At 61.8% G+C, this 57,671-nt stretch carries 50 protein-coding genes, 2 tRNA genes and 1 pseudogene (2 of these 53 running past the window's edge); 28 read left to right on the top strand and 25 right to left on the bottom strand.

The window, feature by feature from the left end:
* Window positions 1-1,465, top strand: the 3' portion of a protein-coding gene (locus AUR_RS10635; protein ID WP_062094389.1) for a protein kinase domain-containing protein. 383 nt of this gene lie to the left of the window's left edge; 1,465 of the gene's 1,848 nt are visible here — the last part of the coding sequence; its start codon lies off the left edge, out of view; it ends in the stop codon at window positions 1,463-1,465.
* 10 nt (window positions 1,466-1,475) lie between these two features.
* Window positions 1,476-3,407, top strand: coding sequence for a Stk1 family PASTA domain-containing Ser/Thr kinase (gene pknB, locus AUR_RS10630; RefSeq protein WP_062094386.1), 1,932 nt, complete (start codon window positions 1,476-1,478; stop codon window positions 3,405-3,407).
* Window positions 3,408-3,508: 101 nt separating this feature from the next.
* Here pknB and AUR_RS10625 read toward each other — a convergent pair whose 3' ends face one another.
* The 3 genes from AUR_RS10625 to AUR_RS10620 are packed head-to-tail and all read right to left on the bottom strand — an operon-like array spanning window position 3,509 to window position 5,040.
* Window positions 3,509-4,150 (bottom strand): aminodeoxychorismate/anthranilate synthase component II, encoded by a 642-nt coding sequence (locus tag AUR_RS10625; RefSeq protein WP_021473189.1) that lies wholly within the window; start codon window positions 4,148-4,150, stop codon window positions 3,509-3,511.
* On the bottom strand, window positions 4,147-4,317 hold the full coding sequence (locus AUR_RS20290) for a hypothetical protein (RefSeq protein ID WP_021473188.1): 171 nt from the start codon (window positions 4,315-4,317) through the stop codon (window positions 4,147-4,149). The genes AUR_RS10625 and AUR_RS20290 overlap by 4 nt, the downstream gene beginning before the upstream one ends.
* A 3-nt stretch (window positions 4,318-4,320) precedes the next feature.
* A complete protein-coding gene (locus tag AUR_RS10620) occupies window positions 4,321-5,040 on the bottom strand; it encodes a class E sortase (protein WP_206616272.1) in 720 nt (239 codons plus the stop codon).
* A gap of 263 nt (window positions 5,041-5,303) precedes the next feature.
* Here AUR_RS10620 and AUR_RS10615 point away from each other — a divergent pair, with 263 nt between their 5' ends.
* The 7 genes from AUR_RS10615 to AUR_RS10585 all read left to right on the top strand — a co-directional run bounded on the left by AUR_RS10615 (window position 5,304) and on the right by AUR_RS10585 (window position 10,048).
* Window positions 5,304-5,558 carry a cell division protein CrgA gene (locus AUR_RS10615; RefSeq protein ID WP_021473186.1) on the top strand — a complete coding sequence of 85 codons (255 nt, stop codon included), beginning with the start codon at window positions 5,304-5,306 and terminating at the stop codon, window positions 5,556-5,558.
* A 54-nt stretch (window positions 5,559-5,612) separates the two neighbouring features.
* Window positions 5,613-6,122, top strand: a complete 510-nt coding sequence (locus AUR_RS10610; protein WP_069696597.1) for a methylated-DNA--[protein]-cysteine S-methyltransferase — start codon at window positions 5,613-5,615, stop codon at window positions 6,120-6,122.
* Complete coding sequence (locus AUR_RS10605; RefSeq protein WP_062094380.1) at window positions 6,122-6,661, top strand: RNA polymerase sigma factor; 540 nt, start codon at window positions 6,122-6,124, stop codon at window positions 6,659-6,661. Before AUR_RS10610 ends, AUR_RS10605 begins: the two co-directional genes overlap by 1 nt.
* A complete protein-coding gene (locus AUR_RS10600; protein ID WP_062094378.1) occupies window positions 6,658-7,284 on the top strand; it encodes a methylated-DNA--[protein]-cysteine S-methyltransferase in 627 nt (208 codons plus the stop codon). Before AUR_RS10605 ends, AUR_RS10600 begins: the two co-directional genes overlap by 4 nt.
* Complete coding sequence (locus tag AUR_RS10595) at window positions 7,281-7,997, top strand: alpha-ketoglutarate-dependent dioxygenase AlkB family protein (protein WP_062094376.1); 717 nt, start codon at window positions 7,281-7,283, stop codon at window positions 7,995-7,997. The genes AUR_RS10600 and AUR_RS10595 overlap by 4 nt, the downstream gene beginning before the upstream one ends.
* Before the next feature lie 72 nt (window positions 7,998-8,069).
* Window positions 8,070-8,672 (top strand): DNA-3-methyladenine glycosylase I, encoded by a 603-nt coding sequence (locus tag AUR_RS10590; protein ID WP_062094367.1) that lies wholly within the window; start codon window positions 8,070-8,072, stop codon window positions 8,670-8,672.
* A 743-nt stretch (window positions 8,673-9,415) separates the two neighbouring features.
* Window positions 9,416-10,048 carry a GyrI-like domain-containing protein gene (locus AUR_RS10585; protein ID WP_062094366.1) on the top strand — a complete coding sequence of 211 codons (633 nt, stop codon included), beginning with the start codon at window positions 9,416-9,418 and terminating at the stop codon, window positions 10,046-10,048.
* 81 nt (window positions 10,049-10,129) lie between these two features.
* Here the strand turns inward: AUR_RS10585 and AUR_RS10580 are convergent, their stop codons facing one another.
* Complete coding sequence (locus AUR_RS10580) at window positions 10,130-10,984, bottom strand: rhomboid family intramembrane serine protease (RefSeq protein WP_062094364.1); 855 nt, start codon at window positions 10,982-10,984, stop codon at window positions 10,130-10,132.
* Between the two features lie 6 nt (window positions 10,985-10,990).
* A complete protein-coding gene (locus AUR_RS10575) occupies window positions 10,991-11,533 on the bottom strand; it encodes a peptidylprolyl isomerase (RefSeq protein WP_062094361.1) in 543 nt (180 codons plus the stop codon).
* 155 nt (window positions 11,534-11,688) lie between these two features.
* On the opposite strand from AUR_RS10575, the gene AUR_RS10570 reads away from it, so the two are divergent.
* Both AUR_RS10570 and AUR_RS10565 read left to right on the top strand, forming a co-directional pair.
* The gene (locus tag AUR_RS10570; RefSeq protein WP_021473177.1) at window positions 11,689-12,642 is read left to right on the top strand and encodes a hypothetical protein; all 954 of its coding nucleotides are present in this window, start codon (window positions 11,689-11,691) and stop codon (window positions 12,640-12,642) included.
* A gap of 207 nt (window positions 12,643-12,849) precedes the next feature.
* On the top strand, window positions 12,850-13,728 hold the full coding sequence (locus AUR_RS10565; RefSeq protein WP_062094359.1) for a glycosyltransferase family 2 protein: 879 nt from the start codon (window positions 12,850-12,852) through the stop codon (window positions 13,726-13,728).
* Window positions 13,729-13,756: 28 nt separating this feature from the next.
* On the opposite strand, the gene AUR_RS10560 is transcribed toward AUR_RS10565, so the two are convergent.
* A complete protein-coding gene (locus tag AUR_RS10560) occupies window positions 13,757-14,665 on the bottom strand; it encodes a DMT family transporter (RefSeq protein WP_062094357.1) in 909 nt (302 codons plus the stop codon).
* 117 nt (window positions 14,666-14,782) lie between these two features.
* Between AUR_RS10560 and AUR_RS10555 the strand changes: the two genes are divergently transcribed.
* Window positions 14,783-16,777 carry a glycoside hydrolase family 84 protein gene (locus tag AUR_RS10555; protein ID WP_128397142.1) on the top strand — a complete coding sequence of 665 codons (1,995 nt, stop codon included), beginning with the start codon at window positions 14,783-14,785 and terminating at the stop codon, window positions 16,775-16,777.
* A 108-nt stretch (window positions 16,778-16,885) separates the two neighbouring features.
* Here the strand turns inward: AUR_RS10555 and AUR_RS10550 are convergent.
* The 11 genes and pseudogenes from AUR_RS10550 to dnaA form a co-directional block, all read right to left on the bottom strand.
* Window positions 16,886-16,961 (bottom strand) — tRNA-Ala (locus AUR_RS10550).
* Window positions 16,962-17,031: 70 nt separating this feature from the next.
* Entirely contained in the window at window positions 17,032-17,151 is a 120-nt protein-coding gene (locus tag AUR_RS20545; RefSeq protein ID WP_217376508.1) for a DLW-39 family protein, read from the bottom strand.
* A 41-nt stretch (window positions 17,152-17,192) separates the two neighbouring features.
* A tRNA-Ile gene (locus AUR_RS10545) sits at window positions 17,193-17,266 on the bottom strand.
* A gap of 113 nt (window positions 17,267-17,379) precedes the next feature.
* The gene (locus tag AUR_RS10540; protein WP_062094353.1) at window positions 17,380-18,048 is read right to left on the bottom strand and encodes a DUF3566 domain-containing protein; all 669 of its coding nucleotides are present in this window, start codon (window positions 18,046-18,048) and stop codon (window positions 17,380-17,382) included.
* On the bottom strand, window positions 18,045-20,717 hold the full coding sequence (gene gyrA / locus AUR_RS10535; protein ID WP_021473171.1) for a DNA gyrase subunit A: 2,673 nt from the start codon (window positions 20,715-20,717) through the stop codon (window positions 18,045-18,047). The genes AUR_RS10540 and gyrA overlap by 4 nt, the downstream gene beginning before the upstream one ends.
* A 63-nt stretch (window positions 20,718-20,780) precedes the next feature.
* Window positions 20,781-22,856: a DNA topoisomerase (ATP-hydrolyzing) subunit B gene (gyrB, locus tag AUR_RS10530; protein WP_062094351.1), complete on the bottom strand. Its 2,076-nt coding sequence runs from the start codon at window positions 22,854-22,856 to the stop codon at window positions 20,781-20,783.
* Between the two features lie 338 nt (window positions 22,857-23,194).
* Complete coding sequence (locus tag AUR_RS10525; RefSeq protein ID WP_021473169.1) at window positions 23,195-23,749, bottom strand: DciA family protein; 555 nt, start codon at window positions 23,747-23,749, stop codon at window positions 23,195-23,197.
* Complete coding sequence (recF, locus tag AUR_RS10520; protein ID WP_062094349.1) at window positions 23,736-24,929, bottom strand: DNA replication/repair protein RecF; 1,194 nt, start codon at window positions 24,927-24,929, stop codon at window positions 23,736-23,738. Before recF ends, AUR_RS10525 begins: the two co-directional genes overlap by 14 nt.
* A gap of 22 nt (window positions 24,930-24,951) precedes the next feature.
* Window positions 24,952-25,869, bottom strand: a pseudogene (gene gnd / locus AUR_RS10515) (phosphogluconate dehydrogenase (NAD(+)-dependent, decarboxylating)); the annotation flags it as partial.
* 3 nt (window positions 25,870-25,872) lie between these two features.
* Window positions 25,873-26,997: a DNA polymerase III subunit beta gene (gene dnaN, locus AUR_RS10510; RefSeq protein ID WP_021473166.1), complete on the bottom strand. Its 1,125-nt coding sequence runs from the start codon at window positions 26,995-26,997 to the stop codon at window positions 25,873-25,875.
* A 574-nt stretch (window positions 26,998-27,571) separates the two neighbouring features.
* Complete coding sequence (gene dnaA / locus AUR_RS10505) at window positions 27,572-28,993, bottom strand: chromosomal replication initiator protein DnaA (protein WP_021473165.1); 1,422 nt, start codon at window positions 28,991-28,993, stop codon at window positions 27,572-27,574.
* Between the two features lie 465 nt (window positions 28,994-29,458).
* On the opposite strand from dnaA, the gene rpmH reads away from it, so the two are divergent.
* The 8 genes from rpmH to AUR_RS10465 all read left to right on the top strand — a co-directional run bounded on the left by rpmH (window position 29,459) and on the right by AUR_RS10465 (window position 35,099).
* A complete protein-coding gene (gene rpmH, locus AUR_RS10500; RefSeq protein ID WP_011776797.1) occupies window positions 29,459-29,596 on the top strand; it encodes a 50S ribosomal protein L34 in 138 nt (45 codons plus the stop codon).
* A gap of 41 nt (window positions 29,597-29,637) precedes the next feature.
* A complete protein-coding gene (gene rnpA / locus AUR_RS10495; RefSeq protein ID WP_082694617.1) occupies window positions 29,638-30,054 on the top strand; it encodes a ribonuclease P protein component in 417 nt (138 codons plus the stop codon).
* A gap of 58 nt (window positions 30,055-30,112) precedes the next feature.
* Entirely contained in the window at window positions 30,113-30,463 is a 351-nt protein-coding gene (yidD, locus tag AUR_RS10490; protein ID WP_225740089.1) for a membrane protein insertion efficiency factor YidD, read from the top strand.
* Between the two features lie 16 nt (window positions 30,464-30,479).
* Window positions 30,480-31,451, top strand: a complete 972-nt coding sequence (gene yidC / locus AUR_RS10485) for a membrane protein insertase YidC (protein WP_021473163.1) — start codon at window positions 30,480-30,482, stop codon at window positions 31,449-31,451.
* On the top strand, window positions 31,451-31,990 hold the full coding sequence (locus tag AUR_RS10480; protein WP_062098906.1) for a Jag family protein: 540 nt from the start codon (window positions 31,451-31,453) through the stop codon (window positions 31,988-31,990). Before yidC ends, AUR_RS10480 begins: the two co-directional genes overlap by 1 nt.
* A 6-nt stretch (window positions 31,991-31,996) precedes the next feature.
* Complete coding sequence (rsmG, locus tag AUR_RS10475; protein WP_062098905.1) at window positions 31,997-32,647, top strand: 16S rRNA (guanine(527)-N(7))-methyltransferase RsmG; 651 nt, start codon at window positions 31,997-31,999, stop codon at window positions 32,645-32,647.
* Window positions 32,648-32,902: 255 nt separating this feature from the next.
* Window positions 32,903-33,787: a ParA family protein gene (locus tag AUR_RS10470; RefSeq protein WP_031216754.1), complete on the top strand. Its 885-nt coding sequence runs from the start codon at window positions 32,903-32,905 to the stop codon at window positions 33,785-33,787.
* A 67-nt stretch (window positions 33,788-33,854) separates the two neighbouring features.
* Window positions 33,855-35,099 carry a ParB/RepB/Spo0J family partition protein gene (locus AUR_RS10465; protein ID WP_062098903.1) on the top strand — a complete coding sequence of 415 codons (1,245 nt, stop codon included), beginning with the start codon at window positions 33,855-33,857 and terminating at the stop codon, window positions 35,097-35,099.
* Between the two features lie 6,201 nt (window positions 35,100-41,300).
* Here the strand turns inward: AUR_RS10465 and trxA are convergent.
* The 5 genes from trxA to AUR_RS10440 all read right to left on the bottom strand — a co-directional run bounded on the left by trxA (window position 41,301) and on the right by AUR_RS10440 (window position 47,141).
* The gene (gene trxA, locus AUR_RS10460) at window positions 41,301-41,627 is read right to left on the bottom strand and encodes a thioredoxin (RefSeq protein ID WP_021473158.1); all 327 of its coding nucleotides are present in this window, start codon (window positions 41,625-41,627) and stop codon (window positions 41,301-41,303) included.
* 31 nt (window positions 41,628-41,658) lie between these two features.
* Complete coding sequence (trxB, locus tag AUR_RS10455; RefSeq protein WP_062098902.1) at window positions 41,659-42,615, bottom strand: thioredoxin-disulfide reductase; 957 nt, start codon at window positions 42,613-42,615, stop codon at window positions 41,659-41,661.
* 239 nt (window positions 42,616-42,854) lie between these two features.
* Window positions 42,855-44,450 carry a hypothetical protein gene (locus tag AUR_RS10450; RefSeq protein WP_021473156.1) on the bottom strand — a complete coding sequence of 532 codons (1,596 nt, stop codon included), beginning with the start codon at window positions 44,448-44,450 and terminating at the stop codon, window positions 42,855-42,857.
* A gap of 141 nt (window positions 44,451-44,591) precedes the next feature.
* Window positions 44,592-46,610, bottom strand: coding sequence for a murein biosynthesis integral membrane protein MurJ (murJ, locus tag AUR_RS10445; RefSeq protein ID WP_062098900.1), 2,019 nt, complete (start codon window positions 46,608-46,610; stop codon window positions 44,592-44,594).
* A gap of 27 nt (window positions 46,611-46,637) precedes the next feature.
* Window positions 46,638-47,141: an NUDIX hydrolase gene (locus tag AUR_RS10440; protein ID WP_021473154.1), complete on the bottom strand. Its 504-nt coding sequence runs from the start codon at window positions 47,139-47,141 to the stop codon at window positions 46,638-46,640.
* Between the two features lie 184 nt (window positions 47,142-47,325).
* On the opposite strand from AUR_RS10440, the gene AUR_RS10435 reads away from it, so the two are divergent.
* The 5 genes from AUR_RS10435 to AUR_RS10420 all read left to right on the top strand — a co-directional run bounded on the left by AUR_RS10435 (window position 47,326) and on the right by AUR_RS10420 (window position 53,248).
* Window positions 47,326-48,792 (top strand): CCA tRNA nucleotidyltransferase, encoded by a 1,467-nt coding sequence (locus tag AUR_RS10435; RefSeq protein ID WP_021473153.1) that lies wholly within the window; start codon window positions 47,326-47,328, stop codon window positions 48,790-48,792.
* Complete coding sequence (locus tag AUR_RS10430; protein ID WP_021473152.1) at window positions 48,793-49,371, top strand: histidine phosphatase family protein; 579 nt, start codon at window positions 48,793-48,795, stop codon at window positions 49,369-49,371.
* 593 nt (window positions 49,372-49,964) lie between these two features.
* Window positions 49,965-50,105, top strand: a complete 141-nt coding sequence (locus AUR_RS20285) for a hypothetical protein (RefSeq protein ID WP_164888676.1) — start codon at window positions 49,965-49,967, stop codon at window positions 50,103-50,105.
* A gap of 214 nt (window positions 50,106-50,319) precedes the next feature.
* Entirely contained in the window at window positions 50,320-51,810 is a 1,491-nt protein-coding gene (locus tag AUR_RS10425; protein ID WP_179011281.1) for a glycosyltransferase family 87 protein, read from the top strand.
* Window positions 51,803-53,248, top strand: a complete 1,446-nt coding sequence (locus tag AUR_RS10420; protein ID WP_062098898.1) for a phytoene desaturase family protein — start codon at window positions 51,803-51,805, stop codon at window positions 53,246-53,248. The genes AUR_RS10425 and AUR_RS10420 overlap by 8 nt, the downstream gene beginning before the upstream one ends.
* Before the next feature lie 3 nt (window positions 53,249-53,251).
* Here AUR_RS10420 and AUR_RS10415 read toward each other — a convergent pair whose 3' ends face one another.
* A complete protein-coding gene (locus AUR_RS10415) occupies window positions 53,252-53,857 on the bottom strand; it encodes an NAD(P)-dependent oxidoreductase (RefSeq protein WP_021473148.1) in 606 nt (201 codons plus the stop codon).
* A gap of 81 nt (window positions 53,858-53,938) precedes the next feature.
* On the opposite strand from AUR_RS10415, the gene AUR_RS10410 reads away from it, so the two are divergent.
* Window positions 53,939-54,340, top strand: a complete 402-nt coding sequence (locus AUR_RS10410) for a winged helix-turn-helix transcriptional regulator (protein ID WP_062098896.1) — start codon at window positions 53,939-53,941, stop codon at window positions 54,338-54,340.
* Here the strand turns inward: AUR_RS10410 and AUR_RS10405 are convergent.
* A complete protein-coding gene (locus tag AUR_RS10405; protein ID WP_021473146.1) occupies window positions 54,337-55,035 on the bottom strand; it encodes an ABC transporter ATP-binding protein in 699 nt (232 codons plus the stop codon). The genes AUR_RS10410 and AUR_RS10405 overlap by 4 nt on opposite strands.
* 26 nt (window positions 55,036-55,061) lie before the next feature.
* Window positions 55,062-56,135 (bottom strand): ABC transporter permease, encoded by a 1,074-nt coding sequence (locus tag AUR_RS10400; RefSeq protein ID WP_062098894.1) that lies wholly within the window; start codon window positions 56,133-56,135, stop codon window positions 55,062-55,064.
* 194 nt (window positions 56,136-56,329) lie between these two features.
* On the opposite strand from AUR_RS10400, the gene AUR_RS10395 reads away from it, so the two are divergent.
* Window positions 56,330-57,616 carry a sensor histidine kinase gene (locus tag AUR_RS10395; RefSeq protein ID WP_179011285.1) on the top strand — a complete coding sequence of 429 codons (1,287 nt, stop codon included), beginning with the start codon at window positions 56,330-56,332 and terminating at the stop codon, window positions 57,614-57,616.
* Window positions 57,613-57,671, top strand: partial view of a response regulator gene (locus tag AUR_RS10390; protein ID WP_021473143.1) — the start only. 598 nt of this gene lie beyond the right edge of the window; only the first 59 of its 657 coding nucleotides appear in the window; it begins with the start codon at window positions 57,613-57,615; its stop codon lies off the right edge, out of view. The genes AUR_RS10395 and AUR_RS10390 overlap by 4 nt, the downstream gene beginning before the upstream one ends.

Below are 57,671 nucleotides of genomic sequence, written 5' to 3'. Positions count from 1 at the left end.
CGCACAAGGCCTGGTGCACCGCGACATCAAGCCGGGCAACCTCCTGATCACCCCGGACAACCGGGTCAAGGTCACGGACTTCGGCATCGCACGCTTGGCCGACCAAGTGCCGCTGACGCAGACCGGACAGGTCATGGGCACCGCCCAGTATCTGGCTCCGGAGCAGGCCACGGGGCAGACCGCCACGGGTTCCTCGGATATTTACTCCCTGGGCGTCATCGGTTACGAGTGCCTCACCGGGCACCGGCCGTTCTCCGGCGAATCCCAGATTGCGATCGCCCTTGCACAGGTCAACGACGCTCCACCGCCGCTTCCGGAGACGCTGCCGACGCCCGTGCGCGCACTCTTGATGTCCATGCTGGCCAAGGACCCCAAGAACCGTCCCGCCAACGCCATAAAACTGGCCGAAGCCGCGGAAGCGATCCGTAACGGAGACATCGCCACCGCCCACGCCGCGGTGCCCGGCATGCTCCTCTTCGAGGACTCAACCGGTCCCCTCACCGCACCCGTCAACACCGCCACGGCACCCACCGGCGTCGTCGCCTCACCATTCGGAAAAGAGCAATCGACGACGGCGACTTCCGCACTTCCGGTGGTCGGCGCAGCTGCCGCCGGGGCTGCTGCAGGCGCCGCAGGCGCTTCCGCAGCGTCATCGGACAACGCCTTGGCCCGGGCCAATGCGTTGGAGGCAGAGCGTCAGCTCAATGACGAAGAAGTGATCTACAGCGACGACGACAATTACGACGACGCTGAGCCCGACCGCAAGAAACGCAGTCCTTGGACCTGGCCTTTGGTGGCTTTGATCCTGCTGGTTCTCTTCGCCTTGGTTGGATTCCTGATTTCACAGTCCGGGTTCTTTTCACCGAGCCCTTCTCCGAGTGAATCCACATCGTCCAGCCCCAGCCGGACGTCGGCGCCGTCGTCAACTTCGGCAACGCCCACACCCACGCAAACCTCCCAGGCGCCGTCACCGACCCAGACCACACCTCAGAAGGTCAACGTCATTCCGGAAGAGTACCTGGGCCAGCCGTTTGAAACGGCCAGCGCGGCTCTTCGGGGCCTCGGCCTTGGCGTCAACGGCCAGGAGGTCTTCGACGACACCGCCGCCGTCGGAATTGTTGTGGACGTGAACCCGAGCGGTCCTGTCGACCCCGGCACCACCATCACCGTCAAGTACTCCAAGGGACCCGAGAAGCCCGCCACAGTCCAAGTTCCCAACATCGCTCCGGGTGCCACTGAGGCGCAGGTGCGGGCCACCCTCGAAGGTGCCGGCCTCCGCTGGATTCCAGGAGATCCCGTCAACGGTGCCGTCGGCCAGGCACCGAACACCTTCGTCAGGTCATCGCCCGCAGTTGGAACTGAAGTTGAGGAAGGCTCTACGGTCACGTACTTCCTCTCCCGCTCCGTTGTGCCCACCAGTCCGTCAACCTCCAGCGGTAGCCCCAGCGGCCGCCCGAGCAACTAAGTAGTCCTTGATGACATCGTCACGGCAGGGTCCTGCACACCGGGAGGAGGGCACATCTGTGTCTGAGCAACGCATCCTCAACGGCCGCTATGAGCTGGGTGAGCTGATCGGTCGTGGCGGGATGGCTGATGTCTACCGCGGGACGGACACCCTGCTGGGACGGACCATAGCGGTGAAGGTACTGCGCGCCGACCTCGCCCGGGACCCCCAGTTCCAGGCCAGGTTCAAGCGCGAAGCCCAGGCAGTCGCTGCCCTGAACCACGCCTCCATTGTGGCCATCTTCGATACAGGTGAATACTCCATCCCGGGCGGACCCGGCGAGGACGTGCGGGTTCCCTACATCGTCATGGAATTCGTGGCAGGACGCACCCTGCGGGACATGATCAAGGCCAAGGAACTGACGGTCGAGGGCTCCATCGGCTACACCTTGGGAGTCCTGTCGGCCTTGGAATACAGCCACAGGGCGGGGATCGTCCACCGCGACATCAAGCCTGCCAACGTGATGGTCTGCGCCGATACGGGCGAGGTCAAGGTCATGGACTTCGGCATCGCCAGGGCAATGGCTGATTCTTCCGCGACCATGACCCAAACCCAGGCCGTTGTGGGCACTGCCCAGTACCTTTCCCCGGAGCAGGCCCGCGGCGAAACAGTCGATGCGCGGAGCGACCTCTACTCGGCCGGCTGCCTGCTCTACGAATTGTTGACCGGCAGGCCGCCGTTCGTTGGTGACAGTCCCGTCTCCGTCGCGTACCAGCATGTTCGGGAAACCCCGGACAAGGCCAGCATCCACAACCCCGACGTGTCCGAGGCATTGGACTCCGTCCTGGCCAAGGCCCTGCAGAAAAACCGCGACGACCGGTTCCAGGACGCCGCTGCGTTCCGCCGTGCGTTGAGGGCGGCCAGCAACGGCGTCCCCGTACCTGCCGTTCCGGCCAGCGAGGCACCCACGGACCCCAACGACCTCGTGGACGACGACAATCCCTCCACACAGCTGCTCAGCGCCACCGCCGTCGGATTCCTCAACGTCGACCAGATCAATGACGATCCCGAGCACGCCGACTACGCGGAGCCACAGGGCTATGCCCTCAGGCAGGCGGATGACGACCTTCCTCTTGGCCTCCCGCCGGAACGCGAGCGTACAGCGCGGCAGAAGTCCCGCCGTCGTGCCTGGGCGGCAACCCTGGCAATCTTCACCATCCTGGTCCTTGCGGGGGCCGGGTTCTGGATCTACAGCGTGGTGAACGCGGCGCCGCCGGCACCCGCCAAAGTTGCCGTACCTGCGGTGGCCAATATGTCCGAATCACAGGCTCTCCAAGAGCTCTATGGTGCCAAGCTGGTTCCCAAGACCACGCGGGTAGCGAGCGACACCGTGGCGAAAGACATGGCCATAGGCACGTCCCCGGATGCGGGGGCAATGCTGGAACAGAACGCCGAAGTGGTGCTCAACATATCCAGCGGGCCCAGCTCGGTCACCATCCCCAAGGACATAGCCGGGCGGACAGAACCCGATGCCCGCGACTACCTGAAGCGCCTGGGCATTACCGGCGCCATTTCCACCGTCCGGACGCACAGCCCCACGGTGCCCTTCGGCCTGGTGATCACCACAGGACCGGCTCCGGGCGCACCCATTGCAGCCGGCTCCAACGTTGAGCTGCAGGTGTCTTCCGGACGCGTCCTGATGCCCCAGCTCGCAGGCCTCACCCAAGCCGAGGCGGAGGCTCTCCTGAAGGAAAACGGCCTGCTGATGGCCGTCGTCGAACAGGAGAATACACAGGTTGAACCGGGCAAGGTAACGGCCCAGAGCGATGCCGCCAACACCGAAGTGGAACAGGGGAAGACCATCACGGTAACGCTGGCCAAGGCGCCCGCCCCGGAGCCGACACCGACCCCCAAACCCACGGAAACGGACAAGCCGAAGCCGACTCCCACCAAGAAGGACTAGTTTCAGGCATGCCTGAGGGCTGGGGGCATCCGGCAGCCTGCGTCAAAGCGACGAAGGAGCAGCACGCAGAGGATGCCTCCAGCCCTCAGCAGAGCGGCTTCCTAGTGCTGGATCAGCGGGCTCAGTTTGGCCGCGCGTTCGGCTGCGCCGTGCATTCCCAGGGACTCGAGCCAGTTGCCGAGCATCTGGTAGCCGCCCTCGGTGAGCACGGATTCCGGGTGGAACTGGACTCCGCACAGAGGTGCCGTCTTGTGCTGCAGGCCCATCACTACACCGTTGGTGGTCTCGGCAGTGATCTCCAGGACGTCGGGAATGGAATCACGCACCGCGGCAAGCGAATGGTAGCGCGTTGCGGTGACGGGGGACGGCAGGCCCGCGAAGACGCTCTTGCCGTCGTGCCGGACCGGTGACGTCTTCCCGTGCATAAGCTCCGGGGCGTGCGTGACGACTCCGCCGTATGCTTCCGCAAGTGCCTGATGGCCGAGGCACACGCCGAACATGGGCTTGCCATTCTCGCCGCACCACTTGATGAGGTCGATGCACACGCCGGCTTCCGCCGGCGTGCCCGGGCCCGGTGAGATCAGGACGCCGTCGCGCGCTGCGGCGAGCTCCTTCGCTTCGGCAAGGGTTACGTCGTCGTTCCGGACGACCGTTGTCTCGGCCCCGAGCTCCTGAAGGTATCCAACAAGGGTGTAAACGAAGCTGTCGTAGTTATCCACGACCAGGATTTTTGCTGTGCTCATGGCTGCTGCACTGAACCAATCGTTGAGTCGGTCAAGGTGGTGAACTGGGAAACCCAGGGGAACAGGAACTCGATCATCAGGATCACGGCTACCGCCACGAGTACCACTGATGTCAGGATCCGGACCCACAAGGGGCCCGGAAGATTGCGGAATATCCATGCGTACACCGGTTACCCCTTTCCTTGGGCCTGGGCTACTTGAGCGGCAATTTCCGACGGCGGGCCGGCTGAGGAGGGCTGCCAACTGTCCAGGATGGAGTAGGCAATAATCCGTTCCTGGGACCCGAAGCGGGGATTGCAGCTGGTCATGGTCAGGAAGCTTTCCGTGGGAGTGGCCTCCGGCTGGGTGGGCACGGGCAGCAGCACGTCGGTTTGGCTCGGGAGGACGATCTGGTTATTGCGGAACACGTAGGTGTAGTAGCCCTCCTTGGTCTGGACGTAGACCTTGTCCCCGGGCACCAGGGTGTGGATGCTGTCCAGGACGGCTCCGTGGGTCTGGCGGTGGCCTGCCACCGCAAAGTTCCCCACAGCACCGGGCATACTGGTGCTTCCGTAGTGCCCCAGGCCCAGCGTGTCCAAAACATCGGAACCGGTTCCCTCGATGATGGGGCGCGTGTAACCCGGACCGAAGCGCGGGATGTACATGATGCCGATTGTTTGACCGTACCCCGGGGCTGCTGAAACCACCGGAGGGCCGTAGTCAGCAGGGGCGGGCGCCGGCTCCACGGGCCCGGAGAGTTCCTGCGCGAAGCTCTTTACCGCCTCTGACTGCTTGGCGTCTGCCTCGACGTTGGTCCACCACAGCTCCCAGGCAACGAAGAGAAGCAGGACGATTCCTGCGGTGATCAGGAGCTCGCCCAGAATTTGGATGATCTTGCGGATAACGTCCATCGGTCCGGTCTTCCGGCGCGGTGGTCTCTTTCGCAGGTCCTGGGCAGGGGGCGCTACAGCAGTGGTTGACGACTGCTGGTGCGCCACGGGATCTCCTCGTTTCAGGGGGCGCGGGCGGCGCGGGCGGCCCCTTGGTTGCGGCTAGACTTGACAGCTAGTACCACCCCGGAATGCCGCGTGGCCGTTGACCGCTGGAATTTTCCTTCCTGCAGGATACCAAGGCATGCCGTTACGGGTTTAGTTGCATCAGCCAAGGAGGATCCGTGCCCGAGTCCAAGCCCCGCAAGCGGCCTGCCCGTCAGGAGCAGCAGACTTCCGCAGCGCAGCAGTACAAGCCGAACCCCGTGTGGTTCAAGCCGGTGATGTTCGGCCTGATGATCCTCGGCCTGCTGTGGATCATCACGTTCTACATCACCGAAGGTCAGTTCCCGGTACGGGACTGGGCTTCGTGGAACATCGTGGCCGGCTTCGGCATCGCAATCGTGGGCTTTCTGATGACCACTCGCTGGCGGTCCTGACGCCGCCGGGAAAGTCCCACCTCACGTTTTCCTGCCCGTGAACGTCTACAGGGTATGAGCACCAGGCACACCACCATGGATTCCCCGCTGGGGCAGTTGACGCTGACTGCCAGCGGGCAGTTCCTCACGGGCATTTTCTACGAGGGCCATTGGCACCTGCCGCCTGCGGATTACTTCGGCTCATTGGCCGCTGGCGGGGATCCCGTTTTCTCACGGGCGGAAGCCGAATTGGCCGAGTACTTGGGCGGGAACCGAACACACTTCGAGGTGCCCTTCAAAGTGCGGGGAAACCAGCTCCAGGAAAAAGTCTGGCATCGCCTGCAGTTGATCCCCTACGGGGAAACGGTCACCTACGGGCAACTGGCAACCGAACTCGGCGATCCCCACCTTGCCCAGGCGGTGGGCTCCGCAGTGGGACGCAATCCGCTCAGCATCATTGTTCCGTGCCACCGCGTGGTGGGAAGCACGGGCCGCCTCACTGGTTACGCGGGCGGCTTGGACAATAAGAGATTCCTTTTGGAATTGGAGGAGCCTGCGGCTGTCAAAGAGAGCAAGCTCTTCTGATGGGGCCAATTCCCCCGGCACCCCCAAAGAGACCGTTCGAAACCGTGGTGCAGGAACACGGCGCCACGGTCCTGCGCGTGTGCCGGGCCATTGTTGGCATTCACGACGGCGAGGATGCTTGGTCCGAGACTTTCCTGTCAGCACTGAAGGCCTATGGAGACCTTCCGGCAGATGCCAATACGGAGGCATGGCTTGTGACCATTGCCCATCGGAAATGCATCGACATCCTGCGCGCGTCGGTTCGGAGGCCGGTGCCGGTACAGCAAACGCCCGATGTGCCCTCGAGCCTGGGTGTGCCGGATGAGGGGCAGGTGGAACTACTCGACGCCGTCGGTCAGCTGCCGCCGAAGCAACGTCAGGCGATCGCCTACCACTATCTTGTCGGGCTTCCTTACAAGGATGTTGCGGCCCTTGTGGGCGTAACTCCGGACGCTGCCCGCCGGGCAGCAGCGGACGGCGTCAAAGCTCTCCGGGCTGCGCTCGGCCGGCCTTCACCCACCGTTCTATTGCCGACTGCTTTGAGAGGAGTACCCGGATGACCTCCGTGGAACAGGAACCCGGCGATGTGGGCACCATGTTGAAGTCCTTGGACTCCGGGCTGGAAGCTTCACTGGTAGCCCTTCGTGCCCGCTTGGCCCGTGCGGCGTGGGAAGACCACTCCCTGGATATCGCCTACCGGGTGGTGGAGTCACCGGTCGGAAGGCTCCTCTTGGCCGCTACTGCACGGGGCATGCTCCGGGTAGCTTTCCAACTCGAAGACCACGCGTCAGTACTTCAACAGCTTTCCAACACCGTCAGCCCACGAATCCTTGAGGCCCCCGGGCTGCTGGACGAAGCCGCCCGCCAACTCGATGAATACTTCAGCGGCCAGCGCCGGACGTTCAACCTCCCCTTGGATTTCAGCCTCTCGCGCGGCTTCCGCCTGGACGTCCTCCATCATCTGCCGCACATTGCCTATGGAACCACGGAGAGCTACTCGCAGGTGGCCAGGGCAGCGGGCAGCCCCAACGCAGTCCGGGCGGTGGGCACAGCCTGCGCCACCAACCCTCTGCCGGTCATCGTGCCATGTCACCGGGTGGTCCGGACCGATGGAACCTACGGAGGGTATCTCGGCGGCACGGAAGCGAAACGAACTCTCCTGACCTTGGAGGCCGCGGCATGACCGAGGACGCCCTGTTCCCGGTCGAGCTCGGCCAACCGCAGGGGAGCCACTCCGGCCCGCGTCTGGTCGCACCCGGCGCAGTGCACGTTCCCGGTTGGCTCACCGATGAGCAACAGCGCTGGATCGTGGCCCGGTTTGGGGAGTGGACACAGGGTCCGGTGCCGCTGCGTGCGGCCACGTTGCCGGGCGGCCAGCAGATGTCCGTCAAGACCGTATGCCTGGGCTGGCACTGGCAGCCGTACAAGTACACGCGGGAAGCAACAGACGTCAATGGCCGCCCTGTCCTCGATTTCCCCGACTGGATGGTTCGGTTGGGCAAGAAGGCAGTCTCAGAGGCATATGCACCGGAGTTGGTCCAGGACGCCTCCCTGAGCGGCCTGGCCGACGGCTACGCACCGGACGCTGCACTGGTGAACTTCTACGGCGATGGCGCGGCCATGGGGATGCATCAGGACAAGGACGAACGGTCCAGTGCGCCTGTGGTGTCCATCAGCATTGGCGACTCCTGCGTATTTCGGTTCGGAAACACCCGGACCCGTACCAAACCCTACGAGGACGTGCAGTTGCGGTCGGGCGACCTGTTTGTGTTCGGCGGGCCATCGCGGTTTGCCTACCACGGCATCCCCAAGGTCCACCCCGGCACGGCACCCTCGGATTGCGGTCTTTCCCACGGCCGCATCAACATCACCATGCGCGTCACCGGGATGTCGTAGCCCGCGGGCACAATATCCCCAACGGGGAAATCCAATGCAGGGTTTTCCACACTTAGCCAAAAGGAGCTACGAATGAATCCCGCGGAGAACGGCACGGTCATTGGCGGGGACGGCCTGGCACGGCCTGCGTGGGCAGCTTCGGATCCCTTGATGCAGGCTTACTACGACCATGAATGGGGAATGCCTGTCCGGGACGAGCAGGGGCTATATGAACGCATCAGCCTGGAAGGCTTCCAAGCCGGGCTGTCCTGGGCCACCATCCTCCGAAAGAGGGAAGCGTTCAGGGAAGCCTTCCTTGATTTCCATCCGGAGAGCGTGGCCACCTTTACCGAGGCTGATGTGGAGCGGTTGATGCTGGATGCGGACATCGTACGGAACCGCCTCAAGATACGTGCAACGATCACCAACGCCAAAGCCACCATTGCCCTCCGTGAGGAAGGTGGGCTGGTTGACTTTGTCTGGTCATTTAAGCCCGACAAGACGCCCGCTCCCAAAACCCTCGCGGACATTCCCACGACGTCGCCCGAGTCCATAGCGCTGTCCAAAGCGCTCCGGAAGAAGGGCTTCGCTTTCGTTGGCCCCACCACCATGTACGCCCTCATGGAAGCTGTGGGAATCATCGACACCCACTTGGTGGACAGCCATCGACGCGGCTCCTCGGGCGTCTGGAACTGAGCGCTCCTCAGGCTTCGAACTAGCTCCGCGGGCTTTGGAGAACTCCGCCAAGGCCCACCGCAGTGCCTGACGGCGTGCTTGCCTTCCACAGAAAGTGCGTAACTTTATCCACAGCCGTGGATAACTTCTGTGGACATCCACGGAACTGGCGCCAAAAGCCCCGGACTGGTGCGTTCTCCGGGCTACCCGGCAGTAGCAACCGGGTTTTACCCACTGTGTACGAGGCTGTGGATATTGCAGGTTCATTCGGTCAAAGTTCATCCACCCGAGCTTGTGCTTGTTCGCCGACGTTCGAACAAGCACCTGGAAGACGTCCTCACAGAGTTACCCACTTAACAACAACGAGCCGCTCACAAGTTATCCACAGATGGGGAAAAGTTGTGGGTATAGCGGCGGAAACCCTTGTCATGGCAGGCTTCAGCGCCCGCAGGAGCTCCGAAACTACACGACTGTAAGTTATTAACAGTGTTGATAACTCTGTTGATAGGCGCTTATTAACAGGCGGATTAACAGCTTTTTCCACACCCCTGCCCTCAGGGCTTCTCTTGTCCACAAACAGCCTCCTGCAGGGGACAAAGTTATCCACAGATGTGGATCAACACATGCCAAACGGGGGATATCTGCCCCATTTCACGTGCCGGCTGGCCTTTAGCGTCCTAACTACACGTATGTAAGTTACTCACAGTGTGGATAACATCTGTGGATAACGCCGGAGCGGGGATGACCTGCATCGAGGAGGAGCGGTGGGCACACAGTCCAAGACCAAGGTCGACTTCAAGAAGGAGATCACAAGCTACAAGGCCACGGCAGGAACGTTCGCATTGGTCAAGGTACCGGAGCTGCAATTCCTCATGATCGACGGCCACGGCGATCCCAACACCGCCCAGGCTTACAGGGATGCCTTGGAAACGCTGTATCCGGTCGCGTACAAGCTGAAGTTCTTCAGCAAGCAGGAACTCGGCCGGGACTACGGCGTGATGCCGCTGGAAGGTCTGTGGTGGTCTGAGGACATGGCCAGCTTCACCACGGAACGGGATAAGTCCCGTTGGGACTGGACCATGATGATCATGACGCCTGACTGGATCACCCCGGGGCACGTAGACGCTGTAGTGGAGGCCGTACGGAGCAAGGGTGGAGCGCCGGCATTGGAGTCGCTGCGGCTGGCCTCGTTGAATGAGGGACTATGCGTCCAGACCCTGCACACAGGCCCGTACGACGCAGAGGGCCCGGTTCTGGAAGAGATGCACAAGGACTTCATCCCTTCGCACCGTCTTCGGCCCACAGGGAAACATCACGAGATTTATCTGTCCGACGCGAGGCGGACTGCTCCGGAGAAGCTCAAGACAATCCTGCGGCAGCCCGTAGCCCGGAACTAACCCTCCCAACTAGATCGCATTTGTGCGCCTTTTGCCCCCTCAAAACGTGCACAAATTCGATCTAGTTGGGCAGCACAGCAGCTAGCCTGAAGAAACGCGGAACCAGGTGACGATTGCCAGCAGCGCCCCCACCAGGACCAAGCCTCCCGCTTGGAGCAGCCCTTGGTTCTTACCGCGGGGGGCATAGGCGATGGCAGCGGCCGCAAGGCCGCCCGTGATCAATCCGCCGAGGTGCGCCTGCCAGGCAATGCCCTGGACGAAGAAACCGATTGCTCCATTGATGGCTATCAAGACCCACAGCTGGCGGGTTTCCCCACCGCGGTGCCTTTGGACCACCAACATTGCCCCGAAGAGACCGAAGATCGCCCCCGAGGCACCCACCACGCCTATGACGGGGCGGTCCGGGGTGAGGAGCAGGAATCCAATGGAACCGCCCACGGCGGACAGCAAGTAAACGGCCAGGAACCGGACCCGCCCGAGCAACGGCTCAAGGGCTTGTCCGAAGATCCACAAGGTGTACATGTTCAACACGATGTGGAGAAGGAAACTTTGGGAATGGAGGAACGCCGCCGTCAGCATCCTCCATGGCTCACGGTCTGCAAAAACGTTGGCAAAAGCGAACTGCTGGTAGACAGCCTCGCCGGGCAGCAGCCACTGCAGAACGTAAACCAGTACGCAGAGTGCGATGATCGCGTACGTCACCAAGGGCTTGCCGACGGCCAACGCGCCGCCGTAAGGGGCCCGGTAGGTCGGCGTCGTACGCTTCTGTTCGTTGACGCAGTCAACGCATTGGAACCCGACGGCGGCCGCCCGCTGGCACTCCGGACACGCAGGGCGCCCGCAACGCTGGCACCGTACGTATGAAGGCCGGTCCGGGTGCCTGGGGCACACCGGGATGTCAGCGGACGGCTCGGCCGACGGAATTCCGTAGCTCATGAAGGACTAGAGCTGTTCGATGTCGATGCTGTTGATGACGACGTCCTCAACAGGACGGTCGCCCATGCCGGTGCGTACGCCCTCGATTGCGTCAACAACCTTGCGGGACTCCTCGTCGGTGACCTCGCCGAAGATGCTGTGCTTGCCGAACAGCCAGTCGGTGTTCACCGTGGTGATGAAGAACTGGGAACCGTTGGTGCCCTTGCCCATCTGGACGCCCGCGTTGGCCATGGCCAGCTTGTACGGAGCGTTGAAGGTCAGCTCGGGGTGGATTTCGTCGTCGAACTTGTAGCCGGGTCCGCCGACGCCGCGGCCGAGGGGATCGCCGCCCTGGATCATGAAGTCCTTGATGATCCGGTGGAAGATGGTGCCGTTGTAAAGCGGTGTGCCGGTCTTGTCCTCGCCGGTCTCCGGGTGGGTCCAGGACTTTTCGCCAGTGGCCAGGCCAATGAAGTTGGCAACGGTCTTGGGGGCGTGGTTGCCGAAAAGGTCAACCTTGATGTCGCCCAGGCTCGTGTGAATTGTGGCTTTTGCTGTTGCAATGGTCATGCGTCCCATTCTTTCATGCAGGGTCAACGCCGCCACTGGCCGTGAAGCCGGTTCCGCGCTCGGTGAAATCGGGCAAGAATCTTGACGATGAATAGCCCATGAAGTTTGGGGCACGTAGGCTAGCAACAAACGAGCATGTGTATCGGGAGGTAGTTGTGAAGAAATCAGACCGTATTGCCCGCGACCTTGAGCACACAGTTGTGGCCAGCGTGGATAACGCCCGCGACTGGGCAGCGCCACGTGTAGAGGCAGCTGTCAACTGGGCTGTTCCGCGAATCCAGCACGGCATTGACACTGCTTCCCCCAAGATCCAGGAGGGACTGAAGTCGGCCGCACACAACCTCGCCGACGGCGTGGAGAAGGTCACGCCGCGGATCCAGGACGGGCTGGCCCAGCTGGCTCCCAAGATCCACGACGCTGTTGAGGATGCAACGCCCAAGATTCAGGAGACGCTCAACCGCGCCACGCCTGCCCTCGGCGTTGCCCGGGACAAGGTAGTGGAAGAGTACTTGCCCAAGCTTTCCGAACAGCTGGGCCACGCATCGGTTGCGGTCCACCATGTTCTGGAGAATGCACCGGCACAGGTCGATGCAGTCGCCCAGCGCCTGGTTGAGTCCGGCGTCGTCCATGGCGTCCAGGAACAGGCGCAGGCCACCAGCAAGCAGATCAAGGCTGTGGCGGAACAGACCAGCAAGGCAGTCAGCAAGCAGCTGGCTACCCAGCAGAAGCCCAAGAAGCGCGGCTGGTTGGTTGTCACGGTCATTGCCGCCGCGGTTGCCGCCGGCGTCGCTGCGTGGAAGGCCGCCAAGCCGGTGGAGGACCCGTGGAAGACACCTTCCCCGGTAACGCCGACCCCCGCTCCGGTTCCTGCGGACGCAGCAGCCTCCGCAACTGCAGCAGCTGCGGCCCCGGCTGAGTCCAAAACTTCCGACCTCACCCCGGAAGAAGCCAAGGCAGAAGTAGAGCAGGCCACCAAGGACGCGTTCGCGAAGACCGAGGACAACGCCTCCAACGTCGCCACGGACGCAAAGACGGCAGTGAAGAACATTGCTGCCGCCACCCACAAGGATGAGGACAAGGGCACGGACTCCAAGGATTCCGCTCTCTAGTTCAAGCCATCGGCGGCGTTCGATCAGCAAACCATGAAGGGACCCCGGTTAGCCGGGGTCCCTTCATTGTTTTCCAGGCCAGGCAAGGTCCCGGCGCCAGACAAGGTCCCGGCCGAGGCAACTTCCCGGCCCTGAATTCCCGCCAAGCGGCCTTCCCACGCCGAACAGTCCGCTGGGGCTCCGTGGCCGGGTGCTAGATTTGAAATGATGTCAGCTGATAGACCCTTCGAGGGTGAACTTAAGGAGCGCGCGGAACCTCCGGGCGTTTCAATTGTCATCCCGGCGTACAACGAGGAAAGCGTCATACGCCAGTGCCTCATCGCGGCCATTTATCAGTCTGTTCCTGCGAAGGAAATCATCGTGGTGGACAACCTGTCCAAGGACCGAACGGCAAAGATTGTTCGCCGGATGCAGCAGGAATATCCGGAGAGCCCGATCATCCTGCTGAAGCAAGCGGACGTCCAAGGCCTCATTCCCACGCGGAACTACGGCCTCAATAGCGCCACCGGCGACATCATCGGCAGGATCGATGCCGACTCGGTCCTGGAACCTGACTGGGTGGAGCAGGTCCAGAAGGCCTTCGCTGATCCCACCGTTCAGGCAGCAACGGGTCCGGTGGTGTACTACGACATGCCTATGCGCCGTTTCGGCCTTAAGGCAGACGACAAGATGCGCCAGCTCATGCTGCGCCTGGCGAAGCACCAGTACCACTTCCTGTTCGGCTCCAACATGGCGCTTCGCCGTTCGGCGTGGGAAACCATCAGGGATGAAGCCTGCCTGGATGAGAAGGACGAAATGCATGAGGACATCGATCTCTCACTGCACCTCGCCGAACACGACCTCCGGATCCAGTACTGGCCCCAGATGGTGTCCGGAATGTCAGCGCGCCGGCTTGAGGACTCGCCCCGGGATTACCGCTACTACGTGACGCGCTTTGACCGCACTTACAAGGCCCACAACGTCAAGAAGATGGCACTGAAGGCGCCGATGGTGGTGTTCTTCTCCGTGTACTTCCCGGCTAAGCTCCTCCGGGCAATCCACGCTGCCAACGCGGTTTCCGGCGGCGTCCGCCGCGGCGGTCTCTGACACCGCGTCAAGTACGACGGCGGCTGGTTCAGTCCGTTCCCAGCTCAGCTTCGCGCCGGTCTGCCCGCGCACGCCCCCTCCGCTGCCCGGACACCACCACGGCGAGTCCCACCAGGATCAAGGCCAGGCCGGCGTAGGTCCCGCCGGGCAGGGTCTCATTGAGGAAGATTGCCGCCAGGATGGCCGCTCCCGGAATCTCCAGCAGGATGATCATGGAAACCACCAGCGGACTCATGGTCGCCAGGAGATGGTTGAAGGCGGTGTGGCCTACCAGCTGCGCACACACGGTGATGGCAAGAATCCCAAGCCACCCTCCGGCGTCGAACCCTGCCAGCGGCTGCCCGCTGAACAACGCCATGACAGCCACCAAAGCCGCGCACATTCCGTAGCAAAGCGTGGTGTAGGTTCCGGTTCCCATCGACTGGCGCGCTTTGCCGCCCGCGAGCGTATAGAGCCCTGCCAAGGCGCCGCCGGCCAGGGCGAGGACGTCACCAATAAGCGCGTCCGTGGACGAGCCCATGTCGAATCCCGTGATGGCAACGACGCCGCCGAATGCGATGCCCAGGCCCAGCAGGACGGGCCAGCGGTGGCGGGTTCCCCTGAACAGCTGGAAGACAGCGATCCACGCGGACTGCAGGCACACCAACGCCGTAGCGGCGGCGACGGACGTGAGCTGCAACGCCGTAATGAAACAGGCAAAGTGGAAAGCCAATGCCACGGCAGCCACGGCGGACCAGCCGAACTCCCGGCGGGTGACTCCTGTGAACTGCCTCGGTTCACGGACCGCCACGGGAACGGCCATCACGACGGCAGCTATGGCGTTCCGCCAGAACGCGATCGCCAAGGCAGTTACCGAGGTAGCACCGAGCGTTCCGGCGATGAGTGGTCCGGATGAGGCTACGCCCAGTACACCCAGGGCCGAAATGAGGAGATTCACGGATCAACCTTAGTTCGGCGGGGACTGCGCATTACCCCTATCTGTGGAGGAAACAGTGTGATTGTCTTGACACATCATTCCAGCCGGCCGGAGACGGCGAATCCAAAGGGCTACCGATTGAATGCACCATCCGCTCGCGCAGGCTCCCGGCGACGCCGCTTCCTGCTGCTTTCCGTCGCCGGTTTGCTGGTTGCTGCGGTCATCGCCGGCTGGTTCATCAGCGCGCGGGAGGTGCCCGGCGGCGGGGACCGTTCAAGGGGGGATTTGCCCGCGGTTCATCCCGTACCGCAGCACGCAGTGTCGCAGTCCGGCGAATCAGTACCCCTCACCGGACGGGTCCACGTGGTCGCTGCCCCCGGAACCGACCAGCCGGCCCTGGACGCGCTACTGGACGTGATAGCCGCTGCCGGTGGCACCGCGGAGGTGGTCGCAGCCCTCGACAAGCCGTCGGAGGGTTCCTCAGCCGTCTATCTCGGCCTCGGCGGGGAAGCATCTCCGGCACGTTCCGCCCTGAGGGACTTGGGAACGGAGAGGCCCGAGGACGGGGAGGCCTTGGACCGGGCGGAAGGGTACGTCGTCGCCACTGGAAAGTTGGAGGGGATTCCGACGGCGGTCCTGGTCGGCCACGATGGCGACGGCGTCTTCCACAGCGTGCAAACGCTGCGGCAATTGCTCAAGGCCGGATCGGTCCCCGCGCTGCATGTCAGCGACTGGCCCCTGATGGAAACCCGGGGTGTGATCGAGGGGTTCTACGGCACGCCGTGGTCGCACCAAGCCCGCCTGGACGTCATCAGCTTCGCGGGGCGGCAGAAAATGAACACCTATATCTATTCACCCAAAGACGACCCCCTGCTCCGGGAGAAGTGGCGGGATCTCTATTCAGCTCAGGAACTCACGGAACTCCAGGAGCTCATAGAGGCGGCAGAGGCCAACCATCTCAGGTTTACGTACGCGCTCTCACCGGGCATCGATGTTTGCTACTCCCGGGATTCGGATCTTGAGGACGCCATCACCAAACTCGAGTCGCTGTACGGCCTTGGCGTCCGGTCCTTCGTCATTCCGCTGGATGACATTGCTACCAAGGTCCAATGTCCGGAGGACCTGGAGGAGTTCGGCTCGGGCCCATCCAATCTTGCCAAGGCCCAGGCCGGCTTCCTGAATTCCTTGCAGGAGCGTTTCACCGCCGGGAAGCAAGACCTCCAGCCGCTGGAAACAGTGCCCACCTTCTACACGGGTTCCGGAAGCAACCCGTACAAGAAACAGCTGGGGCGGCTGCTCGATCCCGCCATCGTGGTGCAGTGGACGGGTGAAGACGTGGTCTCGCACAGGATCACACGGGATTCGGCACAGGCTGCCCGGCGGAGCTACGGTCGTGAGGACGCAGGCCGGCCGATCGTCATTTGGGATAACTACCCCGTGAACGATTTTTCACAGGACCACTTGTTCATGGCGCCACTGATCGGCAGGGACGCCGACCTGTACCAGTCCGTGCAGGGCATCGTCACCAACCCCATGATCCAGCCCTACCTTTCGCTGCCCGCCATCTTCAATTACGCGGACTTTTCATGGAACGGTCCGGCGTACCGTCCACAGGAATCCATGGACGCCGCCCTCGCCCAGCTCGCCGGACCGGACCAGCAGGTCCAAGCTGCCGTGAGGGCATTCGTGGACCTGAACCAAGACTGGCAGGACGACGAACTCACGCCTTCGGCTCCCGCCCTCCGCCGGGACATCCGGCAGTTCTGGTCGGATTACGACGCCGGAAAGGCACCTTCGGGAGATTTGCTCCGGCGCGCTGAGCTGCTGCAGAAACTGCCTGAACTCCTGCCGCGGATGGCAGAGCCGGGCTTCGCTGCCGACGCTGAGCACTGGGCTGCTGCCGCTGCGGAATTCGGGCGCGGGGTAGAGGAGGCCATTGCCATGCTGGAAGCCGCACGGCGGGGCGACTCGGAGAGCGTGGCCGAAAGCCGCCGCAACGTGAACAGTGCCCTTACTGCAGCAGGGGCGAGAACCCAGCCGACGCTGGCACTCGGCGTGGTGACCCCCGTCTTTGGCGACGGCGAGTTGAAGACGTTTTTGGAGGATGCCCTACGGCGGGCGCCGGGTTCCTGACCCCATGACGCGCCCGGGGTTTACACACGTTTTGTCCTATAACCCCGAAAAGCAATCCGTTGGTTAGAAAGCAAAAGTCCCGGTCATTTCTGACCGGGACTTTCCTTATGGTGGAGGCAAGGGGACTCGAACCCCTAACCCCCTGCTTGCAAAGCAGGTGCGCTACCAATTGCGCCATGCCCCCATAAGAAGCAACCCGTCTATCATACCCTACGTTCAGACCCGTATTTACCGGGTCCCGCCGGGCTCTTCGGCTAGTCGACCTTGTCGGTTGACTTGCTCCAGACATCCTTCCGGGCTTCGGATTCCTGTGCCTTTTTGAAGACCAGGACACCTGCGATCGCCGCTGCAACTACAACCAGCAACTTCTTCACAAGTACCTCATTCCGGTTCAGTTTCCTGAACCTGGGTTCCGTGGGCGTACCAGGACTTGAACCTGGGACCTCTTCGTTATCAGCGAAGCGCTCTAACCGCCTGAGCTATACGCCCCGATGCCTCATCGGGCCGAGATATGACTGTACAGCACATCCCGGCCCGATCTCAAATCGAGGCCCGAATCCCCTTCTTTACGCCGTTTTTCCGCGTAATTCCGGGGGTTTTCACTAGTCGTCCGTCAGGGTCACACCGATGCCGCCAACCAGCGTTGCCGAAATGTTATACAAGACGGCGGAGAGCATGGAAAGGGCGGTCAACAAAACCACGTTGACGACGGCAATAATCGTGGCAAAGGATGCCACCTGACCCAGGGATGCAATCTTCTTCAGCTCAAAACCGCTGCCCTCGGAACCTGCAAGCGTCCCAAGCAGGCTATCCACCTGGTTGAAGATGCCGGTGAGATCCAGAACAGTCCACAGCACGATGGCGGCCACCACGGTGACGATGCCAAGGGCAACGGACAGGAGGAACGCCATCTTGAGCACCGACCATGGATCCACCTTGCTGACCAGTAGCCGTGCACGGCGAACCTTGGCCTTGGGGGCGGGCTTCACCAATCCGGGTCCGCCTTGGGCGGGGCGCTGGGCAGTTGCTGCCGGGCGTTGGCCCGGGGCTCCGGCGGGGCGCTGCCCACTCGAGGCGGGACGCTGGCCCGGGGCTCCGGCCGGTCGCTGCGGAGCGCCGGAGGAAGCAGGACGCGCCTCTGAAGCGGCGGGAGCTCCGCCCGGCCGCTGCTGGGGCCGGGCAGGCGTTCCTGATGGGGCGTTGCCTGATGGCTGCCGGAGTCCGCCGGGGACACCTGTGCTCGGCTTGGGATATGAGTCGGAATTACTCACTCGTTACCTCCGGTGTTGTCTTCATTCAGCGCCGCGCCGGCTTCGGTATCCGGATCTGCGTCGGTTTGCGTTTCTGACTCGACGAGCGCCTCGGCAGCGCTGTCTTCTGCAGCCAACGTTACGTCATCGTCCTGCCCGTCCTCGGACTCTTCGCCTTCCAATCCGCGTTCCGAGTTCCGGGCAACCTCGATGATGCGGTCGTTCTTGTCGGGCTTGGCGAAGATGACGCCCATGGTGTCGCGGCCCTTCGCAGGCACGCCGCTGACGGCGGAGCGGACCACCTTGCCGCCCTCCATGACCACCAGGACTTCGTCGTCTTCCTGCACGATCAGGGCACCCACCAGGTCCCCGCGGTCCTCTGCAAGCTTGGCCACCTTGATGCCCAAGCCACCGCGACCCTGCAGCCTGTATTCCTCGGCAGCGGTCCGCTTTGCATAGCCTCCCTCGGTGACCACGAAGACGAACGAATCGTCCTTGACAACATCCGCTGCCAACAATTCGTCATCTTCACGGAACTTCATGCCCGTCACGCCGGACGTTGCACGGCCCATGGGGCGCAGGGCGTCGTCCGTTGCCGTGAAACGGATGGACTGGCCCTTTCTGGATACCAGGAGGAGATCATCCGATTCGCTGACCAGCTGGGCGGAGACAAGTTCGTCGCCATCGCGCAGGTTGATCGCAATGACGCCCGCGGACCGGTTGGTGTCGTAGTCCTCCAGCCTGGTCTTCTTCACCAGGCCGTTCTTGGTGGCCAACACCAAGTAGGGCGCCTGCTGGTAGTCGCGGAGATCAAGGACCTGCGCAATGTGCTCGTCCGGCTGGAAGGCAAGCAGGTTCGCGACGTGCTGGCCCTTCGCGTCCCTTCCGGCTTCGGCGAGTTCGTATGCCTTTGCGCGGTAGACGCGGCCAAGGTTCGTGAAGAACAGCAGCCAGTGGTGGGTGGTGGTCACGAAGAAGTGTTCAACGACGTCGTCACCGCGCAACTGGGCGCCCTTGATGCCCTTGCCGCCACGCTGCTGCGAACGGTAGTTGTCACTACGGGTCCGCTTGACGTAGCCACCGCGGGTAATGGTGACCACCATTTCCTCTTCGGGAATGAGGTCTTCCACCGACATGTCGCCGTCGAACCCCATGAGGATCTGCGTCCGGCGGTCATCGCCGTGCTTGGCAACGATTTCGGCGAGTTCTTCGCTGATGATCCGGCGCTGGCGTTCCTCGGAAGCGAGGATCGCGTTGTACTCCTCGATCATGGCTTCGAGTTCGGCATGGCGGTCCTGGATCTTCTGGCGTTCCAGGGCTGCCAGGCGGCGCAACTGCATATCAAGGATGGCCCGGGCCTGGAGTTCGTCGATTTCCAGGAGCTCCATGAGGCCCTCACGGGCAGCCTCCGTGGTGCTGGACGCACGAATAAGGGCAATGACCTCATCGAGCATGTCCAGCGCCTTCAGGAGGGCACGCAGAATGTGTGCTTCTTCCTCGGCCTTGCGGAGGCGGTAACGCGTACGGCGTGCAATGACGTCCATCTGGTGCGCCACCCAGTGCCGGATGAAGGCATCCAGGCTGAGGGTGCGCGGAACGCCGTCGACGATCGCCAGCATGTTGGCGGAGAAGTTGTCCTGCAGTTGCGTGTGCTTGTAAAGGTTGTTCAGCACCACCTTGGCCACCGCATCACGCTTCAGCACGATCACAAGGCGCTGGCCCGTACGGCCGGAGGTCTCGTCGCGAAGATCGGCGATGCCTTGGATCTTGCCGTCCTTGACGAGCTCGGCAATCTTGATCGCAAGGTTGTCCGGGTTCGCCTGGTAAGGCAATTCCGTGACTACAAGGCAGGTACGGCCCTGGAGCTCTTCGACGTTGACCACGGCCCGCATGGTGATGGAACCACGGCCGGTGCGGTACGCCTCTTCGATGCCCTTGTGGCCGAGAATGGTGGCCCCTGTGGGGAAGTCCGGTCCCTTGATGCGCTTCATCAGGGCTTCCAGCAACTCTTCACGGGAGGCACCAGGGTTTTCCAGAGCCCACTGCACGCCGTCGGCGACTTCGCGCAGGTTGTGCGGCGGGATGTTGGTGGCCATGCCGACGGCGATGCCGGAAGAACCATTCACCAGCAGGTTCGGGAAACGCGCCGGCAGGATAGTGGGTTCCTGGTTCTTGCCGTCGTAGTTGTCCTGGAAGTCGACGGTCTCTTCGTCGATGTCCCGGACCATTTCCATGGCCAACTGGGCCATCTTGGTTTCCGTGTAACGCGGGGCAGCAGCTCCGTCGTTGCCGGGAGAACCGAAGTTTCCTTGGCCGAGCGCCAAGGGGTAGCGCATGGTCCAGTCCTGGATCAGGCGAACCAACGCATCGTAGATCGCCATGTCGCCGTGCGGGTGGTAGGTACCCATGACGTCGCCCACAACACGGGCACACTTGTTGAACGCGCGGTCAGGGCGGTAGCCGCCGTCGAACATCGCGTAAAGCACGCGGCGGTGGACGGGCTTCAGGCCGTCACGAACGTCGGGCAGGGCGCGGCCAACGATGACGGCCATTGCGTAGTCGAGGTAGGACCGTTGCATTTCGGTCTGCAGGTCCACCTGCTCAACTCGGTCCGTCAGCACGTCGCCTTCAAGTACGGCATCCGTACCCTCGGGGTTTTCCGCCGGGACTTCAGGAGTTTCGTCACTCATAATCTAAGATTTCCGTTTCAGGTATATGTCGATTCAGGAATATTCAGGCAGTGATGGCGGCTGCTAAATATCCAGGAACCTGACGTCCTTGGCGTTCTGCTGGATGAAGTTTCTGCGTGATTCAACGTCCTCGCCCATAAGGACGGAGAAGGTCTGATCGGCTGCAAGGGCGTCATCCATGGTGACTTGGAGGAGGGTCCGGCGATCGGGATCCATGGTGGTATCCCACAGTTCCGTGTAGTCCATCTCGCCAAGGCCCTTGTAGCGCTGGATGCCGTTCTCCTTGGGGAGCCGCTTGTTCATCGCAGCACCCTTGCGGATGGTTTCGTCCCGTTCGCGATCACTGAACACGTAGTCATGCGCGGCGTTGGACCACTTGATCCGGTACAGCGGCGGCTGGGCCAAATAGACGTAACCGTTTTCAATGAGGGGACGCATGTAGCGGAAGAGCAGCGTCATCAAGAGCGTGGTGATGTGCTGGCCGTCAACGTCGGCATCTGCCATGAGCACGATCTTGTGGTACCGGAGCTTCGAAATATCGAAGTCCTCGCCAATGCCCGTACCGAACGCCGTAATCATGGACTGCACTTCGGCGTTGCCCAGGGCTTTGTCCAAGCGTGCTCGCTCAACGTTGAGGATCTTGCCTCGCAGCGGAAGGATGGCCTGTGTCTCCGGGTTGCGGCCGCGCTTGGCCGAACCGCCTGCGGAGTCACCCTCCACCAGGTAGACCTCGCAACGCGAAGGATCCTTCGACGAGCAATCCGAGAGCTTGCCGGGCATGCCGAAGGACTCAAGCGGGCTCTTCCGCCGCGCATTGTCGCGGGCTTTGCGCGCGGCCATGCGTGCCTGCGCAGCCTGGATGGCTTTCCGGATGACATCGCGGGCGGGACCGGGGTTGCGCTCCAACCAGTCACCGAGCTGATCGGTCACAACGCGCTGGACGAAGCCCTTGACCTCGGAGTTGCCTAGTTTGGTCTTGGTCTGGCCTTCGAACTGGGGCTCGGAAAGCTTCACCGAGATGACGGCGGTCAGGCCCTCACGGATGTCATCACCCGTCAGGTTGTCTTCCTTCTCCTTGATGATGTTTTTCTCGCGTGCGTAGCGGTTGATGAGCGACGTCATCGCAGCGCGGAAGCCCTCTTCGTGCGTACCACCCTCATGGGTGTTGATGGTGTTCGCGTACGTGTGGACGCTCTCGGAATACGCGGTGGTCCACTGCATGGCGACTTCCACCGAGATGTGCCGTTCGGTGTCCTCGGTTTCGAAGGCGATGACGTCCTCGTGGACGATTTCCACCTTCTTGTTGGAGTTCAGGTGCTTGACGTAGTCCAGCAAGCCGTCCGGGTATTCATAGACAACAGTGCGGTGTTCGGCTGCTACCTCACCTTCGGTGGCAACGGCGTCGAGGTCGAGCTCGTCGTCACCGGCCCGGGCTGCCGGGCGCTCGTCCGTCAGGGTGATTTTCAGGCCCTTGTTGAGGAACGCCATCTGCTGGAAGCGGGCACGCAGAGTCTCGAAGTCGAACTCCGTGCTTTCAAAGATGCTGCCGTCCGGGTAGAACGTCTGGGACGTCCCTGTCTCTTCCGTGGCCTCGCCCTTGACGAGTTCGCCCTGCGGCTTGCCGCCGTCGGCGAAAGACATGCGCCAGACGTGGCCCTGCCTCCGGACTTCGGTCTCGACACGACGGGACAGCGCATTGACGACGGAAATACCCACGCCGTGAAGGCCGCCGGAAACGGCGTAACCGCCGCCGCCGAACTTGCCTCCGGCGTGCAGGATGGTCATGACCACTTCAACCGTGGGCTTGCCTTCGGAGGGGTGGATGTCAACGGGGATACCGCGGCCGTCGTCAACCACTTTCACTCCGCCGTCAGCCTGGAGCGTCACCTCGATGTGGCTGCAGTAGCCGGCCAAAGCTTCATCTACAGAGTTGTCCACCACTTCATAGACCAAGTGGTGCAAACCGCGCGGACCGGTGGAACCGATGTACATGCCGGGGCGTTTGCGTACGGCTTCGAGGCCCTCCAGCACGGTGATGTCGCTGGCACCGTATTCCCTTGGCGCTTGCGCCTCACTCTGCGTGGGAGCAGCCTCCTCTGCGGGCTCTACTGCCAAGGTCTCTGCATTGTCGTTAGCCACAGGCGCTTTCGACTCCTCTGTGTTCGATGACGGCCGTTCCCTTGACGGCTCACGGATGACCGCAAGCCGTCAAGGGCACGTGACTGATTGCGCCGATTACTCCGGCGTGAGGGGTCCTGGCTCCCGACTGGCGGATTCCAAAGCCCTGACGACGTTTCATCGGCGCTCAGTGATCTGTGCCAATTCTATCGTGGAAAAACGCTAATCCCTGCAAATAAGGGGGCGGCTCACAGCTGAATATGCCGATGAGAGGCCGTTGGCCCTATCGTGGACGGCCCTGCGGAGGTGGAGGTGGGGGCCTATACGCCCCGGGGTCCTTGAAACGCCCTGCACGGCGCTCAGCCGTATGTGTCCCGGGGTCCGCGACCGTTGACACTGCGGCCGCCTTTCCGCCAGCTCGGTGCCGAGGGTCCGAGGACCTGGATGCTGGTGACGACGCCTTCACCGAGTTCCTTCCGGAACAGCTCAAGCAAGCTCGAACTCAGCAGGCGCAGCTGCGTTGCCCACGCGGTTGAATCGCAGCGCACATGGAGGGTTGTGTCCGTGAAGCTCTCAGGCGTGCAGTGCGCCGAGATGTCCGGCCCCACAAGTGTGGCCCATTCAGCCATGACGGAGCCCACGGCAACGGGTGACGTCCAGCCGCGTTCGGCCACCAGGCGTCCAACCACTTTTCCCAATCCCAAGGGGTCGCGGCCGCTTCCATGGAATTGCGAGAACCCTTTGGTTCCCCGGAGCCCGGTTCGTTTTTGAGTCGTCCCCGGCCGGGGTGCCCGCTGACGCACTTCGCCTCGCGCCGCGGCCGCCTCGCGCATCCTGTTCAGGGCCGCCTGGGCAGCGTCGATCTGGTCGGGAACCCGGTCGGGTTGGAGTCCGTCAGCGTCACCCTTCACCATCGATGCCTCCCGGAACAACGGTTACGCGCCGTCCGGCCAGCTCCTCCGGAATATCGGCGTCGACTGCGGCCGTCACGAGCACCTGTTCGGCGCCGGCCACGATTGCTGCCAGTTTACGCCGTCGCTGGACGTCCAACTCGGCGAAGACGTCGTCAAGAATGAGAATGGGCGCGGTCCCGCCGGTGCGTGCGTCATCGAGCATGACGTAGTAGGAAGCCAAGCGCAGGGACAAACACATGGACCACGTCTCACCGTGCGAGGCGTACCCCTTGGCCGGTGCCTGGCCGAGCATCAGCTCGAGCTCGTCCCGATGCGGGCCAACCAGCGAGATCCCGCGTTCGAGTTCCTTCTTGCGGGCTACGGCAAACGCCTGGATATAGCGTTCGGTGAGTTCGTCCACGGACAACTGCCGGAGTTCCTCGCCCGACGGCGGGCCTTGCGTGGGCTGCTCGGCCGGACCGCCGTCGTCGTCGAGTACGCCCTGGATGGTTGAGCGGTAAACCGCGCCGGCGATCTTTGAACCGTCGGTGAGTTGCGCGTAGGCGCTGTTCAAGTGCGGACGGAGGCGTTCCACCAACTCGAGCCTTGCGTGCAGAAGCTGTGCACCGGCACGGGCCATATGCTGGTCCCAGACGTCAAGGGTGGCCTCATGGCCCGCGGTGAATTTTCCTGTTCGGGCAGATTTCAGGAGGGCGTTACGCTGCTTGAGGACGCGGTCGTAGTCACTGCGTGTGGCAGCATGCCGCGGGACCAGGCTGACCAGGAGCTCATCCAGGAAACGCCGCCGGTTGGAGGGGTCTCCCTTGACAAGAGCCAAGTCTTCCGGGGCAAAGAGCACTGTTTGGCAAATGCCAAGGATGTCCCTCGCCCGTACCGGATTTCCGCGGTTGATGCGTCCGCGGTTGGCCCTGCCGGCATTGATTTCGACTTCTATGATGCTTGACTGTTCGCCGCGGACCAGGCGGGCGCGGATCATGGCACGCTCGGTGCCGAACCTCAGCAGCGGGGCGTCGCTGCTCACACGGTGGGAGCTGAGGGTTGCCAAGTACCCGATGGCTTCCATGAGGTTGGTCTTGCCGATGCCGTTTGACCCTACCAGAACGGTGACACCCGGCCCGAGCTTGAGGTCTACCTGTGCATAGCTGCGGAAATCCGTGAGCGAGAGATGTTCCAAATACACGCTGTTCGTGTGGCTCCTGCGGCTAGTTGGCCGGACGGGTGGCGTGGCCGCCGAACTGGTGGCGCAGCGCCGAGACCATCTTCATGGCGGGTGAGGTGTCCTCGCGGGAAGCGAACCGGGCAAAAAGCGCCGCCGTGATTGCCGGAGCCGGGACCGCGTTTGCGATCGCTTCTTCCACTGTCCAGCGCCCTTCGCCTGAATCCTCGACGTAGTCATCGATGGAGGCGAGGCCCGGGTCCTCGTCCAGTGCCTTGACCATCAAGTCAAGCAACCAGGAGCGGACAACGGTGCCCTTCTGCCACGCCCGGAACGTACCGGGAAGGTCCTTCACGATGTCCTTGGCCGCCAGCAATTCGTAGCCTTCGGCATAGGCCTGCATCAGGCCGTATTCAATGCCGTTATGCACCATCTTTGCGTAGTGTCCTGCACCTACGCCGCCTACGTGCACAAAGCTGTCCGCCCTTTCGCCCTCGGGACGGAGGGCATCAAAGACCGGCATGGCAAGTGCGATGTCTTCTTCGGAACCGCCGGCCATCAGGCCATATCCGTTCTGAAGTCCCCAGACGCCACCGGAAACACCGCAGTCAGCGAAACGGATTCCCTTTTCGGCCAACGCGGCGGCGTGCTTTTGGTCTTCGGTGAAGCGGGAGTTCCCGCCGTCGATGACGAGGTCGCCCTCGCTCAACTTCCCGCGCAGCTCGTTCACAACCGCGTCAGTGATTTCGCCGGAAGGAACCATCACCCAGACCAACCTTGGCGTAGGCAGCGCGGCGATCAGTTCATCCACCGAAGCTACGTCCGTGACGTCCGGATTGCGGTCAAAGCCTGTTACCTCAATGCCACCGTTCCTCATGCGTTCCCGCATGTTGAACCCCATTTTTCCAAGGCCAATCAGTCCGATGTGCACGCTGTGAACTCTTTTCTGCGTAGGTGGCGGTAGTGGCTAGTTGGGAAGGCGGACAGGCATCACGAGGTAGCGGTAGTCGTCTTGGTCCTCGCCATCGGCCTCTGCCTGCGCCGTGATCATGGCGGGCTTGGGAGCTGACGTGAAGGAGAAGCGCACGTATTTCGTTTCGATGACGCTGAGGCCTTCAACCAGGTAGTGCGGGTTGAAGGCTACCGTGATGTCGTCGCCTGAAAGTTGTGCCTCGAGTTCTTCGGAGGCCTGGGCGTCTTCGCCGGTGCCGGCATCCAGGTTCAGCAGGCCTTGGGTGAAGGCGAGGCGCACCGGTGTGTTGCGTTCGGCAACCAAGGACACTCGGCGTACGGCTTCCACGAGTTCCTGGGTCTGGACCGTGGCATGGATCGGCGTTGAATCCGGGAAAAGCGAGCGGATCTTCGGGTAATCACCGTCAACCAACAAGGACGTGGTGGTGCGGCCGCCGCTTTCGAAGCCAATGAGGCGGCTGTCGTCATCGGCCAGGGCAACGTTGATGTCGCCGCTTCCGCCAAGGGTCTTTGCCACCTCGTTCAGGGTCTTGGACTTGACCAGGGCGCTGGTGGAAATGCCCGGAGTGACGGGTTTCCAGGGCACTTCGCGCATGGCGAGCCTGTAGCGGTCAGTGGCAAGAAGCGTGATCATGTCATCCTCGATCTCCATGCGGACACCGGTGAGGATGGGCAGGGTGTCGTCCTTGCTGGCAGCGATGATCACCTGGGAGACGGCCTGCGCGAACGAATCACCCGGCAAGGTGCCGCTGATCGCAGGGAGTGCAGGCAATGCCGGGTACTCGGACTCGGGCATCGTTGCCAGGTGGAAGCTGCTTCGACGGCACGTGAGGGTGACCTTGCTGCCGTCGGTTTCCACTTCCACCGGAGCTGAGGGGAGGCTTCGACAAATATCTGCCAAGAGTCGACCGGACACCAGGATGGTGCCCTCTGTGGTGATGTCAGCCGGAATCTCGAGGCGGGCCGAGGTTTCGTAGTCAAAGCTGGACAGGCTGACGGTTCCTGCCTCGGCTTTGAGGAGGAGGCCGGAGAGGACAGGCACCGGCGGCCGCGGAGACAACGACCGCGCGGTCCACGTAACGGCTTCTGCCAGGACGTCGCGGTCGACTCTGAACTTCACGGAGGGGTGCCGCCTTTCATTGCTGCCAAATAGTAGCTGCGGATTCCAGCCATGGAAGCCGCCAAAATTCCGCGTTCCAAGGTCCCGAGGTGCATGGTCCGCACACAACGGACTACAAAACCAACCCAGGGATGGGAGCGCTGGTGACAGCTTAGCCGCAAGATCGGGGATTAACCCATCCCCGGCCGGCGGGACCCCGGCTATGTGGACAGTCCCCGGCCGGCCTGTGGCCGGTTGGAGTTCTCTCTCAGTGGTGCCTTGGGGCGTGGAGGAACGAGATTGTTATTTGAGGGATTTCAATTTTTTGGGATTCGTAGTGTTAATAACTGCTGTGGAAACTGTGGATAAGTGGCTTTCGCCGCGCGGTTCCGCGGTTAAGCCCTGTTCACGGACTGTGCGTTAACTGGGTTTTAAACAGGGTGTGGATGGGGACAACCCGGAAGCCCGTTTTTAACGATCCACAGATGCCTTAAGGGTTTTAAGCCCATTAAGCGCGCTTGTCCCCTTAACAATCCACAGGGTTATCCACATGCGCCTGTTAATAAGGTATGTAGTGCGCGGAACGTCTGTGGATTCAGGAGTCGCGCTGCTGCTGCTTGATGCGGTTGGTCAGCTCGGTGACCTGGTTGTAAATCACACGGCGCTCGGCCATCAGTTCGCGAATCTTGCGATCGGCGTGGATGACGGTGGTGTGGTCGCGTCCGCCCAGTTCCTGTCCGATCTTGGGCAGGGACATGTCTGTCAGCTCACGGCAGAGGTACATGGCGATCTGCCGGGCCGTCACCAGTGTGCGGGTCCGGGACTTGCTGCAGAGCTCTTCCATGCTGAGTTTGAAGTAGTCAGCTGTCTGGTCGAGGATCTGCTTCGCAGTGATTTCCTGGGCGCCGTCGTCAGTGATCAGGTCCTTGAGGACCATCTCAGCCAATGCCACATCCACCGGCTGCCGGTTCAGGCTGGCGAAGGCGGTAACGCGGATGAGCGCACCTTCGAGCTCACGGATGTTGCTGGAAATCTTGGACGCGATGTACTCCAAGGCATCGTCCGGCGCTGAAAGACCCTCGCTCAGGCCCTTCTTGCGGAGGATGGCGATGCGTGTTTCGAGTTCAGGCGGCTGGATGTCCGTGAGGAGACCCCATTCAAACCGTGAAGTCATCCGGTCTTCGAACCCTGCCAGCATCTTGGGCGGCTGGTCCGAGGTGATGACCACCTGCTTGTTGGCGTTGTGCAGGGCGTTGAACGTGTGGAAGAACTCTTCCTGCGTACGGTCCTTGCCGGCCAGGAACTGGATGTCATCGATCAGCAGCACATCCACGTTCCGGTACGTGGTCTTGAAGCTGGTGCCTTCATCATCACGGATGGAGTTGATGAAGTCGTTGGTGAACTCTTCGGAGTTGACGTAGCGGACGCGGATGCCGCTGTAGAGGCGCCGGGCATAGTGGCCGATGGCGTGCAGCAGGTGGGTCTTGCCCAGGCCCGAGTCTCCATAGATGAAGAGCGGGTTATAGGCCTTCGCGGGCGCTTCGGCTACGGCAACGGCTGCCGCATGGGCAAAGCGGTTGGATGAACCGATCACGAAAGTATCGAAAATGTACTTCGGGTTCAGGCGTCCGAATTCATGGGAGGTGCTGGGAGGAGTCGGCTGCGGCTTCGGCTCCGCGGCCAGGTCCGGGACAGGGGAAAGCTCGACGGCGGGTTCCGGCTCCTCGTGGACCGGCACCAGATCGGTATCAACGTCGATCGCGCAGCGGATGTCATCGGAGAAGACATTGCGCAGGGCATCATCCAGAGCGTCCTTGACCTGCGTCTGAAGGACTTCGCGGGTGAGCTCGTTGGGAACGGCCACCAACAGGGTGGAACCGATCAGGCCCTGGGCCTGGGCGAGGATGACGAAACCGCGCTGTCGGGGAGATACCCGGTCATCTTGTTCCAGCAGGCTCAGCACCCGGCGCCAGGAACTTCCGACAGTATTGGCGTGGTTGGCTTCGTCTACTGTCATCAATGTGTTCCTAAATACTTGCTTGCCTGCGTTGCTGGCAGCCGAAGGGCATCCGGCTGGTACGTGTTCCATGGATTAATCCACAGAGTTATGCACAGCGGGTGGACAATGGGCTACTGAGCCACTCTAGGGGATGATTTCTCTAGAAGATAGCTGGGAAGTTGCTTGTGGATAATTACACCGTTGTTGTTCCCGATCGGTGGCTGTGAGCCAGTTCATCCACAGGCTGATGCCAGTCGTTTGCCACAGTTGTGGACAGCTTCAGGGCGGCCCTCCGGTTTGACTGGGGGTCTATTTTTGCCCTAACGTTGTGAAGTCCTTTGTGTCCGCTTTTGAGATCAGTTGCATCTCCGTACGTTTACCGTGCGAGAGGCAGCGGCGGCGGCCACATACAAAACTTAGCGTCGGCCAGTTCTTCCCCTTTTGATCGGGTGGGCGCACCTTTGATCCACTGGAGTAACTAACGTGAGCAAGCGGACTTTTCAGCCGAATAACCGCCGTCGGGCCAAGAAGCACGGCTTCCGCCTTCGTATGCGCACCCGTGCCGGCCGCGCCATCCTGGCTGCCCGTCGCGGCAAGGGCCGCGTCGAGCTGTCGGCTTAAATAACTGACTTGTCGGCCAGGGTCCTCTCGGGGGTTCGTCGGTGCTAGCCACCCCAAACCGCCTTCGGACGTCTACCGACTTTTCAACAACTGTACGTTCCGGCGTCCGTAATGGACGCCGGAACTTAGTGTTATATACGGCTCCTATCGGGGCCGGGGAGCCGAGTCGTATCGGCTTCATTGTCTCCAAAGCCGTCGGGAACGCCGTGACCAGGAACCTCGTTAAGAGGAGACTGAGAGAAGCAGGCGCGCTGTCCTTGCAAACGCATGGAACGGGCCTGGCGGTCGTAGTCCGTGCACTGCCGGCAGCTGCAACCGCCAGCTGGGAGCAGTTGCTGAATGATTACAACGCCGCATTGGCAGTGACGACGAAGCGATTGGGTGGCTCAGCTCCACGCAACGCTTCGCAGGACCGCAACGGCACCACTACGGAAGGGACACCGCGTGCATCACCATAGTGCCGCCGTCGTTCCTTCCTCCGGCGACCCCGGGAACGAGGTTCCCGCTCCAACCTGGTTGGCCACAGTCGGCCGGTTTGTTTGGGACCTGCCTCGGAACGTCCTCATTCTCCTGCTGAAGGCCTACCGCAAGGTGGTTTCGCCCCTGTACGGCCAGGTATGCCGTTTCTTCCCGTCGTGTTCGGCCTATGCGCTGGAGGCGGTCACGGTGCACGGCGCCGTGAAGGGCAGCTGGCTCGCAGCCAAAAGGCTCGCCAAATGCCACCCTTGGAATGCCGGTGGAGTGGACCATGTCCCCGCCGGCCACCGTCATTGGCCGGAAGGCCGGACGCCCACAATTGTTGTACTGAACAACCCGGACCAGTTCCTGGCTGCTCAGGCTGATGAAGAAGGCCGCCCGGCGGCCTGACGAATAGGGATATCGTATGGACTTCTTTGAAACAATCATGTTTCCGTTCAAGTGGCTGGTGTCAATCATCATGGTTGGCTTCCACGAGGGACTGAGCTTCCTTGGAATGCCCGCAGCGAACGGCTGGACCTGGACCCTGTCCATCATTGGTCTGGTGCTGGTTATCCGTGCCGCCCTGATCCCTGTTTTCGTCAAGCAGATCAAAGCCCAGCGCGGCATGCAGCTCCTGCAGCCCGACTTGAAGAAACTGCAGACCAAATACAAGGGCAAAACAGACCAGCTCAGCCGCCAGGCGATGGCGCAGGAGCAGATGGCCCTGTACAAGAAGCACGGCACAAACCCGTTCTCCGCGTGCTTGCCGATGCTGATCCAGATGCCGTTCTTCTTCGCCCTGTTCCAGGTGCTGTCCGGGATCTCCACCAACGCCAAGGCCGGCCAGGGCATTGGTGCCATGAGCCACGAGCAGGTAGTGCAGTTCGACCAGTCGAGCATCTTTGGTGCACCGCTGTCCGCTTCCCTGCTGCACGGCGACCCCAGCGGCAGCGGCAGCGCAGTTGCTGTGTGGGTGCTGTCCATCATCATGATCCTTGCCATGACTGCATCGCAGTTCATCACGCAGAAGCAGATCATGGCCAAGAACATGTCCGAGGAAGCACTCGCCAGCCCGTTCATGCGCCAGCAGAAGATGATGCTCTACATCCTGCCGCTCGTCTTCGGCATCGGTGGTATCAACTTCCCGATCGGTGTCCTCATTTACTGGACCACCACCAACCTCTGGACCATGGGCCAGCAGTTCTTCGTCATCCGCCGTATGCCCACCCCGGGTTCCCCCGCCGCCAAGGCGCTGGAGGAACGCCGCGCTGCCAAGGGCCTGCCGCCGCTGGCCGGCAAGAAGAACGACGACGCCGAGGCTGCCGCCGCCGCTGCTGCCGCCGAGGCACGGGCGCAGCGCGTCCAGCCGCAACGTAAGAACAGGAAGAAGAAGTAATGTCTGCTGAGAGCACCGAGGAAATAACCGACGCCGTGACTGAGGCCCAGGAAGAGACCCCGTCCAAGACGGCCAGCCGTTTGGAAGAGGAAGGCGATATTGCCGCCGACTACCTCGAGGAACTCCTCGACATCGCAGACATCGACGGTGACATCGACATCGAGGTCCGCAATGGCCGGACCTACATCTCCATTGCCGCGGAAGAGGAATCACCCGCGCTGGAAAGCCTTGTAGGCCGTGACGGTGAAGTACTCGAGGCCCTGCAGGAGCTGGCCCGCCTCTCCGTACTTTCCGCTACCGATAGCCGCTCCCGGTTGGTGCTGGACATCAACGGATACCGCAAGCACCGCGCCGGGGTCCTTCAGCAGATCGCAGAGGACGCAGTTGCCAAGGTGAAAGAGAACGGTGGAACCGTTGCGCTGGAACCGATGAGCGCGTACGAGCGCAAAATTGTCCACGACGCCGTCGCCGACCTCGGATTCGTTTCCGAATCCGAAGGCGAGGGCGCCGGACGTCACATCGTGGTTTCGGCTGACTAACGGCCCATGGTAGAAATCTCCGCGACAGAACTGCAGGCGGCCGAGAAGATCTTCGGGGAGCGCCTGGATCTTGCCAAGCGCTACGTTGAACATTTGGCCACCTCCGGCATTGAACGCGGCCTCATCGGTCCCCGGGAAGTTCCGCGTCTGTGGGGTCGGCATGTGCTGAACTGTGCCGTCATTGAGTCCGCGATCGCAAAAGACAGTCACGTGGCCGACGTCGGTTCCGGGGCTGGACTTCCCGGCCTGTGTCTGGCCATTGCACGTCCTGATCTCGAGCTCACCCTGATTGAGCCACTGGAACGCCGTGTGATTTGGCTCCAGGAAGTTGTTGACGATCTTGGACTCGACAACGTCACCGTGATGCGTACCCGTGCCGAGCTTGCAGTGGGTCTGGTTAACGCGGACGTTGTGACCGCCCGCGCCGTCTCTGCCCTGAGCAATTTGGCTGGCCTTACCATTCCGTTGCTCAACGGAAAGGGCGAGGTCGTGGCCATTAAGGGGCGCAGCGCAGCCGAGGAGATCGAGAAGGCCAAGAAGGTTATTCGTAAGCTTGGCGGCGTAGAAACGTCGGTTGTGGTGTGCGGACAGGAGCTTTTGGAGGAACCCACCACCGTGGTGAGGATCATCGTCAACAAGCCCGGAAAGACAGCTTAGCCACCGCTTGGTTTCCCGCGTGTCGGCGGCTGAGCAGTTAGGCTAGAGAACGGCAGCAAGCGCCGAATGAGAGTGAGAGTGTGACCAGTGGGCAGTAGCGAAACCTCCACGCAGCGGATCCCCCCTTTTATGTCGTTGGGGTCCGCGCGGTCTATTGCCACACCGCCGAGCACGCTGCAGCCTGCTTCCGCTCGCACGAATTCGGTTGATAAGACGGTTTCACGTGAAACTGTGGCCGATGATGGTCCCAACGTTATGGACTCGATCGACGATTCAAGCCCCATCGCACGCCAGTTGGCGAACGAGACCCGGCGGCGGGAACGTTTGATCGGACGGCAGTTGCCCAAACCTGAGCGCACCAGGATCTTCACGGTATCCAATCAAAAGGGTGGCGTCGGCAAGACCACCACCACGGTCAATATCGCTGCGGCCCTCGCGTCTGCCGGCCTGAATGTGCTGGTCATCGACATCGATCCCCAGGGCAACGCCTCGACCGCCCTCGGCATCGAGCACCATGCTGATGTAGACAGCATTTATGACGTCCTCATCAACGACCTTCCCCTGAAGGACGTAGTGGCACCGTGCCCGGACATCCCCAACCTGTTCTGCGCCCCGGCCACTATCCACCTTGCCGGCGCGGAGATCGAGCTTGTGTCCCTGGTGGCCCGCGAACAGCGCCTGCGCCGCGCGATCGACGTCTACGCGAAAGAACGCGAAAAGAACGGCGAAGGCCGCCTCGACTACATCTTCATTGATTGCCCTCCCAGCCTGGGCCTGCTGACAGTGAACGCATTCTGTGCAGCCAGCGAAGTACTGATTCCCATCCAGTGTGAGTACTACGCCCTGGAAGGTCTGAGTCAACTGCTGAAGAACATCGAAATGATTCAGAAGCACCTCAACGCTGATCTGGTGGTGTCCACCATCCTGCTGACCATGTATGACGGTCGGACGAACCTGGCGGCACAGGTCGCCTCCGAAGTGCGCCAGCACTTCCCTCAGCAGGTTCTCAGTGCGGTAGTTCCTCGGTCTGTGCGTATCTCCGAAGCGCCGAGCTACCAGCAAACAGTGATGACATACGATCCCTCGTCCAGCGGCGCGCTCTCCTACATGGAAGCCGCTGCTGAAATCGCAGAACGCTAGAATTCTTGAAACACTGCAAGAGCCTGGGCTACTCCACGCTCGGCTATTCCATCGGAGGGAAGAACTAATGAGCGAAAAGCGAAGAGGCCTTGGCAGGGGTCTTGGGGCTCTCATTCCCAGCTCGGCCTCCGCCGGCGTCCAAGGAGCTGGCGCTTCGCCGTCCCGTCCTGTGGATCTGTTCTTCCCTGATGCCCGGAAAGCTCCGGAGCCGGAATCTGTTTCCGCGCCGGCGGAAGCGGGCAACGATGCTTCAGAGGGTTCGGCCACACGAGCAGCAGTTTCGAAGACTGGCTCGTCCAAGTCGAGCGCCAAATCGGATGCCAAGGCTCCGACCAAGAAGACGGCTGCTGCGACAGGATCGTCTTCGACGGTCTCTTCCAAGCAGGCAGCTTCGGTGTCTGCTCCGGAAGCTTCAGACGAAAGCCCGACGACCGCCCTGCCGGAAGCAAGCGCTTCACCCGCATCCACTGAACCGCAGACCGACCTGGTGGAGGTTCCGGGAGCACGTTTCGCGGAAATCCCTGTCACGGACATTCACCCGAACCGAAAGCAGCCCCGTTCCGTCTTCGATGAGGACGACATGGCAGAGCTTGTGCACTCGGTCAAGGAAATCGGTGTCCTCCAGCCAATTGTTGTACGTACTTCAACCGAAAAGGGTGGAGAACCGTATGAGTTGGTCATGGGTGAGCGTCGGTGGCGTGCTGTGCAGGCCGCCGGTCTGGACACCATCCCTGCGATCGTCCGTGACACCACCGATGATGACCTCCTCCGGGACGCACTTCTGGAGAACCTCCACCGGAGCCAGCTGAATCCTTTGGAAGAAGCCGCCGCTTACCAGCAGCTCCTTGAGGACTTTGGAACGACGCACGAACAATTGGCTGACCGCATCGGCCGGTCCCGTCCGCAGGTCTCCAATACTCTTCGCTTGCTGAAGCTTCCACCCCTGGTGCAGCGCAGGGTTGCCGCCAACGTTTTGTCCGCAGGGCATGCGCGCGCATTGCTGTCCCTGCCGGACGCGGCCGCGATGGAAAGGCTCGCACAGAAGATTGTGGCTGAGGGCATGTCTGTGAGGGCCACAGAGGAAGCAGTGGCGCTTTACCAAGAGCCTGCCGCACCCACCAAGAATTCAATTCCCAAGCCCAACGCACGGCACGAACGGTTGGACTACTTGGCCTCGTCCTTGTCTGATCGCCTGGATACGAATGTGAAGATCACGCTTGGCGCCCGTAAGGGACGGGTGAGCATTGAGTTCGCCAGCGTGGAAGATCTCAACCGGATCATGGATGTGTTGAGTCCTGGGGCAGAAAGCTAGAAGTTCCTTATCATCGGAAAAAGGGTTCACTTCATTGGAGTGGGCCCTTTTGCTGTCTCCGAGCATCCCTGAACGAGGGGCCTAGTGTGTCCAGGCCGGGGGTCGCTTTTGAGTGATGTGGATTAACGGGTATATGCGGACGCCGTTTGTTGAATCCAAGGTGCCGTCGGTTTTTGACGTCAGGGCCAATCTGGGCGCTCGTCACGGAAGCTTCCGAGGAGACAGATTGTGTGTGTCCATGGAGGTCCCTAAACCGCCCCTCGGGTCCATCGGGCTGTCGGAGCGTCGCTGAATCCGCATAAGCCGCTCTGTGGGCGGCCAGGACCGCGTTCTAAGGCGTGGGTGAGGCGTCCATCCACCCTAGAGCCTCCATCCAGGTCGCCTGTGGCGGTTCCAAGTATTAGCTCCACGAGCTTCAGTGTGGTTGATGCCCTCACTCCTGCGAATGCACTGACTGAGTGCCCTAGCGTGAGGGCTCGAGATCCCTATTGGCGCGGATAGTGCACACTGCGCTCGGCTACTGCAGTTTTGATTCACCCATCGCGGGAGTTACTCTCGCCGAGGATGAGCGTTTCACGTGAAACCAAGGACGCCTTTTGCGCTCGTTTCACGTGAAACAACGATGATTTCTTATTGGATGGGACGGCTGTCTTGGTTGGGCTGGGTGGTCCCCTTGTTTATGCCGGCCCGTTTGCGTTGTTAACGCTGATCAGAGTAGGTCTGTCGTGAGGGCCGTCCTCTCCTTGTGTCAGTCTGGGTCAGCCTGTCGTGCGTGAACGTTGTTCATCGTGTGACATGAGGTCACTGGCATGCGCCTGGAGGTGCAATTATCCGCCCACATGCTGCCCAGGCATGTCCTACTGCCGTGTGTCGATTCCTTGCGTAATCTGGTACGCCCTGTTTTTGCTCATCCTTACTGTCACGGGCGGTTCGAGGTGAGGCCGAACTGCTGTGAGAGCGCACTGACTATCCTTTGCCACTACTCTGCAGATATATGTTTCACGTGAAGCAAGGATCATTTGCTCCGGATGCTTCACATCGACGTCGGTGGCTGGCTAGTTCAGAGAAGTGCACCGTAGGGCCAGGAGCGGGGCTTCTCGGAAGTCCGCATACGTCACGCTGCAAGCTTGCAAGTTACGTCGCCCTAGCCATCGCTGGGGTCTCCCCGAAGCGTGCTCCAGACGCCTATAGACGTTCCTGACCAACCTCACGGCGACCTACGCCGCCCACCTTTTAGGCGCCCCTAGGAAGAACCACTCCATACGCTGATCCCGGGGCCGGACGCGCCAGTGCAGGATGCTCGTACCAAGCAGGGTTCCTCGACGCTGTTTCACGTGAAACCTTCGCCCGAGGACTACCAGAGCTTAGATGATGAAGTGTATGACCACGCCTGCAACTTGCCTTCGACGTACTGCAGCCCCTGCTTGATGGTCCGCTGCAATGTCCGATCAGTGCAGCCCTGCCTATGTTTCACGTGAAACGTAGCCGGAGACAGTGGTTCTTGAGCTCGGGATTGAGATCCGCGATCAAGGGCTTGAAGGTAGCGGGATATTTGTTCTTTAGAAGAGGAGCGTTGGACCGTCTCTGAGGGGCTGCGGCCAGCCGTTCCACGACAGCGGAGGACTGGGTGAGGATACGAGATGCCGTTGGGCGTGGCAGGGATTCGCCGGTAAGAAGCACCATAGTTCGCTGGAGAATCCCTCGGGCTGTAGCCTTTGGACTCGATGCTCCGACTGAGCCAGCCCTCAGGCCCTGGAACGCAGGAGTGCTCCTTTGTGGATGGGGCCGACGAGGTCGGAAGAAGGCCGTGCAGTACGAGCCGACCGTGCAAAGGCCGCTCAGAGTCGCAAGGCAGGGCTCCGGGCGTAGCTGGGTCCTGGTCACAGGCCACGGCTCCCCCGAGCGTGACTGGTCTCTTCTTAGGGCGCCCCTGCAGGCGACTCCCCTAGGCGTGGCCGCGGCTGATGCGCAATCCTAAGGATTAGCTGCTGCGATACGCACGACCCGTTGAGTTGGCTGGGCGCAACCCAGAGAGCGCCTAGCCTGAACCATCCTCAGCAGCGCTACTAGCGATTAGCTGTCATTGCTATTTGAGGAACCGCAGCTTCGAGTTTCTCTGGAGCCTAGAGATGATGGGGTTTTGGTGAGTCGACCCCAGAATCGTCGGACGCTCTTACGCCTCTCAACGCGCGGAACAGTGATGGTACGCGGCGCGATACTGGGAGACTCTACGTCTGATGCGATATTGCATTGACCGTGCCCAGCCTCGGGTGGACGCTCCCCCGGAGGATGGCTGCGTAGGTACTCGGATGACCAGACGATATGTCCGGGAGTTGCGGAAAGCCGCCTGCTTGACGACTGCCCGTCTGCTTGACGTCCGCCTGGATGCCCTACATGTGTCTAGTTGCCTTACGTGTGCCCAGACGATGGCGGTGGGCGGGCTGGAGCTTGGCGGTGTCTCCTGCGCACCCGTCTGACGTCCTCCGCATAAGAGAGCTGCGGCATTGTGCCCACTTCTGTGGCTTGGTCCCAGAGCTCCTACCACCTTCCTTTGCCGACGGCGCAATCCTGACGGCTTGATGCGGGCCTGACGGCGTGACGCGAGTCCGTGAAAGATCTGATGTCGTGAGGTAGGTCTCAGTGATGAGGCAGAGATGATGCGAGCGTCCTGGCGTATCTACTAACGACCGTAGACGTGGACTAGCTTGCGTTCGGGACTGGGCGGTACATGCCGTCTGTACCGCAGCCCGCGGCCCTGCTTCCGATGTTTCACGTGAAACAGCATCTGGTGAAGAAGAGTAGAGACTCGTTCTTATCATTGAGCCCGGCAGGACTGCATGTGGATGGCGCCAGCTCATACCGTCCGGCCGTGGATAAGCCTGTGGATAACCTTGGGGATAAGACATGAGTCCATGTGAGCTCACCGGGCACGTCTTCACCGGGGTGCTATGACGGGAAGGGCTCAACGAACAGCCGTGGTTCAATGTCCACGTTTATCGAAGGCTGCGAGATTAGATCGCATCGCACTGCGTCGTCTGTGAAGGCGAAATCAGCTGTATTCTGAGAAAATTGTGGCACCTGAGGGCGAGTGCCGCGTCTGAGGGCCAGAGGCCAGCTCGATGCGGATATACAGCGGACCGAGGGCGGTGCTGACATGTGGGCAGGTGGATCTGTCGGATCGTCAAGACCGCGTGGATAAGCTTGTGGATAACCTTGTGAATAACTCGGGTCCGATGTGTGGATACTCATACGGTGTTTGCGGCCACCTAGGCCTCAGGGGACGGGTGAGCTCGGAGCGATCCGGCCTACTTGAATGACTGCAGGGACGACCACTGCCAAGTGGAACTCACCCTCGGGGCCGGGAAACTCCCCCGGCTAATGGATGGAGATGAAGCAGGACCGGGGGCGGAATGCACGACGGTACGACAACCCTAGGTGGCCCCAACCCGCGGTACCAGGAATGAGCAGGATAGTTGTTGTCCCGCATCACAATCATCGGATGTCTCATACGCGGCCTCGTCTGCGCTCATCCACGTACTTCATAACAGATCTCGACCTGAAGGAGGCAGTCTCGGCGAGCCAACGGTTGTGTGACCTCTTCAAGACCGGAACTGGGACTCCAAGGAAGGTACGGTCCGCTCCTAGGGGTGGCCCCCTCCGCGGATTCTCGATGTTTCACGTGAAACAAGGGTGGCAGGCAGTCACACGATTCGGATCTGAAGTGCCTAGCTGAGCAGGCTGCGGATCCCAGCCCACATCTCGACGCGACTTCAACGCGCTGGCACGTGGCTCCGGGTGATGCCACGTAATGTGTAGCCGTGGATGAAATGCCACGCCACAGGCGACATTCCACCATCAGGACCGGGCACACCCGGCCCTAGGGCGACTCTGGAGACAGAGGGATTCAACCGCCAATGCGACGAACGAGGCTATCGAGTTGTTCGCTGTTAGGGCTGTGGAGACCTTCGGTTTCTTTGACCTTGAGTTCGGCCAAGGCACCTCTGACATGTGCCCGCTCCGTGATGGGCCGGCCTATAGGTGTTGATGAAGGACTCGCGTCCAATTCGTCCTCGTAAGTGCTGGCGGTTGTCTCACCCTTGCCCAGCCGGTAGGAATGCAGCCGCACGGATCCTCCATCTCCGTTGTAAAGCCCCAGAATACGAAGGCCGAAACGCCGGTGTACTTTAGGCTCGAGCAAGCTGGAGCGGGGCAGCGCGGTGTCCCCCACTTCAGGGTTCGATCCGGAAAAGGTCACCGGGGACCGAGCGGCGCAACAAGTTTACTCTCGACAGTCTGCATACTGGGTCCACTTATGTTTCACGTGAAACAGGGATTGAGGTGGCGTGGTTCAAGGAAGTGCCGGTATTTCGTGCTCGTTCGTTGGTGGTGAGAGGGCCGGTTGGAACTCGGGAACCCACCTTGGGTAATACCTGGGTGGAATCGTCACATCACATGTGCCCCTTCGTTCCGCTAGCGTGCCCCTCAGGGCGGGGTGCGGGAAGGAGTGGTCGATTTGGCGCGCCCGTTGACCATCGGGCTGGCCGAGTTCCGTTTATCTGATCCCAGCCGCTCAGTAGAGCTGTCGTGATCCACTTCGAGCCGGGTGAAAACTCTTCGTAGTGGCATCAGCATGGCTAGCTGAGTCTCAGACACGAAGCAGATTCTGTTTCAGCTCGACACGAAACGCTGCAGTTGATGCTCTCCTGCCGGAGGAACCGACTCTCTAGGCGCTTGAACGGACCCGGAAACTGGGTTTGACGCAGCGCTACGACGAGAGCAACCTTCTCTCACGTTGCCTGCTGCGCACGTATCGAGGCGGTGTACGGAGGGTCGCCTTTCTATGCACGGCATTCGATGCAGAAGACACCGTACGGGCCGGGCCCGATGTGCGGCCAAGTAGAGGTTCTGCGGAATACCTGAAGGGAGGCTTAGCTTGTCCATGCGTAGTAGTTCTTGGCGTGGCTATGGCGGGCGCGGCCGCGGCAACGCGTGCGCTGGTGTGCATCTTGGTCAGGCGCGTTCCGATTTGTCTCACGTTCGGCACCGGTTTAGAGTCATCGGTTGCCCGTGGAGGTCAATTCCCCGCGTTCAGACGGGGTGCGCGTGACTCAGGGGACTCTCCTGAGATCGAGGTAGATCGCGCTGTTGTCAGCGCCAATTACTCGGTTTAGAAGCGTGCGCTCAAGCTTACACGGATAGTTGATGCAATGTTTCACGTGAAACGAGTCCCCCTCGTCTATCATTCTGGACGGTTTTAGAGCCTTTGGGGACTATTTCTAGGGGCAGGGATGAAATCCAGAGCAGTCACTCGGGCTCGAGTGCGGCGCGGGATGCTCTTTCTGCTGCGATCTGAAGCGATGCTGACGGCAGACAGAAGTATGTTTCACGTGAAACCGGATGTCGCAGCACATAGCTGGCTGGTACTGACTGACTAGTTCCTAACGTGATAACACGCTTCTCGTTGGTCGGGGATGTCCACGAGGAAGGGGTGAAGTGATTGCAGGAATGCCGTAGCAATTCCTGGAGTGCTTTTGGGAAGACGCATCACATAGAAGATTTAAGCACGGGGCACCTCTGTTAGAGCCCAGACGCATAGCGCGCATCCCACGATCCAGCCAGGAGATCTCCCATGAGACGAGCCACGCGGAGCGATTTGAATGGCGCGAGCTGAGCCACGAGGACGCGTTGGTGCCGGTCTTGACGGAAGAGTCGACGAGTCATGACTGTCCGCGGGCCCTGAAGCGCGGTTGGCATTGAAGCACCCTAGAACGTTCTCGGACCCCGGGAGGCGCTAAATGGCGTCGAAATGTCCCGCAGGAGCGCACCGGAAAATCACCACTCCCTGACTATCCTCTGCGGTCTACCTTTGCGAACCAGCGGCTGACCCAGGAACTCTGAACGAAGCTACTCTCATGAGCCGGCGAAAGACTGCGAAGCCCTCGACGTCCGCGGGGACCGTTTCACGTGAAACCACCCACCACGATTCAGCAGCACCGTGGCTGAGAAGCGCTCCGCCCTAAGCGTTTCACCGCCATACGGGTACCTCATACCCATCCAAACACCAGACCGCTCAGGGAAAGCTCGTCCACGGCATAGAGCACGCAAAATAAACCGAAGTGAATTTATTTCAAAGAAAAACATCAAAGACCGGCGGCTCCACTCCCGTAGGAGCGGAACCGCCGGCCTTCTGAGCCCGGAAGACTAGGACAGTACGTCCGCGAATTCCTTTTCAAAGAACTGCTTCGGCTTGGCGCCGATGACGGTGCTCTTCACTTCGCCTCCGCTGAACAGGTATACAGCGGGAATGGAAGTGATGCCGTACTCGGCGGCAATGGCGGGGTTGTCGTCTACGTTCAGTTTCACGACGTCCACCTTGTCGCCGTACTCGACAGAGATCTCATCGAGGATCGGGCCGAGCTTGCGGCAGGGACCGCACCACTCTGCCCAGAAGTCAACGATGACAGGCTTCTCGGAAGCCAGGACATCGGTGCTGAAGCTTGCGTCGGTAACGTCTTTAGCGTTGCTCATAACTCTTCCCTTCTTTTGGTTGCGATGAAGCTTAGGAGTTCAGGTCGGCCAGGTAGTGCTCTACATCCAAGGCAGCTACACAACCGGAGCCGGAGGCGGTGATTGCCTGGCGGTACGTGGGGTCGATGACGTCGCCGGCAGCGAAGACACCCTTGATGCTCGTGCGTGAACTACGGCCCTCAACAGCGATGGTGCCCTCAGGAGTCAGTCCCACCTTCCCCTTCACCAGGTCGGTGCGGGGATCGTTGCCGATAGCCACGAAGACACCGGTGACAGCGAGTTCGGACTCAGTACCGTCAACCACGTTCTTCAGCTTCAGCCCGGTGACCTTTTCGCCGCCGAGAACATCCTCGACTGCGGTGTTCCACAGGAAGTTGATCTTCTCGTGGGCAAGAGCACGGTCTGCCATGATCTTGGAAGCCTTGAGGGTGTCGCGACGGTGCACCACCGTGACGGACTTGGCGAACTTGGTCAGGAACAATGCTTCTTCCATTGCGGAGTCGCCACCACCAATAACAGCGATGTCCTGGTCCTTGAAGAAGAAACCGTCACAGGTTGCACACCAGCTGACTCCGTGGCCGGAGAGGCGCTTTTCGTTCTCCAAGCCCAGCTCGCGGTAGGCAGAACCGGTGGACAGGATAATGGCCTTGGCCTGGAAGGTCTCCCCCGTCCCGATCGTGACCTTCTTGATGTCGCCGTCGAGATCCAACGCGGTGACGTCCTCGAAGAGGATCTCGGTACCGAAACGTGCGGCCTGCTTCTCGAAGTTTTCCATGAGATCCGGGCCCATGATGCCCTCGGGGAAACCAGGGTAGTTCTCAACGTCAGTGGTGTTCATGAGTTCGCCGCCTGCGGTGACGGAACCGGCAATGAGCAGAGGCTTCATGTTGGCGCGAGCGGTGTATACGGCAGCTGTGTAGCCGGCCGGGCCTGAGCCTACGATGATGACGTCACGCACCTGCGATGCGTTGTTTTCTGCAATGCTCACGTGGCGTGAACCTCTTTCCTGATCGATGCTGCGGCTTTCGGGGCAGCCACCTGACTCAACCCCGGCAACTGTTCAAATATTCCGTTGCTTCAGGGGACGCGAAGGGACCCCAAAAGCCACCATCATTCAGGGTACCGGTTGAAGGGGCGCTGAATCGAAGCGGTGACGCCAATGTAGGTAGCAGTAGGGGCCGTTCTGACGAATCAAAACGGCCCCTACTGCGACTTAGTTGGGTGGAGCTACTGGACGGTGACCTCAGCCAACCGCAGTCCGTAGCCGAACCGGGTCTTGGGGGCAGCCAGCTTGGGCAGCGACTTGATGACCACAATGACGTACTGGGTCTGTGTCGGCGCCGCCAGTGGCATGGTCAACTCAGGCGACGTGAAGCTGTTGGTGCCCACCAGCTTGGCGCCATCCATCGCCGGACGGTCGTTGGTGAAGACGCTGATGCTGCCGCCGGATCCGCCCAGCTGGTTAAGGACAACCGACTTAACCTCTGCCGGTTCCTTGAGCTTGATGACGAGCGGCATCTCCCCCGAGAGTCCGCCCCAGTCCGGAGTAGCGAATTCCATGTCGGACCAGTAGCTGGCAGCGTTGCCGTCGAAGGCCTTGGGCAGATCCTTGTCGAACGTCGCTGCGAAGTCGAAAGTACCGAGGCGGGTGATCGAGTCAACGGCCGGCGGCGCCGAAGGGGCTGAGCTCTCGGTCGGTGTCGGTTCCTGGGACTGCGTGCCCGTAGCCGGCGGCTCGGTGGTGGTTTGGGCAGCCGTAGGCTGGGAGCTCGGCAGGAGGCTGCCCAGGTTCGTGACAGCCAGGACCAGACCAACAATGAGCACGGCAGCCAGGAGCCCACCTACCAGCCAGCGCAGCGACCGCGGCTCCTTGGCGGGCGCTTCGTCTTCGTAAACCTCGTCATCGTAGTCTTCGTCCACCACGGCGGCGGAAGCGGGGAAGCTACTTGCCGCACGGTCATATCCGGGGTCGGTGGTGTTTGAACCCGCAGCACCCCCCGCAGCACCATAGTCTTCCTCGGACCACAGTGACACCTTCGGTTCGGCAGCCGGTTCGCGGGGAGGCTGGGGTGCGGTCTGTGGCTTGCTCACAGGCGCAGGAGGCGGCGAAGAAACCGCCTGGGTCGGCGGCTCCACGTCGTTACCCGCGGCTCCGTTCCCGGCAGCGCCAGCGGCCACACCGGCGTCGTGGTTCTTGGTACCTGCCTGCTTCAGGGCAGCAGCGGCAGCGGCTCCTGCTGCTCCCGCTCCGGCAGCCGCGGCAGCGATCTTGGCCCCAAAACCCTTTGCGGACCCCGGGCTGGCCTCAGGCCTCGGCGGAACTGCGGGCGCGGCAGGAACTTCTGCGTCACCCTCCCGGTGGATGGGGTAGCCATCGCGGTCATATTGGATGTATTCGGCCTCGTGCTCGTCGTCCTCGTAGAGGCCGTCATAGGTTTCGGGCTCGTAGGTACGGGACTGGCCGAAGATTTCGCTGCCGAGGGTTTCGGTGAAGAACGGCTCAACGTACGGGGGGTTGGTGGCAACCACCAGGTCCAGGAGATCCGGAGCCGTACTGTGGTTGGTGATCAGGTAGGTGGTGTTGTCGCTGACGCCGAGGTCCAGGATCTGCACGTGGCCAGGACGTTCCCCCGTAGCCACTTCCCGTGCGCTCTGGGCTACCTGCTCTGCGTTTCCCGGCCCGGCAACAAGAATGCTCACGGGACGGTTGAGAACCTGGTCGACGCCGTCGAGCACCAGATCTTGGTCATGCGAGGTCAATACGGTGGCTGTGACTTTATAGCGGCCGCCAAGCACTGATCCGACGTCGATCGGGTGGGACACGTGTTCCTCCTAGGCTGTCCGGGAGCTGCGGGTCCTGCAGGCGGCACGCCCACTGAGCCGGGCCGAACCGCTTTTGCAACTACCAATATTCGTTTCTAGCCTAGCCGATAGCCACCCGGCGCCCGTGTTGACGGCACCGGTTTACTTGCTTCCTTGGTCCTCGGACGGGAAGTAGGGATTCTGCCCGGCCTCCCCTTGGTAAGTCCTGCGCCCCGGGAGCGGCACCTGCGGACGGAACCGTCCGCCCTTAGCGGTGCTGGGTACGTCCTCGTCCGGAAGATACTCGGAGGCCCCCGGCACTTCAGGGTGCTGTTCAGCCGACTGTTGTGGTTCCACAGCCGGCCCGGCGCGGAAGGATGCGGCGTCGAACTCGCCCGAGATGCGTGGAATCAGGCCGGTATCGTCGGAAACCGTGGCGCGTGCCGGCGTCGTGCTTTCTTGTTCCTGGTCCCGTCCACCAGCACTGACGGGCACGCCGCGGCCGAAGCGTCCCAGGAGCGGTCGCATGAGGTCGCGCAGTTCGGTGACCCGGAAGGCCTTCAACAGCAGGAGGTAGGCAACCAACATGACAGGCCCGACGACGACCACCGTCACCACTGCGGCGGGGCGGCTGCTCCACGCAAAACCGTCGGCACGGTAGCTGCCCAGGAGCCACAGGGCCAAAGCGCCTGCCAGGGCGGATCCCAATCCCGCGTAACCCATGCGGATATAGGAATTGGCAATGCGCGGACCGTCGAGGTGGCCCAGCATGCGGCGAAGGAAGACGACGCTGATCACGACGGAAAGTATGTTGCCCAAGGTATATAGGACGGCGATCGCGTAGATGATCTGGCCGACGGGCAGGAACTGGATGACGAAGGCCCCCACCACGTAGACCACGGCCAACAACAACTGGACGTAGAGGGGCGTGCGGGCGTCCTCGTTGGCATAGAAGACGCGCGACATCATGAAGTTCGCGCTCATGAACGGCGTGCTGAGTGCCAGGATAGTGAGGGTCTGCGCCAGCATGACGCCGTCCTGGGGTTCACCGCCGGAGAAGAACATGCCCAGTGGTCCGGCAAGCGCGAACAGCGCCAGCGCCCCGAAGACCGTAGCGACTGCCATGGTCCGAAGACCGTGGGAAAGGGCGTCACGCAGTTCGTCCTTGTTCCCGTCCTGGGACGCCCGGGTCATGCGGTTAAAGAGGACAGTGGCCAGGGACAGCGCGATGATGGAGTGCGGCAGCAGGTACAACTGGCTGGCGACTTCGAGGATGGCGTTACCGGGAAGCGTGGAGGCCGCGGTGGTCTCCCCCGCATTGGCAAGGCGCAAACGCTCGGCGCCGGGGATGGTGGCCACCTTCATGACGTACAGGAAGGCCAACTGCCCGACGGCGGCGGTCAGCAGCGTCCAGACGCTCAACTTGGCGGCCTGGCCAAGTCCCACGCCACGCCAACCGAAGCGGGGCCTGAGGCCAAGCTTCAAGCGAATGACAGGGATCATCAGGATGGCTGTTTGGGCCACGACGCCGATGGTGGAGAACCCTGCCACAAGGAAAGTCTGCGTGGGGCCCCAGTTGTCCAGGGTGTGCGGATTGGTGGCGTTGGCGCCGAGGAGCCAGATGAACATCCCCAAGCCGGCGATGGCTACGAGGTTGTTGAGGATCGGCGCCCACATGGCAGGTCCGAAGGCGCCGTGCGCGTTCAGTACCTGCGTCAGGAGTGCGTACAGGCCATAGAAGAAGATCTGCGGCAGGCACCAGAACGCAAAAGTGACAGCCAGTGCCTTTTGTTGTTCCGAGTAGCCCTGGGTAGTGAGTTCGATGACCAGCGGCGCAGCCAATGTGACGAGCGCCGTGAGGGCGAGCAGGAGCAGCACCGCGAGGGTCAGGAGCCGGCTGAGGTAGTCCGCTCCACGGTCGGGGGCTTTGCTGGCCTTGATGATCTGGGGAACCAGGACGGCGTTGAAGACACCGCCGGCTACCAGGAGGAAGATCAGGTTGGGCAGGTTGTTCGCGTTGATGAACGTGTCAGTGACCGTGGATCCGAGGCCCAGGGCGGCGGCCAGCATCCAGGTTTTGGCGAAGCCAAGGACCCGGGAGACCAAGGTTCCAGCCGCCATAATGGCGCTGGAACGGGCTTCACCGGATTGAACGGACTGGGTGGTTTTGGCTTCAGACATCGCCTTTATCGTCCCACGTCGAGGGGCTCAGAGGTGTTCCGGCAGCACTTCCCGTGCCAGATCGGCAATGCGGCGCTCATTGGGGAACGACAGTTTGCGTGCCAGTTCCTGAATAGGAACCCATGCTGCGTCCACCGCTTCCTGGTCCGGATCGTTCTCAATGGTCAGTTCCCCGCCCGTTGCCCGCAGGAGGAAGTGATGGACGGTCTTGTGGACGCGGTGGCCACTCACAGTGAACCAATAATCGATGCTTCCCAGCGGGGCCAGGATGCTGCCCTCGATGCCGGTCTCCTCCGCGATCTCGCGGACAGCGGCTTCCTCATTGTTCTCCCGGCCCTCAGGGTGTCCCTTCGGCAGGCACCATTCAAGCCGGCCACCCCTATTAAGGCGGGCGATAATCGCAACCCTCAGTTCGCCGTCGGACGTATCTACTACGACGCCACCGGCCGAGATTTCCTCAACGGTGGGAAGCGAGGCCTGGACCGGGTGCTGCGGGGCAGGCGCGACGTGCGCTCCGATTGCCGACGGCAACGGTGCGTTTGTCCTCCTGCCAGGAGCGCTCGGGATCGGGTTGGCCATGAAGTCCACTCTAACGACTCTTGCCCGGGAGTGATGACCGGGACATGGCCGCAAGATGGACTGGAAACGACGGCGGTTGCATTTGACGCCTGGTCTGGCCCAATGCGGCCCAAAAATCTGCCAAGCTTAAGGGACTATGGCGCACGTATTGGACAGCTCTTCTGTTAACTTCACCATCGATCCGGTGGTGCTCGACCTCGGGCAGCGCTTTGTCGATGCCGGATTCGAGCTGTCCTTGGTCGGTGGGCCTGTGCGTGACCTGTTCCTCGGCCGGACCTCCCCCGATCTCGACTTCACTACCGATGCAACACCGGACCAGACCATCTCGGTCATCAAGAAGTGGGCAGATAACTTCTGGGAGATCGGACGGGCGTTCGGCACGATCGGGATGAGGAAGGACGGCTTCCAGATCGAGGTCACCACCTACCGCGCGGAGGCCTACGATCCCGACTCCCGCAAGCCCGTGGTGGCGTTCGGCAACTCGCTGACCGATGACCTCCTGCGCCGGGACTTCACTATCAACGCCATGGCCCTGCGGCTCCCGAGCCTGGAACTCGTGGATCCCTTTGGCGGCGTACGCGACCTGCACGCTTCCGAACTCTCCACCCCGGGCGCGCCGGAGGCCTCCTTCTCGGATGATCCGCTGAGGATGATGCGCGCTGCCCGCTTTGCATCCCAGCTGGGGGTTTCCGTCCACGATGACGTCCGGCACGCCATGACCCACATGGCTGAACGGATCAAGATCATTTCCGCAGAACGCGTTCGCGACGAACTGGTCAAGCTCATCAACGGCGCCCATCCGCGGGTTGGCGTGGATTTGTTGGTGGACACGGGACTGGCCGAGTTCGTGCTCCCTGAGGTCTCCGCCTTGCGGCTTGAATCCGATGAGCACCACCGTCACAAGGACGTATACCAGCACTCGCTGCAAGTCCTGGAGCAAGCAGCGGCCCTGGAAACGGACCGGGACGGAGCCGTGCCCGGACCCGACTTCGTGCTGAGGTTTGCGGCCTTGATGCACGACGTCGGCAAGCCGGCTACGCGCCGCTTCGAACCCGGCGGCGCGGTGAGCTTCCGCCACCACGACGTAGTAGGTGCCAAGCTGACGGCCAAGCGGATGAAGGCCCTGCGGTTCGACAACGACACCATTAAAGCGGTGGCACGCCTGGTTGAACTCCATATGCGCTTCTACGGATACGGCGACGCCGGATGGACCGATTCCGCCGTCCGCCGCTACGTGACCGACGCCGGACCCCATTTGGAACGACTCCACCGGCTGACCCGATCCGACGTCACCACGCGCAACCAGCGCAAGGCCGACCGTCTGGCCTTCGCGTACGACGACCTCGAACAGCGGATAGCCGCCCTGTTGGAACAGGAATCCCTGGCTGCCATCCGTCCCGATCTTGACGGTGCACAAATCATGGCGCTCCTGGGACTCAAGCCCGGACCCGTGGTTGGGCGGGCTTACAAGTTCCTCCTTGAGGAACGCATGGAGCACGGGCCGCTCGCTCCCGAGGAAGCCGAGTCCAAGCTTCTGGCATGGTGGCAGGAACAGCCGGAGTCCGCCGTCGTCGAACCTTCAACCGAAACAGAGGAGTCCTAATTGAACGCGATCTCCCCGCGCCCGCAACTGTGGATCCTTCGCCATGGCGAGACTGAATGGTCCAAGAGCGGCCAGTACACCGGGTTGACGGACCTTCCCCTGACGGTGGAGGGCGAGCAGCAGGCCGTCGAGGCGCGCAAGGTGTTGGAAGGCATCGACTTCGACCTGGTGCTCACGTCACCGTTGCGCCGCGCCCGGCGTACCGCGGAGTTGGCCGGCTTTCCGGACGCAGTCCACGAGCCCTTGGCCGTGGAGTGGAATTATGGGGATTACGAGGGCATCAGCTCCGACCTCATCCGCAAGGACAACCCGGACTACCTCATCTGGACCGACGGCGTGCCCAACGGGGAAACCCTGGACGAGGTGGCTGCCCGGGCCGACAAAATCATCGGCAGGGTCCTTGAATCCGGAATGGACAATGTCCTGGTGGTTGCGCACGGCCACTTCTCCCGCATCCTGACCGCCCGTTGGCTGGAAATGGACGCCAAAGAAGGGCGGCATTTCCTGTTGGGAACCGCGAAGGTATGCACTCTTGGGTGGGACAAGCGGACACCGGCGATTATCCGCTGGGGCCTCTGAGGAAAGAATTTCCAAATAATTTTGGGAATTTCCCAATTCCTGCTGGTATTTATGTCGGTGCTGCTGTACCTTGAATCTTGTTCCCAGAGCGTCTTGCCGGGAACGCGGCGTGCTTTCCCGGGTTAGTCAGTCCGGTTGAAGGCCATGACAGGTCGGCAACGGCCAGAGAAGGAGGTTGGGAAAATGATTACTTTGACTAGCGGATGGAAGATGACTTTCATTGCTGCCCCGGCCTCTGCTGTTGTCGCGCGCCGTCTTCGGAATCACCGGCACTAAAGATCTACCGGACCGGCGTTGACGCCGGCGGAGATTGGATCCTGTCCCTGCATCCCGGGGGGACAGCAGTGCGTTGTTCCCATGAGCGGAGCCCGGAAGCCGGGTACGCAGTTTCCCCATAGTTCAGAACCAGCTTCTTGTTGGGTGATTGCCGGCCTTTGCATGCAATTCCTCCTCCGGCTCCTGAATTAGTCCGCTCTCCCTTTTAATCCATTTGGGATATTTTCTGCCCAATGATGCCCGGATTCTTTTGTGAATTCAAAGGCTCTAATTGGCATGCCCAAATACTGAACAAACAATGAAAGGAGGTGAATCTGATGGCAAAACGCCCCGAAGACCTGCGAGTTCACAAGAGCAGCGATGCTCCCAAGAACCGCACCCTGTTTAACGGTCAGTTGCTGGATCAACACCGCGAAGACGTTTACGTGGTCCTGCACCAGATGGGACTCATCCGCTGACATCGTTCAGCCACTGCAAAGGAGCTCCCATGGCGTACGCTCATGCCGAACCCCGGGAAGCCCACGCGGCTACGCGTGGGCTTCCCCCTTTTAAGGAAGCCTGTCCAGGAAGTGCATTCCGGGCGCGGGGAAGTGACTGACGGACCGGCGTCGACCGATCGAAGCGTGGTCCACGCGGTGACGCCCCCGCCCGGCCGGACTGTAAGCTCGACTCATGCAGGAGACGAAGCCGCACCAGCAGCGAAAACGTGCCCGCTTTGTGGTTCCCAGCCGCAACGATTCCCTGCTCCGCAACTTCACCGAAGTAGTTGGTGGACCCATGGGCCGCCACTCTGCCCCCGGCGAGGTCTCCCCCGGGCCGTTCACCGTTGAGCGGGTCCTTGTCATCCTGACCGTGGTCGCCGCCTTGATCGCTGTGCTGGCCAAAGACTATTGCCGCGTCAACGGCTGGGAAACACCGTCACAGTTCTACGCCACCTGCTACTCCGACTTCCCCGAACTGTTCAAGAACCGCGGCCTCGGAGACGGCGTTTTTCCCTTCTTTACCCAGGGAAGCTTGTTTGAGTATCCGGTCCTGATGGGAATCATCGCGGGGCTCACTGCCCTGGTGGTTCCGGGCAATGGTCCAGGGCCGGAACGCATCCTGGGGTACTTCGATGTCAACGCCACGCTGATCGTAGCCATCTGGATCGTCACCGTGTTGCTGACAGCGCGCATGAACAAACGGCGGCCTTGGGACGCCGCCATGGTGGCCGTGGCGCCCGGCATCATCCTGGCCGGGTTCATTAACTGGGATATGTGGGCGGTCGGACTACTTGCCTTGGCCATGTTCCTGTTCTCGCGGAACAAACCCGTCCTGGCAGGCATCTGCATCGGCTTGGGGACCGCCACCAAGCTCTATCCGGTCCTGATTCTCGGGGCGGTTTTGGTGCTCGCCATCCGGAGCGGGAAGCTGCGGACATTCTTCACCACCGCGGGTGCGGCGCTTGCCGCCTGGCTTGCGGTCAACCTTCCCATTGCCGCGATGAACCCGTCCGGGTGGCAGTACTTCTTCGAATTCACGCAGGACCGGCCGGCCGGCTATAGCTCTCCCTGGTTCGCCTACAACCTGGCGGCGGAGAGGCTGCAATGGACCCAGCTCACCGCCTCCACCATTAATTCCCTGGCGTTGAACCTGTTCATTGTTGCGTGTGTCCTGGTCGGCATGCTGGCGTTGACAGCCACCCGGAGGCCAAGGCTCGCCCAGCTGGCCTTCCTGATCGTGGGTGCCTTCATCCTGACCAACAAGGTTTACTCCCCGCAGTTCGTCATCTGGCTTATTCCCCTCTTGGCACTGGCCAGGCCCCGCTGGCGTGACTTCCTGATCTGGCAGGCAGCAGAAGCCCTGCACTGGGGGGCCATCTGGATGTACCTCGGGCAGGCAACCAGTGGCGGCGCAGCCCAGCACAATATCGATATGTCCGCGTACGTCCTGGCCGTCATCCTGCACATGGCCGTGACTGCGTACCTGATGGCACGGGTCGTCATGGACGTCCTGGACCCGTCGCAGGATCCCCTGCGGAGCCACGGAGACGACGATCCCCACGGTGGTCCGTTCAACGGCGCCAAGGACTGGTTGAGGGTCAACCTCCGGCATCCATCGCTATCGGTACGTCCGTGGTCCCGCAAAGAACCCCGATCAGTGGAGGTGGGCAGCGATGGTTGATGTCGCCGTCGTAGGTTCCGGTCCCAACGGTCTTGCTGCTGCTGTGGTGATGGCCCGGGCCGGTTTGGACGTACACGTCTACGAAGCGGGTGCCACGATCGGGGGTGGCACAAGGACCTCCGAGCTGATCGAGCCGGGGCATTTCCATGATGTCTGCTCGGCGGTGCATCCGATGGCTGTTGCATCGCCGTTCTTCAAGGACTTCGAGCTTGCCAAACGCGTTGAGCTGGTGGTCCCTGAAGTGCAGCATGGTACGCCGCTGGATTCAGGAGGTGCCGCGGTGGCGTACCAATCGCTGGAGCGTACTGCGTTGGAACTCGGCAACGACGGTGCGGCCTACCGGCGCCTGCTTGAGCCGCTGCTGAACCGCGTGGACGGAATAGTGGACTTTACGTCCTACCAGCTGCTGCGTGTGCCGCGCGATCCCCTGGCAGCTGTGCAGTTGGGACTCGCAACCCTGGATCAGGGTTCGCCGCTCTGGAACCGGCGCTTCCGCGAGGACGCAGCACCGGCCCTGCTGACGGGCGTCATGGCGCATGCAGTCTCGGCATTGCCCGCCCTGACCGCTACCGGTGCCGGCCTGATGCTGGCTGTGTTGGCCCACGCCGGTGGTTGGGTCATTCCGACGGGAGGGTCGGCCTCCATCGCACAGGCCATGGCCGATGACGTGGTGGCGCACGGCGGAACCATCCATACGGGACAGGCTGTGGAGTCACTGGACCAGGTGCGTCCGGCCCAGGCCATCCTGCTTGATGTGGCGGCGCCTGCGCTGCTTCGCCTGGGTGGATCCGAGGTGCCGGACAGGTACCGGCGTGCCTTGGAAGCATTCCGTTTCGGAAATGCCGCCTGCAAAGTGGACTTCATTCTTTCCGCACCCGTTCCTTGGCGCGATGCTGCCCTGGCGAAGGCAGGAACGGTCCACGTGGGCGGATCCAGGACCGCAATGGCTGAATCCGAGAACCTCGTGGCCATGGGAAAGCATCCCGGCGAACCCTACGTCCTGGCCTCCCAGCCATCGCTGTTCGATTCATCGCGGGCACCCCGGGGAAAGCACATCCTGTGGACCTACTGCCACGTGCCCAAGGGTTCCACCGTGGACATGGGTGAGGCCGTCATCTCCCGCATCGAACGCTACGCCCCCGGCTTCCGGGATGTGGTGGTGGCATCAAAGACCACGACGGCGGTGGAACTGGCCGACTACAACCGCAACTACGTGGGTGGGGACTTCAGTGCGGGGCAGATGGACCTGCTGGGACTCCTTCGAAGGCCCGTAGTCTCCCCCGTCCCGTGGCGCACTCCCCTTCCCGGGGTGTACCTGTGTTCCTCCTCCACGTCCCCGGGACCGGGCGTCACCGGCATGCCCGGATACAACGCCGCCAAATATGCCCTTAAGGACATATTCAATAAACGCGTACCCGGGCTTGGCCTGGTGTCCTGACGGTTAGTTTGCTGCGGTGAACCGGGTGCGGCGGTGGCTCGGAGACTCGATCTCGTCCAGCATCGCGACTGCGTAATCCTGCGAGGAGATGGACGCTCCGGCCGGTGTATCCCTGGCCACCTTGTATGCGCCTGTGCGTTCTCCCGGCTGGATCACCGGGGCGGGAGCAAGGACAGTCCAGTCGAGTTCTTCCGGTGCCTCACGGACTACCTCCAGTGCTTTCGCTGCGGTAGTGGCCTCGGCTTTGTAAGCTTCGGGGAACTCAGGTGAGTCGAGCAGGCGGACCCCGTCCACCTCGAGCGTGCCGGCACCGCCAACGATCATCAGGCGGGTGCCCGCGGCGTTGCTGTAGGCCGTGGACATGGCCTCGAGCCACTCGGCGTGGTCGCCGCCGGTGCGGCTGGGGCCCGTCGCCAGCACAACGACGTCGTGGTCCCTGGCCACTGTGGAAAACGCCTGGCTGTCAGCTTGGTCGGCGGCCTTCGAGGTGGCTCCGGGGACTTCGGTGCCACTGCGGGAGATGGCCGTGACGTCATGACCACGGCTGAGGGACTCCTTGACGATCTCGCTGCCGACCATTCCGCTTGCGCCATATACTGCGATTTTCATAGCTCTCCTCGGTTGCTAAGCTGGTGATGAACCAAAAGTATCTTTCTGATACTGATAGCTTCAAAGGAACCTAGTTACCTCGTGGATACCTCCAAACTGCCGGCAAACGTCTTCGATCCCAACTGCCCGTCCCGGGTGATCCTCCAACGGATCGGGGACAAATGGGCTTCGCTGGTCATTCAGGTCCTGGGCGACGGCCCGGTCCGTTTCTCCGAGTTGCGGAAGATGGTCAACGTGGTGACGCCCAAGGTGCTGACCCAGACGCTTCGGACTTTGGAGAGGGACGGGCTGATCACCCGGACCATCCACGCCCAAGTGCCACCACGCGTGGATTACGAACTCACCGAGATGGGCGCCTCCCTCCTGGAACCGCTGAGGATGTTGCGGGAGTGGGCCGAGAGTCACGTTCCCGCCATCCTCGAAGCACGCGATGCCTATGAAGAGGAGCAGGACAAGGCGGTGCTGGGCCCCGCAGGAGGCTAACTCATCTGCGTGGAAGGGATGCTTTCGCGGCTGAGGCGCCCGTCCCGCATCACGGCCACCGCATCGGTCAGCGGAAGGAACTCGGTGTCGTGGGTGACCATCACGGTCGCTGTTGCGAACTCGTCCGTAATTCTTCTGAGCAACCGGACGATCGACTCACTCCGCTGGTGGTCCAGCGCGGCGGTGGGTTCGTCGACAAGGAGGACGGAGGGGTTCCGCATGAGCGCCCGGGCAATGTTGACCCGTTGACGCTGCCCGCCGGAGAGCTGATGGGGACGCTTGTCCAGGACTGAACCGAGGCCAACCGTGTCCAGGAGCTCCCGCGCTTTGCGCTGTTCTCCTGCCCCGGCCTTCCCCCGCAGATGCTCCCGCATCAGCAACTGCTCGACGGCGGTCAACGACGGCAGGAGGTTGGGTTGCTGGAAGACGATGCCAACCTTTTCACGCCGCAGCACGGTGCGTTGGGCCGGCGTGATTGCGGTGACGTCTTCGCCGTCGATGATGACGACGCCATGTGTCGGCACGATGAGCGTGGAAGCGACGGCAAGCAGCGATGACTTCCCTGAGCCGGAAGGCCCGACCACGGAGAGGAACTCACCCTGGGCAACAGTGAGGTCCACGTGGTCGAGTGCTTTAAGGGTGGAAGAACCGTCCGCGTACTCCAGCGAGACGTTGACAAGGCCAAGGGCTGACATTGGACATATACCTTTCGTGGAATGAATTAGTTGCCGCCGAGGGCAAGCAATGGATCGACCTTGGTGACGCGTCCAACGGCCAGGACCGCTCCGGCCAATCCCAGGACCACAATGCCCATTACGGGAAGCAGAGTGGTCAACGGGGTGATCAGGAAGGGTGCAGCTTGTGCGGCAGCCGTACCGCCGATCAACCCCAGCAGTCCGCCCGCACCAGCCCCGGCACACAGCACGATTGCCGCCTGGGCCAACGCATCACGCAGGACGTAACCCGTTGATCCCCCAAGAGCCCGGAGAACGGCAATGTCCCGGGTCCGCTGTACGGTCCACACAGTCAGGAAAGCCATGATTACCAAGGCCGATATGCCGTAAAGAAATGCCTGCATCAGCATGAGTGAGCCGTTTTCGCTCTTGTAGGAACCGAGGGCCTGGAAAGATCCCTGGACGTCGCTGCTGACCGTCCCGGCCGCCGCGTTGGCGGCTTGGATATCCAAGGAGGTTCCGGCGTCGGACTTCACGCCCAGGACGGTTGCCGTATCAGGTGCGGAGTGCGAAATGGAGCGCCAGTCGGACAGCGTGGTCCAGACGACCGGAGTGTGTGAGTACCACTGGTCCCTCACAACGTCCGAGACCACGAACGTGTTGCCGGCGAGGCGCACGCGGCTCCCCGGCTGTACGTCCAGTTCCTTGGCCACACTCTCACTGACAACCGCTGATCCGTCATCCACATCCACCAGGTCTCCGCCGAAAACTGCCACGTTGGCTGTGCCACTAGCCTCCCCGTTTCCGTTGACCGACTGGAAGCGGGTTTGGCTGATGCCGAGTTCATGGACCGAGGCGACGCCAGGCCTTCCGCGCCACGACTGGAGCTGGTCCCTGGACACTTCGGATTCCGTATAGGACAACGTGGGTTGGCTGCCTGCGGGCGCGCCGAACACGATCTGTTGCACAGGCAACGCGGCAATGGCCGACGTGGATTGGTTGCCCAGGCCGGCAGTCAACCCGGACAACATGACGAGCAGGAGCGTTATGAGGGCCACCACGCCTCCCATGAGAGCGAAGCGGCCTTTCGCGAAACGGATGTCGCGGATGGCAAGAAACATTTGATTCCTTCGTATTGGTCCGGGCCTGTCCCGGCACTCCCAACTTTTCCGTTACACGCCCGCCATTCCATCGGGAACAGGGATGAACGACGGGAATCGTTGGGTTGAAGGGCGAATCAACCGAAAGGTTGATTCGGGTGCGGATCCGCCACATTCCCCCGTTCCCGCCACGGCCCGAAGATACGCTGGAAGACGTGCAGCTCCAGGAACGCGATACCCCGACTACGGCGATTCTCCGCGTGCTTCGGGTGAGCCTTCACGTGGGCTTCGCGGTTCTGCTGCTGGTCGCAGTGGTCCGGCTGCTGGCAGGACCCGGCGTGCCGCAACTTGCCCTCACAGCCGGCTTGGCACTTTCCACTGTGCTTGTAGTCGTCTACTTGACCGGGACGGTCCTGGAAAAGCGCCACGCCAACTCAGCCGAAGCTTTTGATCCCTCGCCCTACGCAGGGTGGTGGCTTGGTGCCGTCATGCTTCTGTGGCTCCTGCTCCTGCTGGTCAGCGGCGACTTCGCCTGGGTTGCCTTCCCGCTGTTCTTCCTGCAGTTGCACCTCTTGCCTCGTTCCGCCGCGCTGCTCTCGATTGCGGCTACTACCGCGCTGTTGGTGGGTGCCCTCTGGTTCCACGGCCAGGGGACGGCCGACGGCGGGCTGCAGCCGGCCATGGTTCTGGGGCCGGTGTTCGGGGCCGGCTTCGCCGTGGTCACCGGGATGGCGTATCGGGCCCTGTTCCACGAGGCAGAAAGCCAACGGCGCGTGGCGGAAGAACTCAGGCGGACCCGCGCCGAACTCGCCCGGACCCAGCACGAGGCCGGCATGGTCGGTGAGAGGGAACGCTTGGCACGCGAAATTCACGACACTTTGGCGCAGGGCTTCTCCAGCATTGTCCTCATGGGCCGATCCGCAGAGAAGGCCTTGGCTGAGGGCAATGTAGACGTTGCCCGGGAGCGGCTCAGGACGGTTCAAGAGACGGCTTCCGCCAACTTGGCCGAAGCCCGCAACTTCGTGCGGGGCCTTCGCTCCCCGGACCTCGCGGAGTCGGGGTTGGTGGACACTCTCCGGCGACTTTGCATGAAGACGGAGACTGAAGCCGCTGCCCGCGGGGCGGATCTTCGGTGCCGGTTCGAGTTGGTGGGTACGCCGGTAGAACTGCCCAACGCCTATCAAACCACCCTGCTCCGGGCCGCCCAGGCTTCCCTCGCAAACGTGTGGGCACACGCCCACGCGCGCTCCGCCGTCGTCACCTTGTCCTTTCTCGACGCGGATCCGGGCACGGAGGTGACACTGGACGTTTTCGACGACGGCGTAGGTTTCGATCCCACGACGGCGGCCGGTACGGCGCGCGGTGACGGAACCGGCGTCGGGCTTTCCGGCCTGCGGGAGCGGGTAACCGCACTCAACGGCAGCTTGGACGTTGAGTCGTCGCCGGGAGAAGGGACGGTGGTGGCCATCCGGCTGCCACTTCGAGGGAAGGATCCGGCATGAAGGACATAAGGGTCTTGTTGGTGGATGACCACCCGGTTGTCAGGGCAGGATTGCG

The sequence above is a fragment of the Paenarthrobacter ureafaciens genome (assembly GCF_004028095.1).
GTDB classification, from domain to species: Bacteria; Actinomycetota; Actinomycetes; order Actinomycetales; family Micrococcaceae; genus Arthrobacter; species Arthrobacter ureafaciens.
This window is presented reverse-complemented; position numbering and strand designations above follow the sequence as displayed.

What these genes read in the sequence shown, in the direction of transcription:
- pknB (WP_062094386.1), top strand. Translation starts at nt 1,476, where the DNA reads ATGACATCGTCACGGCAGGGTCCTGCACACCGGGAGGAGGGCACATCT.
- AUR_RS10625 (WP_021473189.1), bottom strand. Translation starts at nt 4,150, where the DNA reads ATGAGCACAGCAAAAATCCTGGTCGTGGATAACTACGACAGCTTCGTT.
- AUR_RS10620 (WP_206616272.1), bottom strand. Translation starts at nt 5,040, where the DNA reads ATGGACGTTATCCGCAAGATCATCCAAATTCTGGGCGAGCTCCTGATC.
- AUR_RS10610 (WP_069696597.1), top strand. Translation starts at nt 5,613, where the DNA reads ATGAGCACCAGGCACACCACCATGGATTCCCCGCTGGGGCAGTTGACG.
- AUR_RS10605 (WP_062094380.1), top strand. Translation starts at nt 6,122, where the DNA reads ATGGGGCCAATTCCCCCGGCACCCCCAAAGAGACCGTTCGAAACCGTG.
- AUR_RS10600 (WP_062094378.1), top strand. Translation starts at nt 6,658, where the DNA reads ATGACCTCCGTGGAACAGGAACCCGGCGATGTGGGCACCATGTTGAAG.
- AUR_RS10595 (WP_062094376.1), top strand. Translation starts at nt 7,281, where the DNA reads ATGACCGAGGACGCCCTGTTCCCGGTCGAGCTCGGCCAACCGCAGGGG.
- AUR_RS10590 (WP_062094367.1), top strand. Translation starts at nt 8,070, where the DNA reads ATGAATCCCGCGGAGAACGGCACGGTCATTGGCGGGGACGGCCTGGCA.
- AUR_RS10580 (WP_062094364.1), bottom strand. Translation starts at nt 10,984, where the DNA reads ATGAGCTACGGAATTCCGTCGGCCGAGCCGTCCGCTGACATCCCGGTG.
- AUR_RS10575 (WP_062094361.1), bottom strand. Translation starts at nt 11,533, where the DNA reads ATGACCATTGCAACAGCAAAAGCCACAATTCACACGAGCCTGGGCGAC.
- AUR_RS10565 (WP_062094359.1), top strand. Translation starts at nt 12,850, where the DNA reads ATGTCAGCTGATAGACCCTTCGAGGGTGAACTTAAGGAGCGCGCGGAA.
- gyrA (WP_021473171.1), bottom strand. Translation starts at nt 20,717, where the DNA reads ATGAGTGACGAAACTCCTGAAGTCCCGGCGGAAAACCCCGAGGGTACG.
- AUR_RS10525 (WP_021473169.1), bottom strand. Translation starts at nt 23,749, where the DNA reads ATGGTGAAGGGTGACGCTGACGGACTCCAACCCGACCGGGTTCCCGAC.
- dnaA (WP_021473165.1), bottom strand. Translation starts at nt 28,993, where the DNA reads ATGACAGTAGACGAAGCCAACCACGCCAATACTGTCGGAAGTTCCTGG.
- yidC (WP_021473163.1), top strand. Translation starts at nt 30,480, where the DNA reads ATGGACTTCTTTGAAACAATCATGTTTCCGTTCAAGTGGCTGGTGTCA.
- AUR_RS10480 (WP_062098906.1), top strand. Translation starts at nt 31,451, where the DNA reads ATGTCTGCTGAGAGCACCGAGGAAATAACCGACGCCGTGACTGAGGCC.
- rsmG (WP_062098905.1), top strand. Translation starts at nt 31,997, where the DNA reads ATGGTAGAAATCTCCGCGACAGAACTGCAGGCGGCCGAGAAGATCTTC.
- AUR_RS10470 (WP_031216754.1), top strand. Translation starts at nt 32,903, where the DNA reads ATGGACTCGATCGACGATTCAAGCCCCATCGCACGCCAGTTGGCGAAC.
- AUR_RS10465 (WP_062098903.1), top strand. Translation starts at nt 33,855, where the DNA reads ATGAGCGAAAAGCGAAGAGGCCTTGGCAGGGGTCTTGGGGCTCTCATT.
- trxA (WP_021473158.1), bottom strand. Translation starts at nt 41,627, where the DNA reads ATGAGCAACGCTAAAGACGTTACCGACGCAAGCTTCAGCACCGATGTC.
- murJ (WP_062098900.1), bottom strand. Translation starts at nt 46,610, where the DNA reads ATGTCTGAAGCCAAAACCACCCAGTCCGTTCAATCCGGTGAAGCCCGT.
- AUR_RS10435 (WP_021473153.1), top strand. Translation starts at nt 47,326, where the DNA reads ATGGCGCACGTATTGGACAGCTCTTCTGTTAACTTCACCATCGATCCG.
- AUR_RS20285 (WP_164888676.1), top strand. Translation starts at nt 49,965, where the DNA reads ATGGCAAAACGCCCCGAAGACCTGCGAGTTCACAAGAGCAGCGATGCT.
- AUR_RS10425 (WP_179011281.1), top strand. Translation starts at nt 50,320, where the DNA reads ATGCAGGAGACGAAGCCGCACCAGCAGCGAAAACGTGCCCGCTTTGTG.
- AUR_RS10420 (WP_062098898.1), top strand. Translation starts at nt 51,803, where the DNA reads ATGGTTGATGTCGCCGTCGTAGGTTCCGGTCCCAACGGTCTTGCTGCT.
- AUR_RS10415 (WP_021473148.1), bottom strand. Translation starts at nt 53,857, where the DNA reads ATGAAAATCGCAGTATATGGCGCAAGCGGAATGGTCGGCAGCGAGATC.
- AUR_RS10405 (WP_021473146.1), bottom strand. Translation starts at nt 55,035, where the DNA reads ATGTCAGCCCTTGGCCTTGTCAACGTCTCGCTGGAGTACGCGGACGGT.
- AUR_RS10400 (WP_062098894.1), bottom strand. Translation starts at nt 56,135, where the DNA reads ATGTTTCTTGCCATCCGCGACATCCGTTTCGCGAAAGGCCGCTTCGCT.